General features: G+C 34.8%; 48 protein-coding genes and 2 pseudogenes (2 of these 50 running past the window's edge). 37 read left to right on the forward strand and 13 right to left on the reverse strand.

What is annotated here, in order from left to right; translation table 11 throughout:
• The 4 genes and pseudogenes from BCR22_RS11510 to BCR22_RS11520 all read left to right on the forward strand — a co-directional run.
• Positions 1 to 162, forward strand: partial view of a hypothetical protein gene (locus BCR22_RS11510; protein ID WP_069655027.1) — the 3' portion only. Its footprint begins 99 nt before the window's first position; 162 of the gene's 261 nt are visible here — the last part of the coding sequence; its start codon lies beyond the left edge, outside the window; it ends in the stop codon at positions 160 to 162.
• A gap of 100 nt (positions 163 to 262) precedes the next feature.
• Positions 263 to 379 (forward strand): DUF960 family protein, encoded by a 117-nt coding sequence (locus tag BCR22_RS16110; RefSeq protein WP_141706575.1) that lies wholly within the window; start codon positions 263 to 265, stop codon positions 377 to 379.
• Positions 380 to 391: 12 nt separating this feature from the next.
• Positions 392 to 580: pseudogene (locus BCR22_RS16115) on the forward strand (DUF960 domain-containing protein); the annotation flags it as partial.
• 47 nt (positions 581 to 627) lie between these two features.
• The gene (locus tag BCR22_RS11520) at positions 628 to 1,098 is read left to right on the forward strand and encodes a JAB domain-containing protein (RefSeq protein WP_069655028.1); all 471 of its coding nucleotides are present in this window, start codon (positions 628 to 630) and stop codon (positions 1,096 to 1,098) included.
• 230 nt (positions 1,099 to 1,328) lie between these two features.
• On the opposite strand, the gene BCR22_RS11525 is transcribed toward BCR22_RS11520, so the two are convergent.
• On the reverse strand, positions 1,329 to 2,336 hold the full coding sequence (locus tag BCR22_RS11525; RefSeq protein ID WP_069655029.1) for a LacI family DNA-binding transcriptional regulator: 1,008 nt from the start codon (positions 2,334 to 2,336) through the stop codon (positions 1,329 to 1,331).
• Positions 2,337 to 2,547: 211 nt separating this feature from the next.
• Between BCR22_RS11525 and BCR22_RS11530 the strand changes: the two genes are divergently transcribed.
• The 5 genes from BCR22_RS11530 to BCR22_RS11550 all read left to right on the forward strand — a co-directional run bounded on the left by BCR22_RS11530 (position 2,548) and on the right by BCR22_RS11550 (position 7,015).
• Positions 2,548 to 3,195: a ribulose-phosphate 3-epimerase gene (locus BCR22_RS11530; protein ID WP_069655030.1), complete on the forward strand. Its 648-nt coding sequence runs from the start codon at positions 2,548 to 2,550 to the stop codon at positions 3,193 to 3,195.
• A gap of 40 nt (positions 3,196 to 3,235) precedes the next feature.
• The gene (rpiB, locus tag BCR22_RS11535) at positions 3,236 to 3,673 is read left to right on the forward strand and encodes a ribose 5-phosphate isomerase B (protein ID WP_069655031.1); all 438 of its coding nucleotides are present in this window, start codon (positions 3,236 to 3,238) and stop codon (positions 3,671 to 3,673) included.
• A gap of 129 nt (positions 3,674 to 3,802) precedes the next feature.
• Positions 3,803 to 4,729, forward strand: a complete 927-nt coding sequence (locus BCR22_RS11540; protein ID WP_069655032.1) for a sugar phosphate isomerase/epimerase family protein — start codon at positions 3,803 to 3,805, stop codon at positions 4,727 to 4,729.
• Between the two features lie 51 nt (positions 4,730 to 4,780).
• Positions 4,781 to 6,154 carry a PTS transporter subunit EIIC gene (locus BCR22_RS11545; RefSeq protein ID WP_069655033.1) on the forward strand — a complete coding sequence of 458 codons (1,374 nt, stop codon included), beginning with the start codon at positions 4,781 to 4,783 and terminating at the stop codon, positions 6,152 to 6,154.
• Between the two features lie 123 nt (positions 6,155 to 6,277).
• On the forward strand, positions 6,278 to 7,015 hold the full coding sequence (locus BCR22_RS11550; protein ID WP_069655034.1) for a DeoR/GlpR family DNA-binding transcription regulator: 738 nt from the start codon (positions 6,278 to 6,280) through the stop codon (positions 7,013 to 7,015).
• A 90-nt stretch (positions 7,016 to 7,105) separates the two neighbouring features.
• Here the strand turns inward: BCR22_RS11550 and BCR22_RS11555 are convergent, their stop codons facing one another.
• The 3 genes from BCR22_RS11555 to BCR22_RS11565 all read right to left on the reverse strand — a co-directional run bounded on the left by BCR22_RS11555 (position 7,106) and on the right by BCR22_RS11565 (position 9,221).
• Positions 7,106 to 7,876: an ABC transporter permease gene (locus BCR22_RS11555; RefSeq protein WP_069655035.1), complete on the reverse strand. Its 771-nt coding sequence runs from the start codon at positions 7,874 to 7,876 to the stop codon at positions 7,106 to 7,108.
• Between the two features lie 85 nt (positions 7,877 to 7,961).
• On the reverse strand, positions 7,962 to 8,894 hold the full coding sequence (locus BCR22_RS11560) for an ABC transporter ATP-binding protein (protein ID WP_069655036.1): 933 nt from the start codon (positions 8,892 to 8,894) through the stop codon (positions 7,962 to 7,964).
• Positions 8,895 to 9,221, reverse strand: a complete 327-nt coding sequence (locus tag BCR22_RS11565) for an ArsR/SmtB family transcription factor (protein ID WP_069655037.1) — start codon at positions 9,219 to 9,221, stop codon at positions 8,895 to 8,897.
• Between the two features lie 173 nt (positions 9,222 to 9,394).
• On the opposite strand from BCR22_RS11565, the gene truA reads away from it, so the two are divergent.
• Both truA and BCR22_RS11575 read left to right on the forward strand, forming a co-directional pair.
• Positions 9,395 to 10,132 (forward strand): tRNA pseudouridine(38-40) synthase TruA, encoded by a 738-nt coding sequence (truA, locus tag BCR22_RS11570; RefSeq protein WP_069655038.1) that lies wholly within the window; start codon positions 9,395 to 9,397, stop codon positions 10,130 to 10,132.
• Positions 10,133 to 10,546: 414 nt separating this feature from the next.
• On the forward strand, positions 10,547 to 13,546 hold the full coding sequence (locus BCR22_RS11575; RefSeq protein WP_083241828.1) for a sulfatase-like hydrolase/transferase: 3,000 nt from the start codon (positions 10,547 to 10,549) through the stop codon (positions 13,544 to 13,546).
• Positions 13,547 to 13,740: 194 nt separating this feature from the next.
• Here BCR22_RS11575 and BCR22_RS16045 read toward each other — a convergent pair.
• A pseudogene (locus BCR22_RS16045) lies at positions 13,741 to 13,847 on the reverse strand (alpha/beta hydrolase); the annotation flags it as partial.
• A 311-nt stretch (positions 13,848 to 14,158) separates the two neighbouring features.
• Between BCR22_RS16045 and BCR22_RS11580 the strand changes: the two are divergent.
• The 7 genes from BCR22_RS11580 to BCR22_RS11610 all read left to right on the forward strand — a co-directional run bounded on the left by BCR22_RS11580 (position 14,159) and on the right by BCR22_RS11610 (position 21,192).
• Positions 14,159 to 14,815, forward strand: coding sequence for a DUF998 domain-containing protein (locus BCR22_RS11580; protein WP_069655039.1), 657 nt, complete (start codon positions 14,159 to 14,161; stop codon positions 14,813 to 14,815).
• 413 nt (positions 14,816 to 15,228) lie between these two features.
• The gene (locus tag BCR22_RS11585; RefSeq protein ID WP_069655040.1) at positions 15,229 to 16,134 is read left to right on the forward strand and encodes a phosphatase PAP2 family protein; all 906 of its coding nucleotides are present in this window, start codon (positions 15,229 to 15,231) and stop codon (positions 16,132 to 16,134) included.
• Positions 16,135 to 16,402: 268 nt separating this feature from the next.
• The gene (locus tag BCR22_RS11590; RefSeq protein WP_069655041.1) at positions 16,403 to 17,323 is read left to right on the forward strand and encodes a phosphatase PAP2 family protein; all 921 of its coding nucleotides are present in this window, start codon (positions 16,403 to 16,405) and stop codon (positions 17,321 to 17,323) included.
• A 262-nt stretch (positions 17,324 to 17,585) separates the two neighbouring features.
• Entirely contained in the window at positions 17,586 to 18,899 is a 1,314-nt protein-coding gene (locus BCR22_RS11595) for an NCS2 family permease (RefSeq protein WP_069655042.1), read from the forward strand.
• 144 nt (positions 18,900 to 19,043) lie between these two features.
• Positions 19,044 to 19,412, forward strand: coding sequence for a MarR family winged helix-turn-helix transcriptional regulator (locus tag BCR22_RS11600; RefSeq protein WP_069655043.1), 369 nt, complete (start codon positions 19,044 to 19,046; stop codon positions 19,410 to 19,412).
• 88 nt (positions 19,413 to 19,500) lie between these two features.
• Positions 19,501 to 20,604, forward strand: a complete 1,104-nt coding sequence (locus BCR22_RS11605) for an NADH-dependent flavin oxidoreductase (protein WP_069655044.1) — start codon at positions 19,501 to 19,503, stop codon at positions 20,602 to 20,604.
• A 132-nt stretch (positions 20,605 to 20,736) separates the two neighbouring features.
• The gene (locus BCR22_RS11610) at positions 20,737 to 21,192 is read left to right on the forward strand and encodes a GNAT family N-acetyltransferase (protein WP_069655045.1); all 456 of its coding nucleotides are present in this window, start codon (positions 20,737 to 20,739) and stop codon (positions 21,190 to 21,192) included.
• Between the two features lie 61 nt (positions 21,193 to 21,253).
• On the opposite strand, the gene BCR22_RS11615 is transcribed toward BCR22_RS11610, so the two are convergent.
• Both BCR22_RS11615 and BCR22_RS11620 read right to left on the reverse strand, forming a co-directional pair.
• Positions 21,254 to 22,279, reverse strand: coding sequence for a YdcF family protein (locus tag BCR22_RS11615; RefSeq protein WP_069655046.1), 1,026 nt, complete (start codon positions 22,277 to 22,279; stop codon positions 21,254 to 21,256).
• Between the two features lie 117 nt (positions 22,280 to 22,396).
• Positions 22,397 to 22,993, reverse strand: a complete 597-nt coding sequence (locus BCR22_RS11620; RefSeq protein ID WP_069655047.1) for a lipoprotein BA_5634 family protein — start codon at positions 22,991 to 22,993, stop codon at positions 22,397 to 22,399.
• 209 nt (positions 22,994 to 23,202) lie between these two features.
• Here BCR22_RS11620 and BCR22_RS11625 point away from each other — a divergent pair, with 209 nt between their 5' ends.
• Positions 23,203 to 24,393, forward strand: coding sequence for an AbrB/MazE/SpoVT family DNA-binding domain-containing protein (locus BCR22_RS11625; RefSeq protein ID WP_069655048.1), 1,191 nt, complete (start codon positions 23,203 to 23,205; stop codon positions 24,391 to 24,393).
• A gap of 135 nt (positions 24,394 to 24,528) precedes the next feature.
• Here the strand turns inward: BCR22_RS11625 and BCR22_RS11630 are convergent, their stop codons facing one another.
• A complete protein-coding gene (locus tag BCR22_RS11630) occupies positions 24,529 to 25,392 on the reverse strand; it encodes a sce7725 family protein (RefSeq protein WP_069655049.1) in 864 nt (287 codons plus the stop codon).
• Positions 25,392 to 26,063 (reverse strand): hypothetical protein, encoded by a 672-nt coding sequence (locus BCR22_RS11635; RefSeq protein ID WP_069655050.1) that lies wholly within the window; start codon positions 26,061 to 26,063, stop codon positions 25,392 to 25,394. The genes BCR22_RS11630 and BCR22_RS11635 overlap by 1 nt, the downstream gene beginning before the upstream one ends.
• A 288-nt stretch (positions 26,064 to 26,351) precedes the next feature.
• Here BCR22_RS11635 and BCR22_RS11640 point away from each other — a divergent pair, with 288 nt between their 5' ends.
• The 9 genes from BCR22_RS11640 to BCR22_RS11685 all read left to right on the forward strand — a co-directional run bounded on the left by BCR22_RS11640 (position 26,352) and on the right by BCR22_RS11685 (position 41,346).
• On the forward strand, positions 26,352 to 30,599 hold the full coding sequence (locus tag BCR22_RS11640; RefSeq protein WP_069655051.1) for a bacterial Ig-like domain-containing protein: 4,248 nt from the start codon (positions 26,352 to 26,354) through the stop codon (positions 30,597 to 30,599).
• Positions 30,600 to 30,699: 100 nt separating this feature from the next.
• Positions 30,700 to 31,305, forward strand: coding sequence for a bacterial Ig-like domain-containing protein (locus tag BCR22_RS11645; protein WP_069655052.1), 606 nt, complete (start codon positions 30,700 to 30,702; stop codon positions 31,303 to 31,305).
• Positions 31,306 to 32,733, forward strand: a complete 1,428-nt coding sequence (locus tag BCR22_RS11650; RefSeq protein WP_069655053.1) for a helix-turn-helix domain-containing protein — start codon at positions 31,306 to 31,308, stop codon at positions 32,731 to 32,733.
• A 720-nt stretch (positions 32,734 to 33,453) separates the two neighbouring features.
• Complete coding sequence (locus BCR22_RS11655; RefSeq protein ID WP_069655054.1) at positions 33,454 to 34,995, forward strand: ABC-F family ATP-binding cassette domain-containing protein; 1,542 nt, start codon at positions 33,454 to 33,456, stop codon at positions 34,993 to 34,995.
• 472 nt (positions 34,996 to 35,467) lie between these two features.
• Positions 35,468 to 36,460, forward strand: coding sequence for a phosphatidylinositol-specific phospholipase C (locus BCR22_RS11660; RefSeq protein ID WP_205634368.1), 993 nt, complete (start codon positions 35,468 to 35,470; stop codon positions 36,458 to 36,460).
• A 554-nt stretch (positions 36,461 to 37,014) separates the two neighbouring features.
• The gene (locus BCR22_RS11665) at positions 37,015 to 37,695 is read left to right on the forward strand and encodes a hypothetical protein (RefSeq protein ID WP_069655055.1); all 681 of its coding nucleotides are present in this window, start codon (positions 37,015 to 37,017) and stop codon (positions 37,693 to 37,695) included.
• A gap of 54 nt (positions 37,696 to 37,749) precedes the next feature.
• The gene (locus BCR22_RS11670) at positions 37,750 to 38,172 is read left to right on the forward strand and encodes a hypothetical protein (protein ID WP_069655056.1); all 423 of its coding nucleotides are present in this window, start codon (positions 37,750 to 37,752) and stop codon (positions 38,170 to 38,172) included.
• Between the two features lie 320 nt (positions 38,173 to 38,492).
• Positions 38,493 to 39,320 carry a class I SAM-dependent methyltransferase gene (locus BCR22_RS11675; protein WP_069655057.1) on the forward strand — a complete coding sequence of 276 codons (828 nt, stop codon included), beginning with the start codon at positions 38,493 to 38,495 and terminating at the stop codon, positions 39,318 to 39,320.
• Between the two features lie 1,357 nt (positions 39,321 to 40,677).
• Positions 40,678 to 41,346, forward strand: coding sequence for a hypothetical protein (locus tag BCR22_RS11685; RefSeq protein ID WP_069655059.1), 669 nt, complete (start codon positions 40,678 to 40,680; stop codon positions 41,344 to 41,346).
• Positions 41,347 to 41,755: 409 nt separating this feature from the next.
• Here the strand turns inward: BCR22_RS11685 and BCR22_RS11690 are convergent, their stop codons facing one another.
• Entirely contained in the window at positions 41,756 to 42,100 is a 345-nt protein-coding gene (locus tag BCR22_RS11690; RefSeq protein ID WP_069655060.1) for a potassium channel family protein, read from the reverse strand.
• Between the two features lie 362 nt (positions 42,101 to 42,462).
• On the opposite strand from BCR22_RS11690, the gene BCR22_RS11695 reads away from it, so the two are divergent.
• From BCR22_RS11695 to BCR22_RS11705, 3 genes are all read left to right on the forward strand, one after another.
• Positions 42,463 to 42,696: a hypothetical protein gene (locus BCR22_RS11695; RefSeq protein WP_069655061.1), complete on the forward strand. Its 234-nt coding sequence runs from the start codon at positions 42,463 to 42,465 to the stop codon at positions 42,694 to 42,696.
• Positions 42,697 to 43,614: 918 nt separating this feature from the next.
• Positions 43,615 to 44,193, forward strand: a complete 579-nt coding sequence (locus BCR22_RS11700) for a histidine phosphatase family protein (RefSeq protein WP_069655062.1) — start codon at positions 43,615 to 43,617, stop codon at positions 44,191 to 44,193.
• A 335-nt stretch (positions 44,194 to 44,528) separates the two neighbouring features.
• Positions 44,529 to 44,918, forward strand: a complete 390-nt coding sequence (locus tag BCR22_RS11705; protein WP_069655063.1) for a hypothetical protein — start codon at positions 44,529 to 44,531, stop codon at positions 44,916 to 44,918.
• A gap of 217 nt (positions 44,919 to 45,135) precedes the next feature.
• On the opposite strand, the gene BCR22_RS11710 is transcribed toward BCR22_RS11705, so the two are convergent.
• A complete protein-coding gene (locus BCR22_RS11710; protein WP_069655064.1) occupies positions 45,136 to 45,612 on the reverse strand; it encodes a hypothetical protein in 477 nt (158 codons plus the stop codon).
• A 421-nt stretch (positions 45,613 to 46,033) separates the two neighbouring features.
• On the opposite strand from BCR22_RS11710, the gene BCR22_RS11715 reads away from it, so the two are divergent.
• Positions 46,034 to 47,128 carry an acyltransferase family protein gene (locus tag BCR22_RS11715; protein WP_069655065.1) on the forward strand — a complete coding sequence of 365 codons (1,095 nt, stop codon included), beginning with the start codon at positions 46,034 to 46,036 and terminating at the stop codon, positions 47,126 to 47,128.
• A 136-nt stretch (positions 47,129 to 47,264) separates the two neighbouring features.
• Here the strand turns inward: BCR22_RS11715 and fabI are convergent, their stop codons facing one another.
• On the reverse strand, positions 47,265 to 48,017 hold the full coding sequence (gene fabI, locus BCR22_RS11720; RefSeq protein ID WP_069655066.1) for an enoyl-ACP reductase FabI: 753 nt from the start codon (positions 48,015 to 48,017) through the stop codon (positions 47,265 to 47,267).
• Positions 48,018 to 48,320: 303 nt separating this feature from the next.
• On the opposite strand from fabI, the gene fabF reads away from it, so the two are divergent.
• Both fabF and fabZ read left to right on the forward strand, forming a co-directional pair.
• Positions 48,321 to 49,559, forward strand: coding sequence for a beta-ketoacyl-ACP synthase II (gene fabF / locus BCR22_RS11725; RefSeq protein WP_069655067.1), 1,239 nt, complete (start codon positions 48,321 to 48,323; stop codon positions 49,557 to 49,559).
• Between the two features lie 2 nt (positions 49,560 to 49,561).
• Positions 49,562 to 49,996, forward strand: a complete 435-nt coding sequence (fabZ, locus tag BCR22_RS11730) for a 3-hydroxyacyl-ACP dehydratase FabZ (protein WP_010762460.1) — start codon at positions 49,562 to 49,564, stop codon at positions 49,994 to 49,996.
• Positions 49,997 to 50,155: 159 nt separating this feature from the next.
• On the opposite strand, the gene BCR22_RS11735 is transcribed toward fabZ, so the two are convergent.
• Positions 50,156 to 51,832, reverse strand: coding sequence for a PucR family transcriptional regulator (locus tag BCR22_RS11735; RefSeq protein ID WP_069655068.1), 1,677 nt, complete (start codon positions 51,830 to 51,832; stop codon positions 50,156 to 50,158).
• A gap of 614 nt (positions 51,833 to 52,446) precedes the next feature.
• Between BCR22_RS11735 and BCR22_RS11740 the strand changes: the two genes are divergently transcribed.
• From BCR22_RS11740 to BCR22_RS11745, 3 genes are all read left to right on the forward strand, one after another.
• Positions 52,447 to 53,589 (forward strand): ankyrin repeat domain-containing protein, encoded by a 1,143-nt coding sequence (locus BCR22_RS11740; RefSeq protein WP_069655069.1) that lies wholly within the window; start codon positions 52,447 to 52,449, stop codon positions 53,587 to 53,589.
• A gap of 24 nt (positions 53,590 to 53,613) precedes the next feature.
• Entirely contained in the window at positions 53,614 to 53,775 is a 162-nt protein-coding gene (locus BCR22_RS15465; protein ID WP_167351528.1) for a hypothetical protein, read from the forward strand.
• Between the two features lie 238 nt (positions 53,776 to 54,013).
• On the forward strand, positions 54,014 to 57,671 hold the 5' portion of the coding sequence (locus BCR22_RS11745) for an MSCRAMM family protein (RefSeq protein ID WP_069655070.1). The gene runs 335 nt beyond the window's last position; 3,658 of the gene's 3,993 nt are visible here — the first part of the coding sequence; its start codon is at positions 54,014 to 54,016; its stop codon lies beyond the right edge, outside the window.

The following is a 57,671-nucleotide window of genomic DNA, read 5'->3' on the forward strand; positions in this document are numbered from 1 at the left end:
AAAACAGAAAAAGAAGCCAATAAACACTTTGAAGAAATAGAGAGAACTTTAAAAGAAATGAAAAAAGTGGTTGATTCCTGGGATAGGAAATACGAGAATACGCCCGAAAAAAGAAGGACGGAATTCCATGTCATTAAGGAAACCGATGTAAATCAGTTATAAGGAATGTATCTAGCTCAAAAATAACTATATATTATATCTATGAAGATCAATCATCTTAAATGGTGGTTGGTCTATTTTTGTGTTTTAAGGAGGGAATAAAATGTTTGATAACAAAGAAAATCGTTACATCACGAATGGACTGAACGAAAAAGTACCAAAAGAAATCCAGCTCTATTGCTGGCAATTGATCGAAAAAAAAAAGGAAGCTGAAACATAATTAGACTACTTACAAATCTTTGAGTTCAATCCAGATAACCAACGCCAAGAAGTTGAAGTGATTCATCGACAAGAAGAACCATTTTTCATTGATTATCATACCTACACCATAAAGGGAAAGATGCCTGATTTCCAAATTGAAAAATTATGGGTAATTGATGATGGTAGTCATCAAACTATGTCATTACCAGAAGATTATTAACTGCATTTTTCTAAGAACCAACTACAACAATCATAAAGGAGAAAAACATGAAAACAAACCAACCGAGAAAACGTGTAGCTATTGTTAGTCTTGAACTGGTAAAAGAAGCCTCAACTTTTTACGCCGCTAGAACCTGTACTAGTCCTCAAGCTGTTTATGAGTTATTCGCTCCGTTTATTGAAACAAAAGATCGAGAACATTTGGTGGTCGCTGGTTTAAACGTAAAAAATGAGCCAACGGCTATTCAAGTTGTTCATATAGGAACCATCAATCAATCACTTGCTTTTCCTAGAGATATCTTAAAGATGGCGCTCCTATCAAATAGTGTGTCTATTTGTGTCGGGCATAATCATCCTTCAGGTAGTGTGACCGCTTCATTATCGGATATTGAATTTACTGCGAAGTTAGAAAAAGCCTGTCGATTACTTCAAATCAATTTACAGGATCATCTGATAATTGGTAGTGGAGGGAAATATCTGTCTATGAAAGCAGAAAGATATATAACCGATAGTAAGTAATGAAGCCTTAAGAGGTAAGCTCATAAGGTTATATTTATACCATAGAACGGAAGAAAAAAACTAGCTTCCAACTAAAAGATGTTACAGTAATTGATAAGTCCAATTCACTTTTGGCTCAAGAGTGACATTCTTTTTTGAGTTTTTCTCTTACTAAAGTCACGTCAAATAAGCAATCCAGTAATTGTGAAATTAAATGGACACTAAATATACTTTGGAAAGAACCGTTTTAATTAAGATATACTAGATTCTCTTAAAACCAATGAAACCGGGACGATGATTTGTCTGCCTAATTCCCCTTTTTTATTAATCAACTCTAATAATGATTCTACGGCATAATTGGCTATTAAATCCGTATTTTGCTTGACCGATGAAAGGGACGGCGTCGTGTATTTTCCAAAAGCAGTATCATCAAAGCCAACCAATTTAATTTTGTGTGGGACAGCAATCTGATTCTTCTTCAAACTTCGCATCAACTCTAAAGCAATGAGATCATTGATAGAAAAAATCCCATCTGTACTTGGATTCTTCTTGAGAAAAGCAAGCAAATTCTCTTCAAAATCAGACTGTTCAATATCAACAGCAAGCAGATGCTGTTTTTGATCGAATGGAATACTGTTTTTCTTCAAAGCATCTTTAAACCCTTTCAAGCGTTCTTTCGCACTTGTCGATTTTTGATTGTGCATTGCGATAACAGGGTGTTGACAGCCTTCGTGGATCAGTTCTTCTGTACTTTCAAATGCACCTTGATAATGATTGGACGAAATAAAAATAGTATCTTCTTTCATTTTCGGCTCTCGATCGATACAAATATAAGGAATCTTTTTTTCAGCATTAGAAGAAGCAAATTCAAACGCTTCTGCACCAGAAATAACAATTAGCCCATCAACACCTTTGCCTTCTAAAATCCGCAAATAAGCAAGCTCTTTTTCTGAACTTCTGGACGTATTACAAATAATGGTGGAATACCCCTTAGCAAATAAAATCTCTTCTAAACGCTGAACAACATCGGAAAAGAAATAGTTACTGATGTCCGGCACCAATATACCAATCGTAAATGATTTATTCATACGTAAATTTTTAGCGCTGTAATTCATTTTGTATCCTGTTTCTTCAATAACTTTTAGAACCTTTTTTCTAGTTTCTTCAGAAAATCGTCCATTATCGTTGATAACTCTTGAAACAGTGGCGACAGAAACACCTGCTATTTCAGCAATATCTTTAATCGAATAGTTTGTCATAAATGGTATCCTCTTGCGTAATCGTTCTCTTTTTTTCTTACATATTTACCCACATTTTCTCATAAAAAGACATTGAATACAAATTTTCACTGGAAATTTTAGTTGACAGGTCAAAATATTGGTGATATATTAACCACGAAAGAAGGTAAACGATTACTCAATATTTTTTCGGCACTTGGGTAATCGTTATCTCAAATCAGGAGGGAACGCGATGACCAAATTATTATGCTCGTCTATGATGTGCGCCAATTTTTCTAATCTCAAAAAAGAGACCCAAGAACTTGATCAAGCAGGCATCGATATTTTTCATATGGATTTTATGGATGGCAGTTTTGTCCCCAATTTTGGAATGGGGTTGCAAGATTTTGAATTAGTTCGTTCCGTTACGGATAAACCTGTAGATGTCCATTTGATGATCCAAGAGCCGAGCAAGTATGTTGAAATGTTTGCAGATCTTGGCGCAGATATTATTTATATTCATCCAGAAGCAGACCAACAAGTGGCGCGAACACTTGAAACGATTCATCAAAAGGGAAAAAAAGCTGGGATTGCGATTAACCCAGGAACATCGGTTGAAATGATTCAAGGGCTATTACCGTTAGTAGAGTATGTGATGGTGATGACGGTTAATCCAGGGTTTGCTGGCCAAAAGTATTTAGCATATACGGATCCAAAAATAGAAAAGTTAGTCGCTTTATCAAAAGAATATGATTTTGAAGTGATGGTAGATGGCGCAATTTCACCAGAAAAAGTTGAACGATTAAGTAAAGTTGGTGTAGCGGGTTTTGTGTTAGGAACCTCAGCGTTATTTGGCAAAACTGGAACCTATAGCGAAACATTGTCGAAATTGAGAGCCTAAAATTTCAAGGTCTAGGAATCAAAATAGGAGGAAGAAGTTTATGAAACTAGCAATTGGGAATGACCACGTAGGATTTGAACTAAAACCAATCATCGTAGACTATTTAAAAGAATTAGGACACGAGGTGCAAGATTTCGGCGCATACTCATCAGAGAGGACGGATTATCCACTGTATGGAAAAAAAGTGGCGGAAGAAGTTGCTTCCGGAAATGTGGATGCTGGAATTTTAATCTGTGGCACAGGTGTTGGAATTTCGATTGCTGCGAATAAAGTAAAGGGCATTCGTGCAGTTGTTTGTAGTGAACCATATTCAGCTAAGCTTTCAAAAGAGCATAACAATACGAACGTAGTAGCATTTGGTTCACGAGTGGTCGGCAGTGAGCTGGCTAAAATGATTGTAAAAGAATGGTTAGAAGCTACGTTTGAGGGTGGAAGGCATGGCAAACGAGTCGAGATGATGCAGCAAATGGAAAAATAAAAAGAGATAGATTTTCTCTGAAATTTTGAATATAATTGATAAAATATGGAATAAATTGAAAATAAATGGTTGTAATTGAAAAAAAGAGATGCTATTATGGGGGAGTAGAAGAGAAAAGGAGGAATAAAAATGAAGTTAGCAACAAGAATCAACTCATTTTTACCGAAGTTCAATAATGATGTAGAAGAAGTGTTACAAGAGTTTGGCCGTTTAGGGTTAACCCATGTTGATTTTAATTATCCAGAACATGTAGAAAATAGTAAGGCTGGAAAGATGAAAGAGCTTTTACAGAAAAATAATTTACAAGCAAATGGCGTCGCATTACGCTTCAGAAGTGAGTTTATCAACGGTGAATTGGGAAATTCGGATCAGACCATTTCGGACAATGCCGTTCAGTTATGTAAAGAAGCTTGTGACTATTGTCGTGAAGTGGGGGGAGAAGTAGTCACAATCTGGTTAGGATTTGATGGGTTTGATTATTCATTCCAAATTGACTATGAAAAAGTTTGGAACCAAATCAAAGCCTGTATGATCGAAATTACAGACTATGCGCCTGATCTTAAGATCAGCATTGAGTACAAGCCGTTTCAACCAAGAGCCTATGCATTCTTAGATAGTTTCGGAGTTGCTTTATCAATGGTTCATGAGGTTGGTCGTGAAAATTTAGGGATTACCTTAGATTATTGCCACATGCTAATGAAACATGAAAATCCAGCATACGGCGCGAGCATCTTAGGCAGTCGTCAAAAATTATTTGGGGTTCATTTAAATGATGGTTATGGGCTAAACGATGATGGCTTAATGATTGGTACAAGTAGCTTGATTAAGACGATCGAATTTATTTACTATACGAAGTTACACAATTATGATCACGCTTTCTATTTTGATACATTCCCAATTATTGAAGATCCTGTAGAAGAGTGTGAAAGAAATATCAACATGATCAAAAAAATTGATGCCATTATTGACCGACTAGGGATGGAATACATTGCAGATATCATTAAACAAAATAGTGCCGTTAAAGTAAGTGATTTAGTATTAGAAATCTTAGCTTAAGATTTCTAATACGTGATTCTAAGAATAAAAACAACCGGGGAGTGAATAAAAATGGATTTCAAATTAGCAGCAAAAGAAATATTAGAAAATATTGGCGGTCCAGATAATTTAGCGAATATGACCCATTGTGCTACACGCTTGAGATTAACGTTGAAAGATCCTTCAAAGGCAAATGACGAAGCTGTGAAAGAAATCGATGGTGTTGTCAATGTTGTCAATAAAGCAGGACAATACCAAATCTTGATTGGGACAGAAGTTCCCAAATTATATGATGAATTTGAAGCACTCGTCACAGGTGAAGATAGCAACGTTCAAGCGAATACTAGTGGAGAGAGTTCTGGTAATCTGATAAGTGCCATTTTTTCAGCTATTTCGGCAATTTTTGCTCCACTATTACCTGCATTGGCTGGTTCAGGAATTTTACGAGGCTTATTGATTTTAGCTGTCCAAACGGGGATTTTATCGGAAAATAGCGGAACGTACAGTATCTTAAATGTAGCGTCGATGAGTGTCTTTTATTTTTTGCCAGTTTTGTTAGCGTTTACTTCAGCTAGAAGATTTGGTGCCAGCCCTTATTTATCTGCTCTGATTGGTGCAGCATTATTAAATCCAGACTTTATTGCATTGATGGGAGATACTGGGAACGGTGCAACAACAAGCTTCTTGAAAATCCCCGTGGTTTTGATGAATTACAATTCAACAGTTGTGCCGATCATTCTTTCCATTTGGGCGTTTTCTTATCTATATAAGTTTTTAGATAAAAAAGTTCCAGAGACGCTAAAATTAGTGGTTGTACCGCTGATTTCCTTGGCGGTAATGATTCCATTAACTATTATCGTGATTGGGCCGATTGGTGTCTATAGTGGTGAAGCAGTGGCTCAAGTGGTGAATTGGTTGATTGAACGAAGTAGCATTTTGACAGGTATTTTGATTGGTGGTGGTTGGAGTGTGCTTGTTAGTTTAGGGATTCACTGGGCTGTTAATCCAATCATGATCAATAATGTTTCAACATATGGTTTTGACTATATTGTACCGTTTACCTTTGCTTGTAACTTTGCCGTTATTGGTACAACGATTGGCGTATATTGTAAAGCGAGAAACAAAAAATTGCGTAGTTTTGCCGTAACAGGTCTCGTAACGATTGCACTTTCAGCAATTATTGAACCAACACTCTTTGGTTTATTAGTAAAAAACAAAAAATTATTTTTAGCTCAAATTATTGGTGGTGCCGTGGGTGGTGCTTATTTAGGACTGATGAAAGTTGTAACCAATGCCTTTGTGTTTGGGAGTGTAACAACCTTTCCAGCTTTTGTGACAGATAATGCGTCAAACTTTATTCAGGCTATGATTGGATTAGCTATTTCACTAGTTACGTCAGCCGTGTTAGCCTATATGTTTACAGAGAAAGACGAACTGTTATCGTAACATCTAAAAATAACTTCTTTCAAATGCATTGATTTCGTTACTATTTATCCAGATTTATGGTATTTTAAGAATGGGTAATCTTCTTGCAAGCAATAGTAATGAAAAAAATGAAAGGAGTTTCTTATGATTCCATACATTCGACAAGAAAAAATTATTGAAATACTAGAGAGTAGAGAGTTGATCAGAATTGAGGAATTACAAAAGTTAATACCTGAAGTATCAATTTCAACTCTTAGACGTGATTTAAAAGAACTAGAAGGACTAAACAAAGTACAGACTTTATCAGGAGGTGCTGTCAAGATTTCTTCAAGTGTGTCAGAGTTACCGATGGCAACGAAAGCTAGTTTACAAATGAAAGAAAAACGCTATATAGCTGAACTAGCTGCTCGTGAAGTAGCTGCTGGAGAAACGGTTTATTTAGATTCAGGCTCAACCTGTACAACGCTTCTAAGAGAATTACTTAAAAAAAAGATTCGGATCATTACGACCAATACGGATGTACTTAGATTGACAGGAGAGTTTGAAGCGGAAGTCACGATTTTAGGTGGAACCTACGATCCTAAAATTTCTTCATTAAGTGGGCCGTTAGCTGAAGCAAATATCCAAAAATATGTTTTTGATAAGGCCTTTCTAGGCGCAAATGGTATCGATTTGAAATTTGGAGTAACAACACCTAATTTAGTAGAAGCAATCAAGAAGAAGACTGTAATTGATCATGCGAAAAAAGCATTTCTACTGTGTGATAGTTCTAAGTTTCATAAAACATCTGCGGTGAAATCTTTTGAATTAAATGAAGTCATTTTGATTACGGATAAAGCAGATTCTGATCTAGGTAAAGAAATGACAATTATTTCCAAATAGGGAATGTAAAATAAAGCACGTCTCTCTTTTTTTTAGAGACGTGCTTCATTATATTTCAATAAAATTCAAAAATACTCATAGATAGCATCGTTAACTTCTCAAACCACGCCCTCGATCAATCAAATACCAACAAACGGCATAAAGTACTGATATGAAAAGAATCAAGATAATCAGAGAAAATAGGATTGGTACATCGATCGTTCCAAGAAAACCGTATCTAAAACCTGAAATCATATACACGATTGGATTGATTTTTGAAATAGCCTGCCAGACCGGCGGCAACATTGAGATTGCATAAAATACCCCACCAAGATAGGTTAAAGGCTGTAAAACAAAAGTTGGCACAATCGATACGTCATCAAAAGATTGTGCGAAAATACCATTTAAGAGACCTGCCAATGAAAATAAAATAGCGGTCATCAGAAGGGTAATAATCACAATAGACCAAGAATAAACGTGAAGGGGGACAAAGAATAGGGAGATCATTGTGACGAGTGTACCGACTAGAATACTTCTGCCAAGTCCCCCGAAGACAAATCCCCAAATAATAATGTGCGTTGGAACTGGAGCAACTAGTAGTTCTTCAATATTTTTCTGAAACTTTTGTGAGAAAAATGAGGAAGAGACATTGGCATAAGAGCTTGTGATGACAGACATCATGATGAGTCCAGGGACGATGAATTCCATATAAGAAAATCCGCCCATCTCGCCAATCCGTCCGCCAATCAGGTTTCCGAAAATAACGAAATAAAGTGATGTAGTGATTACTGGTGGTACCAACGTTTGTACCCAAATTCGCAGATAGCGATTGGTTTCTTTTACTGCAAGACTTCTGAGAGCCGTGAAATATAACTTAAACATTTTTATTCTCCTTATTCATATCAATGTAGTGATTTTTCAAAAAGAAAAACCAATCTGATTCTCCTAGCGTAACTATTCCCTTAGCTTAATAACTGGCATCCATCGGGTGTTTTTCGTCCGTGATTTTAAGGAATAGCTCCTCTAAACGGTTGGATTTATTACGCATGGAAAGTACCTGTATCCCTTGTGTAGTCAGCTGTTCAAACAATCCGTTCAATCCTTGATTACGTTCGACTTCTACCTCAAGGGTTTGCTCATCTTCAAAGATACTTTTGTACCCTATGATTTCAGGTTCCTTATCAAAAGGAGCCAGATCAAAGATAAAGGTTTCAAATTGTAATTTGGCTAGTAGTGTTCTCATACTAGTATTTTCAATCAACTGACCAGATTGGATGATTCCGATATTTCGACAAAGCATTTCAGCTTCTTCAAGGTAGTGGGTTGTTAGAATGATTGTAGTACCATTTTCGTTTAACTCTCTTAGAAAATCCCACATTTCCCGTCTTAATTCAATATCGACTCCTGCTGTAGGCTCATCTAAAATAAGTAAGCGAGGTTCATGCATCAAAGCGCGTGCAATCATTAATCTACGTTTCATACCACCTGAAAGCATTCTGGCACGGACGTTTCGTTTTTCCCATAAATCTGATTGCTTCAGATATTTTTCGCTACGTTTCAGTGCATCTTTTTTCGAGACGCCGTAGTAGCCCGCTTGGTTGATCACGATTTGTTCGACTGTTTCAAATGGATTAAAGTTAAACTCTTGTGGAACGAGCCCAATCTGTTGTTTGGCAAGAACTAAATCATTATCTAGATCATAACCAAAAACCTTTACCTTCCCAGATGTTTTGTTGACAAGCGAGGTGATAATACCGATTGTAGTTGATTTCCCAGCGCCATTTGGTCCTAAAAGTGCGTAAAAATCGCCTTCTTCTACAGTTAAGTCGATACCTTTGAGGGCCTCGACACCACTACCGTAGATTTTTTTTAGGTCGTTTATTTCTAGTGCATACGTCATTTAATCAATGTCTCCTTCTAACTCTTTTGTATTTTGGCAAAGACACTCTGAACTGCTGTCAGAAAGTAATTGCACCATAGAGCCCATAAACTCTTTTACAAAGTCTTCTCTTAAACTATAATGATGCCATTGGCTTTGCTTGCTTACAGAGACAATCCCAGCACTTTCTAACACTTTCATATGATGAGAAAGCGTTGGCTGGGTAAAGTCAAAGTGCTTCAATACGTCACAAGCGCACATACTACTATAAGATAGCAAATCGATGATTTTCATTCGTTTAGGATCAGCCATAGCTTTGAGTATTAAAGAAATTTTTTCGTAATCCATATCGATTCCTCCTGAATATAGATAGATGTCTATGTTTAATATAGAGGAACACAAATGGAATGTCAAGGTGATTTATTTTTAAAACAAAGTGATGCTACTGAATCTGTTATAATAGAAAGGAATACTAGTAGGACGAAAGAAAAATTGCATTTTAAGAGGAGTAAACGAATACGATGAGAAATATTAAATTAACGATCGAATATGATGGGACTAGGTATCAGGGCTGGCAAAGACTAGGTGATTCGGATAAAACAATTCAAGGGAAAATCGAAAATATCTTAACACAAATGACGCGGACAAGAATTGAAATCATTGGTTCTGGTCGAACGGATGCTGGAACGCATGCAAGAGGGCAAATTGCGAATTTTAAAACAGATAGTAAAATGGTGCTGTCTGAGATGATTGACTTTCTAAATCGTTATTTGCCACAAGACATTGTTGTAAAAAAAGCAGAAGAAGTCCCCGAAAGATTTCATGCTCGATATAATGCCAAAGATAAACAATATAGTTACTATGTTTGGAACAATACAATTCCTTCTGCCTTTGAACGTAATTATAGTTTCCATTATTCTGAAGAACTTAATTTTGAATTAATGAATGAAGCCTGTCGTAAGTTAACTGGGACCCATGATTTTATTGGTTTTTCTTCTCTTAAAAAGACGAAAAAATCTACGACTCGGACAATCGATGAATTATCAATCCAAAAAGAAGGGAATCTGATTCATTTTACCTTTGTTGGGAATGGTTTCTTGCATAAAATGGTTAGAATTCTTATGGGCACGATCTTAGAAATCGGATCTGGCACAATGAAATTAGAGGTTATTGATGAAGTATTTGAAAGTAAAATCAGGAGTGAAGCTGGAATGACGGTCCCAGCACAAGGCTTGTTTTTAGATGAGGTTTATTATTAAGTGTGTTTAGTAAAATCATCGTAAAGCAATACTTGATTGTTAACGCAAATACTTAGAGAGATAGTATTCTGTGTTTAAAGTTGTCGTTAGCACCAGGTTAAAATGACATGTGGGAAGTAAGTACAGCGATAAAAAATATTTTCACTATTTTATGAACAAAAAACAGTGAAGAAAGGTCTGGTAATTATAACAAAAAGTATTAGGCGCGCAAGTTTTACCTGGGCGCCTAATACTTTTTATTTGAACGATAAATCGATCATTTTCTTGTGAAAAACGAACTGAGAAAATCTTGAAAATCTGATTTTCTCAAGAAAATGCGGATATTTGTGATTTACTTGTGTATTTTTATGCTATACTAGCGAATGTACGAAATAAATTAGGAGTTAGATTTAATTAGTAAAGGGAGATTTTGTAGTGAAAGAAAAGTCATTAAGGCTAAATTATATTCCAATAATTGTAGCCTGTCTGTTCATGGTGATTCAAAGGGTGTTGCAATCTGCAACGGTTGTTCCAGAGTATGGTAGTTATGCAAGTCGGTTTTATATTTATCAGACGATAAATACAATTGTGATGGTCGGAGTAAATATTTTTCCGATCTATCTAGGATTCAATTCGAGTAAAATGAAGGACAAGAAAGTTTTAAAAAACATTAGTAGTTATTATTTGATGTACGTTGCTACGTCTTTATTAGTAAATATTTTTTTCTATGTTACTAAAAAGTCGTTGAACGTGAAAGACTATTGGTCGATTTTCTTTCCAATCAGCCAAAACCATTATAGTTATGCGGTTTCTTGTGTATTGGCTTTGTTATGTTTACCGAAGATCGTTCGTTGGTGGGATGACAATTCTGATCAGCAAATAAAAAGTGGGTTGCTGCTCACTTCATCAATGTTTGTATTGTTACCAACCTTGTTTAGTAAAGACATTTGGTCTGCTCAAGGTGGGAAAAATGTTGTATGGATCTTTTATTTGCTTTTTGTAGGATATGCCTTAAAAAGGTTAAACTTAGTTCAAAAAGTACGCTTGCCTATTCTGCATTTATTGTTTAGTGGAGTCTTGTTAATCAGTTCCATTTTTGTTATGACCAAGATTTCCATGTTTATGCGCGGAGATGCATCAACAGCGCTTCGTTTTTGTGTGCCGTTTTCCGTTCTAGGGATGTACTATACCCTAAGTTTATTTGCTACTTTGCAAAGTAGGAAAAGACTTAAACTAAATGTACCCGTTTCAATAATTGCAACGACGTTAATAAGTACACAAGTCGCAATTAATTCGCCTGTAGCCACCTATTTCATCGGAACATTTTATAGAAAACCTTATGAAAAATCAGGTGCTCTATGGTTTAAAGCAATCATCCTCTCGTCAGTCCTATGGCTAGGTGCAGCCGTTTTGTGTACAATCATTAATTTCTTGTTTCAAAAAACACCCGTGTTTAAATGGTTGGAAAAATTAGTGAGGGTTGAATCAGTTGATGAAGTGAAGAATAAGGTATTAGCAGTGTCTAAATGGCTCTCTCAAAAACGCCGACTGGTGTTAACCGCTGCATTCTTTTATGGTTTTACAATTGTCCAGATGTTTTTGATTTCTGAATCTAAAATAAAGGTAAGTGTAGCAGATACTGTTAATTCATATGCTTTTATTTTACTGAAGAGACAAGCACCCATCGTGTTGAATGTTTTGATAATCATGATGTTTTTCCTGTTGTTATTTGTTCTTACGAATAAATTTTGGCACTCGTTTGTCCTGACATTGATGATTGATTTATTGATTACTATTTCCAATTATCTTAAGATGTCATTACGTGAAGAGCCTGTATTACCAGCAGATCTAAAAATGTTGACTGGGATCAAAGAAATTCTTGATATGGTCAATCCATTTGTGATTCTTATCGGGGTGATCGTTGTCTTCGTATTAGCTGTGTCCAGTTATTTATTAGAACGAAGAGCACGACAGTTATACGATTTAAAACCAAATGGGAAAAAAAGAATCACTGTGATGATAGTTATACTCGTCTTTTTTTCAAGTCTATTTTTCGTCAACCATAAAAATTCACCATCTTATTTAATGTTTAACTTTTTTAGAGTGAATCGTTATTTTTATAATCAGAAATTAGGTGCTCAAATCAATGGACCTATCGTTCAGTTTTTGAATAATATCGATATTACGATTATGGATAAGCCAGCAGGGTATTCGGAAACAGCAATCCAAAAAATTATGGAAAAGTACGATAAAGAAGCGAATGAGATTAATAGTAACCGGTTAGAATGGGCTGAGAATGAAACATTTGTCTTCAACCTAAGTGAAAGTTTTAGTGATCCAAAGCGAGTGCCTAATCTGACGATAGAGAATGATCCGATACCGTATATTCGTCAAACAATGAAGAAAAATACGAGCGGCTGGATGTTGTCAAATGGATACGGCGGTGGAACAGCCAATATGGAATGGAGTTCATTAACAAGTTTGGACATTAGTAATCTTTCTCCAACCTTACCAACGCCATATACTCAATTGGTGGAAAAACAGCAGATTTCTCCTAATATAACAAATCTATTTGATGAGAGTATCGCTATCCATCCATATGCTGCGAGTCTTTACAATCGGAAAAATGTATTCAATAAGTTTGGCTTTGATAAATTTTATTACGTAGATGGTCCGGATAAACTGACTTATGAAGACAAAATCGATGATCATATTTATATTTCTGATGCGTCAGCGTATAAAGAGACCTTGGAAAAAATCAATGATAATTTTGATAAAACTCAATTTATCCAATTATCTACGATGCAAAATCATATGCCGTATAAAGAAAATTTCTACCATGAAAATAATTATTCGTTTAGCGGCACAGCTGTGGTGAAAGATCGACAACAAGAACTAAGCACTTTTATGCAAGGTATTCATTATACTGATGAAGCAGTGGAAGAGTTTATAAAAGAGTTGGATAAGATTGAAAAACCGATTACCTTTGTCTTTTATGGTGACCATCTACCTTCGATTTATAGTGGTAATAATATGAGCAAGTATGGTTTAGTTCAGCACGAGACAGATTATTTTATTTATAGTAATCGCTATAGTCGAGAACGAAGTAAAAAGGTAAATAAAAAAATTGTTTCTCCATACAATTTCCCGGCGCTAGCATTACAACAAGCAAATGTTAAAATAACGCCATTTTATGCATTAATGACAAGAGTTACAAATGATATTTTAGCATCCACAACGGATCCTTCAGCTAGTATATCGAATAATTATAATGGACAAAAAATCTTTGTTACTAATAAAAATGAGTCAATCACAGAAGATAAATTAACAAACAAACAAAAAGAACTATTGCAAGATTATCGCTTGCTCCAATATGATTTAACTGCTGGTGAAGAGTATGCATCTGAATGGGCAATGCAATCATGGAATGAATAAAAACTTCTTAACTAAATCTGATAAGCGCTGAGATAAAGGCTTAAATAACTATGAGCGATTTCAGAAAAAAGAAGCCCTAATAATAAGACGAGGTAATACTTGTCCTTTTATTGGGGCTTTTTTAGGTTATAGTGACTATTATCCATCCTTCAATACTACAGGACTCAGACTCGTAATCGTTTTAGTTTCATCTCTAATAAATTGGTATCTTCAAAAGTAGCAGGATATTGAAATCAGGCGCTAAACGATAGTTGAAGTTTACCACGGTGAATCGTTGGGTTTTTAAATACATCATATAAAACGATACAGTTCCTTTCTCCATAAAAGTATCACGCTTTTCAGCATTTCACGCATTTGGATACGCAGTGCTAGAATATCACTAGTTAACATAGTAGTTTCCTCCTAATAGATGGTTGATTTAATGAGTGGCTGCCTATTTTTTTGTGTTCATATATACCATTTGTGAAAACATTCGCTAACAGAGGGCTAAAATGAAAGGCAAAAGAAACACCATTTTTTTTCGAACTAAAGAATAAATTTTATTAAATTACCTCATAATTGCGTATAATTAGAATGACTAAACAGATAGAAAAATAAACTAGGAGGATCACAATGAACGGGTTAAAAAAATATGGCAATTACTTTTTATTATTCGGTGCAATAAGCGATTTTTTAACGCCTTACATTCTGGGGATTTTTTACCCAAATATGAACCAAAAGACTATGGTAATTAGTGTGTTTGGTGATATTGACAGCCCCGTCAGACAAGAATTTTTGATTTGGTCTGTAGTGTCTGGCTTATTATTCGTTTTGGCAATTCCATCAGTGTACCAAACATTTAAGAGCACCTCGCGAGAATTAGCCAGTTTGCTGGCGTTAGCAATCGGTTTTTATGGAGTTGGAGATTGTATTTTTACTGGCTTATTCAGCATTGATACTGAGCAAGCAAATTGGAATTTATCTACTTGGATCCATAATATTGGCTCTGGTTTAGGGTATATTGGCTTCCTTCTTTTTCCACTTTTTTTATATTTACTGTATCAAAAAAGAGAGGAAAAAAGGGAAAGTGGTGTTTATTTGATGTTGTTTTTAGTTAGTATTGTTTTTGCAAGTATATATGGTTTGGCACGAATTCCTACAATCAATCAGTTGCCTGTATTGAATCAGATTGGTCTTTGTCAGAGAGTGAGTTTTCTGTTTAATTACTTGCCAATCATCATCTTTGCACGAAACCAAATCAAAAAAAGGAAATGTAACACAAAGAATTAAATTGGAAAACCTTGGCTATTCTCTTGATTCTATTTAGCTACCTTTAGAATAAAAGTGATGAATAGAATACGAATTACAAAGATCAAATACTGGGAGTCATGGAGGGAGGAGCTCTGTGATTCCTTTTTGATTACCAAAGAAAATCTCACACATAAAAATTGGACTAAATTATTTACAATTTGTATGGTAATTTATGTCGATGAGTGGTAAACTATTATTTGTGAATGAGTTAATAATAATCAATACCAAAAGTTAGTAGTGAGTTTTGATTCATACGCCTAGATTGCTAAAGATTGACGAGTTTTTAGGGAACGCTAACATTTAATTGGAAAGAGCCCCTCAATTAGATATAGCTATTTTTCAGTCGAAGCTAAATAAGCCCATTACACTTTTATAATTAGGAGGAATTAAAGATGTTGGAAAAAGTGTCAGATAGTAGAAGAATTGCAATTGTTATCGCCATATTTGTGGTTTTACTAGGGATTGGTAGCTTTGGCGACTTAGCTATCTCAAATGCAGTGATGAGTCAAAATTCATATATTGCAACGTTTTTACAAAATTATGCTTGTTTTCCTGTAGGTGTCGTGATCATGATGAGTGGGGAAATTATCATGCAGTATGCGGTTCGATCGAGTCAACCTGCAATTGCAAAATTATTGATTGGTGCGGCAGGAACGGCTCTTTCTCTCTATGGAATATGGTATTATTTAAAATTTGCTATCCAATATACATTATCTTCAATTCAAAATTTAGAACACAATCGTCCAATCGGTCAAGCGAATAATGATGGAGGAATCAATCCCACACTTTCCACAGGAATCAATATCATTATTTGTTTCGTTGTTTTTGCTATAGCAACACTAATTGTTCAAAAATGGTTAAGTCATAAATCAGCGGAAGAATTTGATCGATTGATGCGTGTGGCTATTTTAGGGATTGCAGTGGCGTTTGTTTATCTAATGTGTGTAGAAGAAATCAAAATTTTATGGGGTCGTGTTCGTCCGTATGAGCTAAACGGTGTTCAAGATAATTTTACACCATGGTACAAAATGAATGGTCCGACTGGACACAAGTCATTTCCTTCAGGGCATTCTTGCGAAAGTATGTTTGCTATATTTTTCCCTTTATATGCTAGCAAAAAAAATACTAAATTACGTAAGAGATTATTGATTTTTGGTGTGACTTGGGGTGCTATTACTGCAATCAGCAGAGTATTGTTAGGTTGTCATTTCTTTAGTGATGCAACGATGGGAGCTTTCATTATTATTTTTCTTGTCTTTGTTGGAACAAGATGTGCAAAATTAAAGCTTGTAAATTAAAAAAAAGTTAAAAACTGAGGTTGGAACAGAAGTGTTTATTTCCCAAGGAGTTGCTTCTGCTCCCATCCTCAGTTTTTTTAGTTGTTGTGCTCTATATAAATATAGGATAAAAGTATTTGCCATAAAACAATGAATGTAGCGGTGATTTTTTTATTTTAGCACTAATTTTCATCTAAAACTTTACTCAATCTTAACGAAATCTATACGAAGATCATACTAGAACGCAACAAATCTCTTTTACAATTTAGGTTAGAGAGGAGGTTCATAAATGAACTTTATAAAAGAAAAAAGAGAACTTGTTACACTTGTAAGTTTAGGGATTTTGTTGTTGATAGGTGGGATAGGTGATAAGCAAATCAGTCAAGGAATCATGAATCAAGAATCGTTGTTTGGGACTTTTTTCCAAAATTATGGATTGATTTTTCCAGGTATCATTCTGTTTATGGCAACTCAAATTTTTATCTATTATGCAAAAAAGAGTGATTTACCAGCCTTCGATAAAGGGAGTATCTATGTTATTGCTATTATTGCTGGTTTCTACCAAATTTGGCAAATGGTTAAAATTATGCTTTTTTATACCGTTAATTCACTGAATAATCACCAAGCGAATCAACCGATTGGGGCAGCTAACAATGATGGCGGTGGATCAATGAGTTATCCAAATTGGTTCTTTCCAGTACTCGTGATTCTTTCATTCGTTCTCTTTGTGGCAGGGTGTCTGCTCTGTAAACGATGGCTAAAAGGAAAAAATCAACTGGAGCTAAATCGATTGCTCTTGGTTGGCCTAGGCGCAATCGTTGCTGTATATACGGCTAACACGATAGTGGACGCAATGAAAAATCTTTGGGGCCGATTTCGACCGTACGAACTGCAAAGTAATTGGAATAATTTTACGAATTGGTGGAGTATTAATGGCGGAAATGGCCATAAGTCATTTCCATCAGGACATTCAGAGCAAGCTTGGTTAGCCTTATATCTACCTTTGTTCGTTGCTCCTTCTAATAAGAAGAAACGTTGGAATATTGTACTTTTGACAAGTCTATTTGGTTGTCTTGTGGCTTGGTCTAGGGTACGGATCGGAGCGCATTTTCTAAGTGATGTCGCTGTCGGTTCTGTGATTGCTATCATCGTGGTATACGTGGTTGCTCGTCTGTTGAATCAGCGTTTAGATGGAGAGGATTTGTCATAATTATTTCGTTGTTTCAGGTAATTTCCGAAAGTCTTGCTTCTGCTCCTACCGTTTATTCGGATTTCTTGAGGTTGAGATATGACTCGTAGAGTTATGCCTTAGCCTCATTTTTTACGTATATTAGAATAGTATGGATTAAGGCAAGATTTTAGTCTTTGTATTTACTTATCTAGCTGTTTATTATATGATTGAACACGTTGTTTAAGTAATGCAGTGCATTTTTATGAATTATTTATTATTCAGATTTTTAGGAGGATATCAGGTGAAAGAAAAAATTATTTCCTATTTTGAGATCGACAAGTTAAATACGACGGTCAAACGAGAATTTTTAGCTGGGTTTACGACATTTATTTCGATGGCGTATATTCTATTCGTTAATCCAACTGTGCTAGGTGCTTCTGGGATGGATGAAGGAGCCGTCTTTACTGCGACTGCTTTAGCAAGTGCATTAGGGTGTATTTTGATGGGAATCTTTGCGAAGTACCCAATTGCAACGGCGCCAGCGCTTGGGATCAATGCTTTTTTTGCTTATTCCGTTTGTGTGGGGATGGGTGTTCCTTGGGAAACAGCTTTGGCAGGTGTTTTTGTAGCATCATTGATTTTCATTTTGATCACTATATTTAAATTACGTGAGTTGATCATTGATGCAATACCAGCAGATCTAAAATATGCTATCTCTGGTGGGATTGGGTTATTTATTGCGTTTCTTGGATTGAGTGAAGGTGGCATCATAGTTTCAAATGAATCGACTTTAGTTGCGTTAGGTCCATTGAATGTTGGAACGACGTGGTTGACTATTTTTGGTTTAGCGATTACAGCAATTATGATGGTCCGTCGCGTTCCAGGGGGGATTTTTATCGGGATGACAGCAACGACTATTTTAGGTTTAGTAACAGGTTTGATTGAAGTGCCTACTAAAATTATTTCAGGTGCGCCTAGTCTTAAACCAACGTTTTTAGTTGCTTTAAAGCATGTGGGGGACATAAATTCGCTCCAATTATGGGTCGTGGTTTTAACATTTTTATTAGTGACATTTTTTGATACGGCGGGTACCTTAGTTGGTTTAGCGAATCAAGCCGGTTTTATGAAAGACAATAAAATGCCTCGGGTTGGAAAAGCGTTAGCGGCTGATTCAACAGCGATGTTAGCTGGTTCTCTCTTAGGAACTTCTCCTGTTGGAGCATATGTAGAATCTTCTGCAGGAATTGCAGTCGGTGGACGTTCTGGGCTGACTGCTGTAACAACAGGTCTGTTCTTCATCGTGGGACTATTTTTCTCGCCGTTGCTTTCAGTCGTGACTTCTCAAGTAACAGCGCCAGCGCTAATTGTTGTGGGTGTTTTAATGGCTCAATCACTTAGCCAAATCAAATGGAAAGAAATGGAGATTGCCATTCCTTCTTTCTTGATTCTTTTAGGAATGCCATTGACTTACAGTATTTCTGATGGAATTGCGCTAGGGTTTATTTTCTATCCAATTACAATGATTGCTGCAAAACGTGGGAAAGAAGTATCACCAATCATGTATGGATTATTCTTTGTGTTTGTAGGCTTTATGTGGATTTTAAACGCAGGTTAAAGTAAAATAAGGAACTAGGAAAAGTCATGCCCTTGAGGTTCATGGCTTTTTCTTAATTAGTAAGTTTCTTAAAACGTTGACTTTTCCACCAAAAGAAAGCAAAATGTAACTAGTTTAAGAGAATAATCTGCGAGGAATGATCAAATGGAAACACCTCTTATATCACAATGGTTGGATTATACAAAGAAGCAGTCCATTGTTGAAAAAAAATTAGAAGACATGTTGAAGAAAAATAATCAACTTACAACAAGTGAGTATTATGCTTTATATCAACTTAAACAAAATGGCCGTCATATGAGGTTAAATGATTTAGGAAATTATTTATGTTTGAGCCAAAGTGCACTGTCCCGTTTAATCAACAGGTTGGAAGACAGAACTCCTGCGGTTATTGCAAGAAAAAATTGTGCAGATGATAAACGTGGTGTCTATGTAGAGTTAACCAATGAAGGGGAAAATCTAGTAATATCTGTTGAGCAAGAAGTAGAGGCTATTTTAAAAAAGTATTTTATTTAAAAGACTAAAGAGTTGCTTTTTAGTCTTTTATTCTTTATTATGTATTTAGTTGCATGCGCATGCATGTTTATGGTCGGGAGGAATTTGAATGAATAACGTAGATACAGGATTCACATTTAAAAGAGGATTACACTTAAAAAATCGACTTGTTGTGGCACCAATGACCACTAAGATGTCTTTTTTTGATGGCGTTGTAACAAATGATGAAATTGAATATTATGGCTTGCGTTCAGGAGAAGTAGGAGCATTTATCACAGCAGCAGCAAATGTTCATGAAAATGGGAAAGGCTGGGACGGAGAATTAGGTGTGTATGAGGATCGCTTTATTCCAGGGCTAGCTAAATTGGCGGCAGCGATTAAAAAGAACCAGACGAAAGCCATTTTGCAAATTTTCCATGCTGGAAGAATGACAGATTCTAACATATTACATGGTAGTCAACCTGTTGCACCAAGTGCGGTTGCAGCTGAAAGACCTGATGCACAAACACCCAGAGAGTTAACAGAAACAGAAATTCTTGAAATAATAGAAAGTTTTAAACAAGCAACAGAAAGAGCGATAAAAGCAGGGTTTGATGGTGTTGAAATTCACGGAGCGAATACGTATTTGATTCAACAATTCTTCTCTCCACATTCTAACCGTCGGACGGATGAGTGGGGCGGGACACTCGAAAAACGCTTCAAGTTTATCAATGATTTGGTTGATGGCGTAACAGAAGTTGTCGATCGATCAGATGTGAAAGACTTTATCGTGGGCTATCGATTTTCACCTGAAGAATACGAAGAACCAGGTATTCGTTTACAGGATACATTGTTCTTAGTCGATCAATTAGCCAATAAACCCTTAGATTACGTGCATTTATCAATCGGTAATTATAGAAATCATTCAGTTAGTGAGGCATATCAAGAAAAACCAATCATAGCTTATATAAAAGAAACGATTAACGATCGTCTTCCACTGATTGGTGTAGGCGATATTCGGAATGGGGCAGATGCAAAAGAGGTTTTAGCAACTGCAGACTTGGCTGCCGTGGGACGAGCAATTTTGATCGATCCTCATTGGGCTCAAAAAGTACTAGATGATCAAGATCATCTAATCAGAACAGAACTGTCTCACTATGATCGAGATGAGTTACGAATTAGTAATGGTGTTTGGGGATTTTTAGAAGGCATGATGCCAGAACGACTTCAATAAAACTAGAGAAGGAAAGGTCAGATAAGATGGTACTCATTTATCTGATCTTTCTGGTTTTTTATTTGCTATAGGAATAGGTATAATTGAAGCAAGGCCTAATGGGGGAAAAAAATAAAAAAATGGAGGAACCAAATGACACTCAAAATAGAACAAGTAAAGACAACAAATCCTGATTTATTAAGTTTGATTCAGGAGCTGAATGACTTCTTCGATGAAGAATGGGGAAAAGAGGTGGCTCAACGCTACCAAAACCATCATAATTTAGCGGAGATGTCTTATGCAGTTGTCGCATATGATGATGGGAAAGCAGTTGGGTGTGGTTGCTGGAAGCTGTTAGATAAGCAAACACCAGAAATCAAAAGAATGTATGTAAAACAAACGTATCGTGAAAATGGAGCAGCTGGAAAAATCATCCAGGCATTGGAAAGGGATATGCTAGAAAAGGGCTACCAACAAGCAGTGTTGGAAACAGGCAAAGAAATGGTAGGGGCTATTCGTTTTTATGAAAGACATGGCTACCGAATCGTTTCAAATTATGGCGAGTTTGTTGAGGATGATTTATGTATTTGTATGAAAAAAACATTATAGAAGGTGAAAAAAGTAGCGACCTTTCAATAGGGTCGCTACTTTTTTCGGATATCCTTAGTTTTTAGATAGGCAATTGACTATAAATCACGAATGCCAAACAGATTAAAATCATAGACAGTGTAAACCATTTATATTGCGTTAACAAGGCAATGTATTCACGAATAAGTGCAGTCGGGAGGAAATACATTGCAGTTGGGGCACCAACCCCTTCAGCTTTTAAATGCGCCTTTCTTGCATATAAAGCACCGCGTAACACATGATAATTATTTGTTGAGAATAAAATAGTTGGCTCTCGCTTTTCAACCATCCAATCTTCAAAAATAATTTTTTTTGAAAAGGACATATTTTCAAAAGTTGTCGTTGATTGATCTTCCACTAAAATTTGAGTTTCTGGTATGTTCTGTGACAATAAGTATTTTTTCATCGCAAAGGCTTCTGAGACAGGCTCGTCCGCTCCTTGTCCGCCGCTAACGATAATTTTAGCTTTTGAATTTTTATGATAGTACTCAATGGCTTTATCTAATCGGCTTTTTAGTAATGGAGGAACATTTTCACTTGTGATACCTGAACCTAAAGTAATGATATAATCAACCTTTTTTTTGATAGGGATCATTTGGTACATCCAAGAATAAAATAAATAGCAAGTAAATAGAAAAGAAAAAAGTAAATCACTTAACAAGACAAAAATCAAAAATGAAAAGAATAACGCAGGGATTTTGCTAGATCCAACTGACCATAAATAGAAAAAAGCAGGAACTGTAATAAGTAGATTGATCCCCAATAATGCGGAAAGTTTAGCGGTGACACTGCGGCCTTCCTTTGTCTGCATCGTATGTGTATTAAAAATAAAAAAGACACACATACCCAAAAATAGTAGTGGAACTAACGCATAAACAATAATAAGAACCAGGGTAGAGCTGTTTGCGGAAATTTCGCTTACCTTTAACAATCCCATCATCAATAAAGTCAACGTAAGAAACAAGCCCCCAAACGCGAAAATCATCCCACCAAAAAAACTACGACGTTCTTTTAGTAGGATTAGGCTACCAATAATAACAAAAACACAAAATACAATAACGAATGGCATGATAGTTAACTCTCCTTCACCAAATAAATAGGAAGGGTGTGGGAAAAAAGTAAAAAGCACTTTTGTTTCACACCCTAAATGCGAATAAACGGTGGGAGTAGGAGCAAATGGTGACGTTTAGGCCCCACTCTCATTATATATTTGCGTCTGTTCGATTTTAGTATAATTGATTAGGGCTTTAGATGCATCTGTTTTGACTTTTAAAACGCCTAAATAAATGGGAGAACCAGTAAATTCATTGTATTGATTTTCTGGGAGAATTAACAAATTATTGACAGTTGCAGAGGACTCACCTAAAACAACATACTCATTAATAGTTGTTGGAAATGCTTTGTTTGCTTCGTCAGTAACCAAAGCGTTATGTTCTTTTGAATATAACGCTGTTTCGTTCGGAGCAATCGTTCTTATTGGTTCGAATTTGTAATTTTCTTTTGAACCTGTTACTTTTTTGAACGCATTAAACGCAATTAATTTTTGTGCATCAGTTGTGTTTAAAGCAAGAGTTTTGGAGTTGTCGATCCATTTTCCTTCAACAACGACTGATTTCTCAATATCTTTTTTTTGTGCATGGATTGAATCATTTATTTTTGTTCCATCCTTGTCTATAAGAACAATCCCATATACGGGTTTATGTTTAAAATTATTGTAGGCAAAAACTCCTCCTACCGATAAAACAACTAAACTTATAACAGAAACAAACATTTTTTTTAACATAAAAATCTCCTTTTATAATTATTTAACATCAGTATATGAAAAAAACGAAAGATCAACCATCGATTATTACGTATAAAAACGAACAATAATGAAAGATAAAATAATATTTTAATAGGTGATTCGCCTAATAGGCTACCTAAAACTTGCTTTTATACTAAAGAAATCTATACTATTTATGAGATGTTAAGATTAGTTCAGGAGGAATAGTCATGGAAGAAAAACAATTTAGTGTTACACTGCCAGATAAGATAGTAGAAGAGTTTCACTTAGAAAATGAAGATGATGTAATAGTAAGTATCAAAGATCAAAAAATAGTGATCGAGCCTAAAAAGAAAATGGCAGGTAATCAGACCCTCTCTCTAAGATGGTTTTTGATTCCGACAACGGTGTTCAGTATTCTATTTTTGGGCTACTTATTTTATACTAACAACAGCCAAATTGCGTTAGTAGGTCCGTATTCAATTGCAAATTTTGTCCTTTCATTAGGTGTCTTAAGTGGTATTTTTAGTTTTTTACTCTTTTTTATTAAAGGGAAAAGAAATCAAGTTACAACACAGTCGAAGGATATTTATTGGCGGAATTTTCCTACAATCTTGCTTTCGTTTGTTGTCATTTTAGTTTTTACATTATTAGTATTTTTTAAAGTAATTGGAATAGTGTTTATTGGTGCGACATTTGATCGTTATACTGCAACCTTGTTATTTTTTGTGTTTGTCGGATTAGTCAATTATTTTATGATTTACTCAGCATTGTCGATCACACCGGCTAAATTGACTAATTTATTGATATTTGTGATTATTGGTGGCGTTTTGCTTGCCATGATCACAAACAAAGATTATCAATGGTGGCAATTCAACTTTAGCTTTTTAGGAACAATCGAAGCTAAAAGTCGTTGGCAATTTAATTTAACGTTGATGTTTTCTTCATTGTTGATGGTGGCATTGATCGATGGGCTATTTGTAGAATTACAAAAAGCGATGCCACATAGTAGACGATTAACGATTTTGCGAATTCTCTTAACCTTGACGGCACTGGATCTTGGGGCTGTCGGATTATTTCCGTATACTGAAACAGGTCCATTTCAAGGAATTCATAATCAAGTGGCGGGTTATTTAGTGTATTTGATTGTGATTTTGATTGTGGGGATCAAGTGGTTATTACCTAATGTAACGAAAGAATTCCTGTCGATTTCGTATATGATTGCAGTAACACTAGTCGTAGTTGTTGTGTTATTTCAATGGACTAGTTATCTTTCACTTACGGCATTTGAGTTATTATCGTTCATGCTAGCATTTAGCTGGATCGTGTTACTGCTTCAAAATCTACAAAAAATGGCGCAAAACATCAATAATACTTTTCAGGAAAAAGTCAAACTGGAACCTGGAAACAAAAAGGAATAAGGATAGTAAAATAGAGGATGGGACAGAAGCGTTTAATCCCGAGAAACAAGAAGGGATTGCTTCTGCTCCCACCGTTTATTCGCATCTGGGGTGTGAAACAAAAGTGATTTTACTTTTGATGTGCGCCCTATTTTCTTATTCAAAACGATCTATGTATCGAGACATCAATTCCATATGATGCATCACAGCAGCTTTCCTCATAACCCCCATACCAGGAAATTTGTCGTTTGAAACTGCTTCAAACAATAAGTCGATTCCTAACGTTACGTTCTCGCCACACAATTTACTTTTCCATGTACGGATCTCGTCCATGACCTCAAAAAATTTGTCTCTTTGCGAGGGTGTTTCTTCACTTGAAAGGAAATGATGGATTCGCAGCATACTATTTTCAAAATAAACAAGATGCAAACTCAAGATTTTTGATGGATATCGATGTTCGTAGTAGATTCGGCTGTCAATTGAAAAATCACTAAAACCGACAAATCCGTTTTGTTGAAAGGTCAAATGCGTATCTGAAAAGAATTCATCAAGACATTCTTGATAAAAACTGATTTTAGGGAGCCTTGTAAAGACATCTTGGGAAAGAATCTTATCGCCTTTGACTTTTTGCAGTAGACGAAATTCTTTTGGGATCAGGACTTTGGTATGATTCCCGAGCCAATCGCTTTGTAATGCAGGAGTTGAGTTTCTGATTACAAATAATTGAGGTTGTTCATTCAGCGTTTCAATAGGCTGTTCCACGATCATTGCCTTGTTCAATGGCAATGAGTTTAAATAAAGACTACCTTCTTTAGTCAGAAAATCACCAGATTGAGGGTTTTGAATCAGATAAAAAGGATGTTTTTCCCTATGAAATACCTCAACGAATTTCTTTAAGGTATTCGAATTTTTGACGGGTTCAATAATCGGCAGAATCTTTTTAGATAAGCAGTTTTTTTCTACCAATTCTGTCAAAGCGAGTAAGTCAAACTGCTTACCGCGAAAATAAGGGTAGTACATTATTTCCCCTCCAATAGACGCTGTTCTAGTTCCAAATAGGCTTCGCGTGTGGCGTCTAATTCACTTTTTAAGGCTTCCACTGCTTGATCACAACTATCTTCAACAAAGCGATCATAAAAATTCACACCACCACCAAACAAATCATAATCTGGTTGTCTTTTTTTTAACTCTTTGTATAGCTGATCCGTCGAAAATACGCGTAAACCGCGAGAGGTTTTTTTCGCTTTGCCGACTTCGCGAGCTTGAGCTGTGATCAAACGAAAAAGCAATTCGTGCTCATTGACCAAAAGTGGTTGTCTTTGCGGTTTTTTCTCTATTGTAAAATAGCCAGGTAATCTTTGAGCTTCTTCAGAAAGATATTGATGATAAACCATGACCCCGATATGGCTGGGTATTTCTTCTTTTATTTTTTCAAAAAGAGCAGCGGGCAAGACAAAATAATTGTAGTTTCCAATAAAGGAAAGTTTTGCTTTTGAACGAAAATCTGCTTTACTGACCTTTAATTCATAACAGCGCCATTCGAATTGTTTCCCCACATTCAAGCGACAACTCAATGTATCAACAATCCCTTGGTCATCTGGCATCGTTACTTCTTCCACTACGATATCTCCATTTTCCCGACAATAATAATAGAGCACTTCTTCCATCTGGGTTGTTAATGATGTTTTCATAGTTAGCTCCTTTTTCTTTTCTTCTACTATAAAACGTATGTTCGTAAAAATAAAGTCTTTTTCTTATTCTTTAAAAAAATAATAATGAATGAGTTGAATCTAAAAAAAATAAAATTCCAGAAAGGGTCTTTTTTTTTCAGAAAAGGAAAGGAATGTTTAGGAGTTTATACAATAAAATAGCGGGAAATGTTTTTGTTTTTCTTTAAAATATAAAAAAATAATCATAATAATGTTAAAAAAAGTATATTATATAGTTATATGGGAAAATTAATAATAAGGAGATTGATCATGAAAAAAAGAAAATTACATATATTTATGCTTACGGTTTTACTGGCACAGAGTTTTGGGTCAACGGTGAATGCGTTTGCGGTAACAACAACTACAAACGGACAGTCCCAAGATACAGCTTCTGTTGACACACCAGCAGAGTTGAATTCTGACTCTATTTTAGAAAATAACATTTTGGAATCATCATCAGAAAACTCAAGTACAGTGATAACTGAAACTGATAAATCAGCAGAAACACCGCTACCAAATGAAGTGGAGGATACAACTTCAGCGGAGGGCACAGAGCAAGCAAACACAATTGATACACAAATCCCAAAAACGAAAACTGCAGAAACAAACATAGCAATCGAAGACGAAATTTTAACCAACATAACACTGACCAATATGGATGGTGTCGAATACAACCAAAGCACGTTAAACAGAGTATTGAATAGCACTCCAGTGACAGCAAAATTGAATTTTGTGATTGCAGATAAAGATTATGCACCAGGTTCAGTTTACACGTTGACCTTACCTGATCACCTAGGCTATTCAGATATCAGTGGTGATGTAGCAAACGTTGGGGCACATTGGTCAGTCGATGCACAAAGCAAAACATTGACGATCACGTTTAATCAACGAATTACGGAGACACAATTTAATTTAGACTTGAAAAGTTATGTATTTACAGAGGAAGCCCCTTTAGTAACGATCAAAACGCCTGGTCAAACAACTAATCAGTATAACTTTGATTTGTATGAAGAGGTCGCACCGATCAAGTATGAAGAAACCACAAATAAATACGGAATCAACGGGAATATTTATTATAACTTAGATCGAACATTATCAGGCAATCAAACATTAGAATTAGTGATGTCAGAGTCTCCAGGAGCAAAATTTTATAATACCTCTAAAGAAGCAATCGGTGTTTTCTCATATGATGTAGATATCAATGGGAATGTGATCGCAGATTCAAAACAACTTTTAGAAAAAGAGAAGGACTACACTATTGATGAGGACAATGCATACCGAGGAGCAGTGACGATAAACAATATGGATCAACAAAAAGCGTACGCGTTATCTGTCGATCGTGCTTTAGCTTTAGAAAGTGTGTCCAATTATTCTTATAGTTTTTACAATCAATATCCTACAACGAAATTAGGATCTGTTAGTTTAAACCGTTCATCCGGACAATATAGTGGACTTGAATTTACTGCAAAAACAAGTAAAGATCAAAAATCTTTAAAAGAAGCCAATTTAGGTTCGCTACAAAGCGCTAGTTTCCAAGAAAAAGGAAATTATTATCTCTATCTGTACAATCTACCTACACAAACCAAAGTGGGCGAACAGATCATTTTGAAAAGCAAAAATGGACAACCGATTACAGATTATCAACTTTCCGCTTTTGATGCAGCTTACAAAAACGTTCAAATCACTGATTATTTTGATGTAAAAAAAGAAGAAAATCAATTGGTTTTGACTGCAACGAAAGACAGTGTATTGAGAATAATGGCGGAAAAGCTACGCATTCCTTTTGAACAAAAAGACATTGATATTACGGTTAGTACTCCTGTTGTGAATGGGGGAAAAGAAATCATGTTCGTCTCTGATCAATACCTTCAGCCGCTCTCTATTATTAACCCAAACAATGTCGAGACCGCTTGGGGAAATTATGATCAAAACGGAGCCTACATGAGCGATACAACAATAGCAATCGAAGGAAGCAATAAAAATCCTGTAAAGAACGCAACCATTAAAATCGAACATCCAAACTACTTACAATTAAGAGCACCCAAAGGGGAATACGCTACGTACAAATTAAATAAAGATTATACGATAACAGCGACTGATAGCGGTTCTATTATTAAGTTTACAACGCCAGTCACGACATCATTTAATCTTGATCTAGGCTTTAACTATGTACCAGATAGTCTAGAAAAAAGTAAAAGTATCCCTGTCGATACACTTGCAGTGACCTTAAGTGCGGATAACTATGAAGCTGTGGAAACAACCGTTAGAACCGGCAGAAAACTGTATTCTGAACGAACATTACAAACGAGTGGTAATCAATTTTTAGTAAATGCAAGAAATGATTCGTTTGATTCTTTAATCGTATCAACTAAAATTCCTACAGGCGTAGATGTAGTTTTTGATATTTATGATGTGTCAAATGACCAAGTGGAATCAATTTACCCACAGTATTGGGATCGTGGTTATTATTTCGATAAACCTTTAGCGCCAACTAGCGCAGCGTATCCAAAAATTACATTCGATGAAGCGACAAATAGTTACAAATTCGATTTTGGTAAGACCTCCAAACGCTACATTATTGAATACAAATACGCCAATGGCTGGATCGATGCGAAAACAATCAATGTGACCGGTAGTACTGCCGAACCATTGTATAGCAATCAGATAATGTCAGGGACCGTTTCTATAAAAAATGAAGCGAAAGAAATCCTATCAGCTAGTCAAACAAGCCATGAATCATTGAAGAATGTCACCAAAAATGAAGTGAAAACAAAAAATATCAATAATGGAACACGCACAGTCAAAAATCCAACGTTTACTATTACGACCAAAGGAACAACGAACGCTGGCATCGATTTAAATTCGATTGCTATAACAAATGTTCCGCAAGATGCTTATACAGTTAAGCAAACAGCAACAGGTGCTCAAATTATTTTTGAAAAGTATACATTAACGCAAGATATTACGATTACCTACAATACAGTGTCTAAAAACGCTGGACAAATTTCTACAGAAACTACTATTAGTGCGGATAATTTAGAACAAATGACAGAAACGCGTAGAAATACAGCGACAACACCTATTGTTTTGAGATTCTCTGAAGGAGATGCAGAAGGTATCGTTTATTTGGCTAAAGCACAATTTCACACGTATAATGAAAAAGATCAAACAATAAATATTCCAAATGTTTCATTTGAACTGATTGACAATGTGACAAATAATAAAACAGAGTTTGAAACAAACGAAGCTGGCGAATATAAAGTTGATGCCATCATGTCTGGAGAATACACATTAAGAGCCAACAAAATACCAGAAGGGTATACGATCAATGAAGAATATACGGATGGTAAAATAATCAAATTGGCGAAAGATGAGAATACAATTGATATTCCTCTTAAAGAAGTCATTGATCAAACCAGTGTAAAAGCAAAAGATTCAACGATTTATGTAGGGGATACGTGGAAGCCAGAAGACAACTTTTTAGAAGCTACGGATCAAGAGGGCAACCCAGTTTCATTTGATCAAATCACGGTAACTGGAACTGTCGACAATACAAAAGTCGGTGAGTATGAAATTACGTATCATAATCAAGGAAAAGAAGCGAAAGCAACTGTTTCTGTTATCTTAGAGGAGACGTTAAAAGTTAAAGATTCAACGATTTCAGTTGGCACAAAGTGGACATCAGCAGATAATTTCGTCGAAGCAACAGACAAAACAGGAAAAGCGATTTCCCTAGATCAACTCACTGTAACAGGCTCTGTCGACACAAGTAAAGTAGGCGATAATAAAGTCACATATGAAAATCAAGGCAAAAAAGCTGTGGCAACCATCCATGTTGTCGCGACACAAGAAACACTTGCTGTTAAAGACTCTACGATCTATGTAGGAGATACTTGGGAAGCTGCTGATAATTTTGTCTCAGCAACTGATAAAAATGGTCATAATAGTCCGATTCAAGATATCAAGGTAACAGGAACGGTAGATACAACAAAAGCCGGTATCTATGAAGTTATTTATGGCACAGATACACTAAAAGAGACAGCTAAAATCACTGTAAAAGCGGACCAATCAACACTAGTTGTAAAAGATTCAACAATTTATGTTGGCGACGATTGGAAGAGTGCTGATAACTTTGTATCGGCAACGGATCGTGATGGCAGAGCAATTTCTTTTGAAGAAGTAGAAGTTACTGGAACAGTTGAGACTAAAGAAAAAGGCGAACATAACGTTGCTTATACGGTTCAAACGACGGAAACAAATGAGCCTAGTAAAAGCAGAAAAGTTGCACCAGCCAAAAAACAATTGACTGCTACAGCCAAAATTACAGTCCTTGAAAAAACGGCATCTAAACAAAATGCAACAACGAAGAATCAAACTCATATTGTGAAACCAGATAAACAAGGGAAGTACCCTAACACTGGTGAAAAAGTTAATGATTCTATTCGTTTGATTGGACTCTTAGCCGTATGGATCACGATAATTAGCGTGATCTATCTAAGGAAAAGAAGAACAGATTAACTGAAGGACGCGAGGATTGGGGCTAGGACGGAAGCAGTGTAAACACTGTTTTTGTTCAGCCTTTTACTCCGTTGGCCCAAACGTTGGAGGTGCTGAGCTAATGAAGAAGAAACCTTTGATTGTAGGAACTGCGTTACTATTTTCATCCGCACTTTTTACCCAGTTTGAACCCTTTTATGGCGAAAAAGCAACAACACCTGGGAAATATAAAATGACATACAAAATAGATGGAAAAGTCGAAACAGCTATAATTGAAGTGAAAGAGAATCAAACGGAAGTGTTATTGAAAGATATCGTCATCAAACAAAATGAACAGTGGTCTCCATTAGACAATGTTGTTTCATTAAAAGACAGAGATGGCGAGCCACTTGAACTAAACCAAGTAACAATCAAACATAACGTCAATACACAAGAAACTGGCCTTTATTTTGTGAAATTTTCCTACAAAAATTACGATGCGACTGCTAAAGTAACGGTCAATCCTTCAATCCGTTCCGAACATAAAAAAAGAGAAAAGAAGCAGTATTCTCCGATGGAGGCACAAACAAAAATCATGTTGAATGATGAACTGTTGCAAAATGAACCGACTGAACCAAAGGGAGACCTAAATACACCCGGTGGAGCGGATCTACCAGATTCCACGAGTTTTGGAAATATGTTGAGTTTCATGTCAGGGACACTGTTGTATGGGACAAGGAGAGTATAAATGGATTTCTTGTTATTAGATGATCGAACGAATTTAAAGCTATCTATTATTCGAAAATTGGAGCAGCACTATTCATTTTCAGAACGTAAAGATAATTTATGTGAGCAATTGACTATTTCTCAATACCTTCTAGAAAGGAACATTATTGAAATAAATGAGGACTTGAAAAGGTTTCAGTTGATTGATGAAATGGAATTGATCGAGCAAAGTAATGAGATCATCTTATTTCAAGATTCTCAGATATCATCAAGCATTGTTGAGGAAAGCTATTTAAAACATTCACTAGAATTTACATTATTACAAACGATATTTTTTAACCAATTTACTTCGATCAAAAAATACGGAGAAAAACATGGAATGAGCCGCACTGTTGTCTATAAAATTGTTGATAGGATTCGAAAAGAGCTAGTGCAATATGATATAAAATTATCCAAAACATTCCAACTAGTTGGAGATGAAAGGACGATCCGTCACTATTTTGTGATGCTTTTTTATCGAATTTACAAGGATTCAGATGAGTTGTACAATCAATCAGATAACGTATTGGTAAGTGAGTTACTTGCATCTATTAAAGTGTATTGCAATGATGTTACGGTATTTTATCTGTTTAAACATTACTTATTTGTTATGTTAGAAAGAGTGAATAGAAAACACAACTATTTTTTGCCTAGTCCTACTCACTCAGCCACTTTTGACACAAAAAACGTGATATATCAAATAATAGATCAATGGACCAAGCAGACGTTAAGTGGAACCAACCGCGAAAAAGAAGTCGAAGTAAGAGGCATTGTTAGCCAGTTATCTATTTACCGAAGTGAATTTTGCGACCTTGAAAATCAGTCGGTTGAACAGTATAAACAGCAATTAGAGCGACAAATTCGTCTATATCCACAGCTAACACTAACAAAACCAGAATGTTGGCTTAATGTAACTAGGACGATTTATCAGCACCAATTTATTACCCCTTTGATTGATCTTACACTACGTGTGATAGACTTAGATTTTTTCCATGAGCGTTATCCAGTCATATTTGAAGTCTGCCATTCATTTATGTATCAACTAGATAAAGAAGCATTTAAACATAGTAAAAAATCTCTTTTTTTCAATTTATTACTTGTACTTTCTCAACAATACGATCAGGAAAATGAGAAACATCCGATAAATATCCATGTGAACTTCACCCAAGGCGAAACATATAATCAATTTATCAAAGAACAAATTCAAATTTTTGATTCTTTTAGCATAAATTTTCAACCAGTCTTACGTCCAGATACAGATTTAATCGTCTCTGATTATCATTCTAAAACAACTTTTTCAGCACGAACTCTAATCTGGCTAGCGCCCCCAAGAGCAAGCGATTGGCGTAATTTTGGTGAGGAGATTGTGTGGATCAATAGAGAGCGGCAGTTGAATAAAAAAAGAATCTAAGATCAATAATAAAGGCATGAGAACAAGACTATTAAGCTTTTTCTCATGCCTTTTTTCTATATAAATGAAATCTAGAAGATTATTCGATCTACGATTTCCGAGATAATCGTTGTGACCCAAGCGTATAAATTGCCATGTTTTTTAAATTTTTTGGTCTTTTTTTCTTGATTCATTGTAAACCTCCTTTAGTTATAACGTAATAATACGATAATCAAGAAAAAAACAACATCGATAAAGAGTATTCGTTTATTACAGTTTTGAAATAAAAAAAATTCAAATAGACGAGAAATAAGAGATTTGAGTAATACGTGTCTCTTTTTGATTGTTTGCAAAAAGTATAGTAATCCATGTTGTGGAATGGAGTCATTTACTCAATATAATTACTCAAATTAAATTGAAAGTTGACTAAATTTCTTCAAAATGGTAGAGTACCTCTGAGGAAGGTGTTTCAAATGTACGTATTATTTATTTCAACTCTTAGCTCCCTACAACTTATTTTTGATGAAGTGTTGTGTGGAGCTTAATCGGAAAGCTTATGAGCTTTTCTTATTCATCAGTAAATGTCGTATACTAAAAAATAGCACAAGTTTGCTATGTATTTAGTCTACCTATTTACTGAAGAATATATAGATTATAAGGCCCTAGACATTTTGTCTATGGGTCTTTTTTGTATGTTCTTTAGTAAAAATCTATGAAACCAAATGAAAGAGGAAAAATAAAATGGAATTATTACAAGTCAAAGAATTAACGTATGCAGTACCAGATAAACAGCTTTATGAGAACAGCTCATTTACTTTAAGAAGCAACGAACATATGGGAATTGTTGGTAAAAATGGTGCAGGAAAAAGTACCTTACTAAAAATGCTCTTAGGCACAGTATTACCAGATGCAGGATCGATATCGTGGAATCCAGCGGCTACATTAGGGTATTTAGACCAATACGTGGATATGGATCAATCGCTAACCATCAATGAATTTTTAAAATCAGCCTATCAAGAATTATTTGCTACGGAAAAAGAAATGTTGAAACTCTATGAAACCTATGGAGAAACGGGCGATGACCAATTATTGACAAGAGCAGCTACTTACCAAGAAAATTTGGAACTGAAAGGTTTTTACCAAGTTGAAAACGATATTAACAAAGCCATTACAGGACTTGGGATAAGCGATGCAGATCAACCATTAGCAGCTTTAAACCGTGGAGATCAAATCAAGGTCATTTTGGCAAAGTTACTATTAGAAAAACCGTCTGTCTTGATTTTAGATGAGCCGACTAACTATTTGGACCAAGAACATATTGAATGGTTGACAGAGTATTTAAATGCTTTTGAAAATGCCTTTATTATTGTTTCCCATGATACAGAATTTTTAAGTAACATTGCAACGTGTATCTGTGATATCGATTTTGGTTCGATCAAGAAATACCATAGTAATTATACTGACTTTTTAAAACAAAAAGCTCATTTAACAGAGGCTTACCAAAGTCAGTTTGAAGCGCAACAACGTAAAATCAAAGAAACAGAAGCGTTTATTCAAAAAAATATTGCAGGGATCAAAACGAAAATGGCGCAAGGCAGAAGAAAACATTTGGAAAAAATGGATCGTTTGAAAGAACCAGAGAAAAAAGTGGCATCTAGCTTTTCCTTTAAATTAATGCCTCAAAGCTCACCGAATGCGTTAACGATCGATGAACTAACAGTAGGCTATAAAGCCCCCTTACTTACTGTACGTGATCTACAAGTGAAAAAAGGCGAAAAAATAGTAATTACGGGTCAAGATGGGTTAGGAAAATCTACACTGGTAAAAACACTTTTAGCAATGGTACCGGCGATTTCTGGAAAAGTACAATTTTCCCCTCAAGTTGTTACAGGTTATCACTCACAAGATATCGAGTGGGAAAATACTGAATGGACACCGATTGAAGCATTAGCCAATAAATACACGAAACTTACGTATGAAGATGTTCGTCGAGAGTTAGCGAAGTGTGGGGTGAAACGAGAAATTGCATCTAAAAATATTTTTATGTTAAGCGGTGGGGAACAATCAAAAGTGAAATTATGTGATTTAACCATGCAACCAAGTAATTTTCTGATTTTAGACGAGCCAACCAATCACTTAGATGTAGAGTCAAGAAAAGCGCTGCAAGAGGCCATAAAGGCTTTTAGAGGCAGTGTCGTATTGATTTCAAATGACGAAGAGTTTTATTCAACTATAGGTGATCATATCTATACAGTTGCGGATAAACACCTTGTGAAGCAATAAATCATGTAAAACATTCTGGTATAATGTTTCAACGAGTTGTAGAAACACGGAATCAAGTATTCGATGAAGTTCATCCTACAATTTATCGAAATCAATAGAACGAAGGTTAAGTCGTATAGTAGTGATGACATAGAGAAAAGCCCAATCTACAGCAACGTAAATAGATTGGGCTTTTCTTTTTCTTACTAAATTACGATATTAGTATTGTGTACTGTGTCACAATACGGTATGCTATGTTTAACAATTTGGAGAAAGGAGTATTTATGGATAGAGCGAATAAATAAAAACTCAAATTTATTCGAAAAAAAGTAGCTTAAATAATGGGATTCTTCTCATTGGCAAAACAATCGCTAGAAACGATCGTAGAGGTTACAACTGGGAAAGAAAGAGCTTCGGAACTGAAGGCAAGAATTAAAGCATTAGGTTACAACCGATAGTGAACCAGTACATATTTATTAAAGGAGAGCGTAAAATGACAGAGCTAAAAAAGAAAGAATATTATTTTGGAGGGATTAGTGTGAAAAAACTAGGAATTGTGCTATTTTCTTTATTATTAATCCTGCTATTTAAAGTCAATGACTCAGAAGCAGCTAGCTTGGGTAATCACTCACAATGGATGAATGCAATACGGGATGATACTGAAATATCGCGTCTTTCCATACCTGGAAGTCATGATAGCGGGACGTTCAAATTAAGAGACCCTATCAAGCAAGTCTGGGGAATGACCCAAGATCGAGATTTCGAAGATCAGTTCAGTTATGGCGTCAGGTTTTTTGATATCCGTGTTCGAGCAGTAAAAAATGATCAGCTAGTCCTTCATCACGGAAGTATATTTCTGTATGCATCACTATGGGAGTTTATAAATAGTGCTAATACGTTTTTAAAAAATAATCCATCTGAAACGATTATAATGTCTTTGAAAACGGAGTATGAAGCCATGCCAGGTGTTACAAAAAGTGTAGAAGAAATATTCAGAGATACTTATTACGACAATAACTTTTACAAAGGAAATTCTTTGTACCCTAAATTAGAAGATGTAAGAGGCAAAATTGTATTGATGAACAGGATGTCTGGTAGGATAGATTTTTCTGGTATACCGTATATAAGATGGGATGACAATAAGACTTTTAGCAAGTGGATAGGCAGTCGGGCTATAAATGTTCAAGATCAATATAATGTGAGCTATTACCCTAAAAAAGAGGCAATTGAAGAGTTCCTTCGTTATACAAATAATAATGCCGATGATGGTAGTTATTTTATCAACTTTGTCAGTTTAAGTAGTGGCGGAACAATGTGGAGTAGCCCATATTACTACGCAGGTTATTTAAATCCTTCTACGGCACAATATATAAACTCAAATAGTTCACAAAGAGCTGGTTGGGTTATTATGGATTATGCAGGAAAAGAATGGGGACCAAGGTTGTATGAGTCTGTCATTAAAACGAATAATAGATTCACGAAATAAAACTAAAAAAACTTTTAATGGAGAGTAAGTTGGGTAACTATTACTAAGGGGTTCGCTTTATTTATTTAGTAGAGTTTACATTATTGTAAGTCTGCTTTAGCATGTTATATTCATCAGTAATGGGGGATAAAGCAAGAGAAAAAATCGGGAAAATAAAATCTGCTTAAAAGTTTTAGAATAACTTGAAAAAGAAGAATTTACTGAATCCCAAGTAGTCATCGAAGAAATAGAAAAGCATTTCAAAAAGACGATAAATGAAGAAAATTTTTATTGATAGCCAAATTTTATTGGCTATCAATTTATTTATTCTCATTGTTTCAACGTCTATTTTTCTATTTAATTTTTACCTATTTTCCAGTTTGTTCTGAACTGAAAATGGATTTGGAGCTCATCCTTTATTTTTATAACATATGATTTCGCAAGATTAATTGTAACAGTGCTTTTTTCATTCATTATGATTATAATCTAAACGTGGTATAAGTATAAAGCGTAAGCATAGATGATTTTGAAGAAAGGTAAAAAAGAATAATTAAATATATGGAGGAATTGTGGATATGGCAGAAAATATTTATACAGATATTATGGGAGGACTTATATTAGCAGCACTTTTGGTAATTATTACGTTATTAATCCTATATTGCTATGTTTTCTATAAATTTAAAAAAGAAAGTAAGACAGTAACTGCAAAAAAATTTATTATAAGTTTTTTTGAAAAAAACATATTAGAAAAGCTAGAGATGAATATGTTTGATAATGATGTATACGAAGGAGAAAATGCTAGTCCTCCATCTGGAGGTAATATAGAAGAAATTGCTAATTCTTTTTCTGAAGATACCGCAGAAGGAAACACTGACTCTATATTTATAGAAGAAATTCATTCAGCCAGAGAATCAGATGTGCTAGGTTCTAAAGTGTTGAAAAGACAGAGTAGGAATTATGGCAAAGATGAAACGTTTAGTATTAGAACGTGGTATGGAATAAATTATAGCAAACTTATCAAAGAAGGTTATAATTATATATGTTTTATTGTTAAAGAAGAAAATGAAAGAGTTTATTTAAAAGTAGACGATATATTAACTATTATAGATAATAATATTTTACCAGAAGAAAGAGAAAAGTATATAAAAAGAAATTCATTTGACACCTATTTGATGAAATCTTTAAAAGATGAAAAATGGTACATAACTAGAATGGGTGTACATTTTGAAAAACCAATTGAAATTGATACAATATAAATCAGTAATCTTTTGGAGTTGCCTTTAGAGGAATTAATTAGAGAGGACGATGATATGGTAAAAAAAATAACCGAGGTTTCCCGACTAAGAAAAAAGCAAACAAAAATTATTAAACTATTGTTGCTTATATTTGTTCCCCTGATATTATTCTTATCCTTTGTTATCTGGAAAGAAAATAAATCAATTGATGTAGGCTATTCACAAATTGAATCGGCTACGTTATCAGATGACAAAATGGTATCAGTGACCATTAAAGGGAACAGATTCTACAACTACAAAGGATATATGTCGGATTTCGACGATCAAATAGGTGAGGTCCAGATAGAATTAATACAAGGACTAGGACTATTTAGTGGTAAAAAACAAAACATTGAAATACCTATAGACTTTGATATTAACTTGAGCAAGATAAAGAATGTTGTAATAGTTAATGACGATGGGGAAAAGGTGTTTAAAGTAAAAAAAGAAGAACACTAGATGTTCTTCTTTTTCTCTTGTTTATTTACTTATTCGTTCATTTACTTTGATGTTTCCATCTACCATTTTATAACAGAATAAATACCTTGAAATTCTAAACTAGTGGCTCTTCTTTTATCTACCGTTGTAGAGGTATACTCTGTCTATTAGTATAAGGATTGTAGTCGTAGTAACTGTTTCTATTAATAGCTTTTGTAGACGAAGGAACATTTGTTGCTAATCAGATTCATTTTCAATAGCGTTTACTTTTTGAATGAATCCAAATAACTGTAAGAAAAGGTTCGAAGATAGATCGAGGAATCAAAAAGGAGTTGGAAAAAATGACAAATTTCAATAAAACAATGTTAGCTATTCCCTATATTAGAAGTAATTTTTTAGGAGATGAATTATCAGAAAAAATGCTGTATTCCCTAAATGTAAAAGAAGAAGCTGCCAATTTAACTAACAACATTAATGAAGCAAATGGTGGCATGTTTACAAGAGGAGTTGAGGTAAGGAGTTTATATTTTGAAACTATTTTGAATAACTATTCCAAATATTTCGAGCAATTAGTGGTTTTAGGTATTGGACTAGATACTAAGTATGATAAGTTAGAATGCCTTGCCGACAAAGATAGTTATGGAATTGATATTGCTAAAAAAGATATAGAATGGATTCATAGTCAATCGGGATATAAAACAAAGGTATCATTAATAGAAGGGGATATAAATCATATAGAAAATGTAATGGAAAAATTAAAGGCACAAGGCTTTGATACGACTAAAAGAACCTTTATTATTTGGGAGGGCGGAACATATTACTTAAATCCTTCACAAGTATTCAAAGTTCTAAGTTTTTTTCGAAATCAAATGAATTTAGTTGGTGTGACAGTTGATCTGATAAACAATGAAGTTATTGAAGATAGAGAACACCCAAATTTTAACATGATTAATAAAGTGCTAGATATATTGAAAAACAGTGGGAACCAATGGAAAGGTTTCTTTGATAAACAAGAAATGACACACTTTCTTAAGGATAGTTTAAAGTATAGAGTATGTGAAATTTTAGAATATGAGAAAGTAGAACAAGAATTATATCCTAAACATACATGTGTTATGATGGAAAATTTAATGTACTTTGTTGTTGCAACGAATCTCAAAAAAAGATAGAAAGATTAGGAGTGGAAAAGAACACAAAGAATGCTTGATAGTTACGAGAAGAAGGGATCTTAGAAGGAATTAACTAGTGTTGTTATTGAAAACTAAAATAAATGCTACTTATTTAAACTACTAAACTTTTGTTCAAGGTAGGACTTATAAAGCTTAGGATAATTACGATTTAGCTGGAAAAACGTTACAGACTTTTGTAAAAATAGAGTATAGTCAAATTTGAATCTACCTGTAGCTGAATCTAGTAGTTTTCAATGCTAATTTTGAATGTAAATCAATTTTAGACTACAATTGATGTAGGACTATTGTTTGATTTTAAAAGCACTAAAAGAGCTTAGGACATAAGTCCTAACGAAAAATCTAGATGAGGCTGGGACAGAAGCGTTTAATCTCGAGAACCACGTAGGTACTGTGCAACATCAACTCATACTTCGTTGTGTTTTACAGCAATAAGAAGGAATTCACGAAAATTGTTTCTCAAATTTTTGTGAATTTCAGCTTATTTCCGAAGCCTTCAAATCTTAGTGCTTTAGCACTTAGAATTTGATGTGATCGAAGCGAAGCGTAGTGATTGCTTCTGCTCCCGCCGTTTATTCGTATATGGGGTGTGAAACAAAAGTGATTTTACTTTTGTCCCACGCCCATCTAGATTATTTTTTTGTACAAAAATAAGAACACCTTTGCTAAATTAAAGTAACGACACAAATAAACTAGCGAAGTGTTCTTAGGTTTAAAAATTATACCACAAAATCAAGTCATTCTTCCCTAAAGAAGGTAAAAGAGATAGAAGTTAACTTTAATGATATGCAACCTAATAAATCAAACGATGATATACATAATATTATTACTGAGAATTGGTGCCGTAACTATCCCAAAAAGGATCAAGAATAAAACATTTTAAGGAGAGCAACATGAGAATATTTCGAAACTATTATAAGCTTATTAACAATTTTTATAATGAAAGTTCAAATTTTATTAAGTTATCAATACTTACTGCTACTTTTATAACATCATTGCTAATCAAAGAAATGCTATTTGAAAATATTGATGGAATATTCGGTTATATTCTAGGATTGACGTCATTCTTGATACTATTTTCTTTATATTCATATTTGTTTTATAAAATTAATCATTAGCTCTTTATAAAAACAAGGTAGTCTGTATCAAAACGATTGGTATAGGGAACCTCAATAATACATAAAATGTTGCTATGACAGTTACCAAATGGCTAAATTCATTATAAAATCCATCTTAATACATACTATTTAAATTACAATGAGATTTTTATAATATTCTAAAATATAAATATTGAATTTGTTAATATACTATTATTAATAAGTATTGGAGAGATAATTTTATGAAAAAGAGAAACTTTATTCTTTGTATTTTGATTTTTTTATTTGTTTTTACGGGAACTAAAGACGCATTTGCAGATACAGTAAATGGAGAGATATGTGATTCAAATGGAAATCCTCTAATTTACGGAAAAGAGTACTATGTTTGGCATATAGGAGATACGAATATAAAAAGAGGTGGATTAACCTTTGAACCTCATCTTAGTTATGATAATTTACTTTTTTCTAATAATTCTAGTGCAGTCGGAACAGCTCAAGTAATAACGGGAAAACCTAACGGAGAAATAGTACGCGAAGGAGACACTGTTAAAGTAAAGTCAACGAACGGTAACTGGGGAAACGAACGTGAGTGGGCATCTAGGAACTACTTTACGGGGGGCATATATAATGATATGATTTTAAAACAATCTGGAGATAATTTGTTTATTGCAGGGAATAATGTAGATGGAAAAGGTCAAATTGGATTTGGTAAGTATGAAGCGGATGTTTATTATGGAAATATAGCGGTATATAGCACAAATTTAATAGCTAGAACAGGTAAACAAAATAAACTATGGTTATACATGAATAGAAGTCAATTGTTAGGTAATAAAATTCCTACAGATCCTGCTGGCTTAAATTTTGTATATAGAACTACAAGAAAAAATTTAGAGTTTAGACCTGTAAATTAACAGTATTCATTTTTTATTTAGCAATCAAAGAGCGGAAGAGAGAGCTATTTTATAAGTGGTACAACTTTTGTGAAAAACGATTAGTAGCAGCATACATGAGATCCAAAAGGAAAGAAAATAGTTCTTGATTAAAGGTAAAAGCAGTTCACCTAAAACCTTATATGATGTAGGATATATTTATACATCATATAAGGTTTTTGAATTTGGAGTGATTATTTAAAGTTAAAAGCGAGAGTATTATGCCGTTTCCTGAAGCAAGCGAAAGCCTGTCAGGACTAATTAGAGGATGAGTTACATAAACAACATAGTTATACAATGGAAAGTCAAAAAGGAGTTGGCAATCAAACCAGCTCTTTTTGTGTAAATTCGAAGCAAATAGCCATAGACTATTTTGCTCAATAATTTTGAACTAATGAGTATCTTTTCGCTTACTAATTTTTCTCGCTTTTTCTGCAGATGCTAATTTTGATATAAACAACGAAATAATTCCTAGACCAACCGTGACATAAAGCATTGTAAAGGCTTTTCCTATCGCAGTTACAGGATACATGTCCCCATAGCCGATGGTTGTCAAAGTAATAAAACTTAAATATAGCGCATCAAATAATGACAGTGACTCTGCCCAACTATAAAAGATTGTGCCAGATATTAATGTCAAGAAAGTCAAGGCAAATAACGCTCTGAACTCATCATCATCTACGAGTTTAAAAAAGTCCTTAAAAAGTCTTTTAATAATAAAATAAAGAGAAATCATTTATTTTCTCCTCTCCTCAATAATCATTTAACACCTAAGATTGAGTATAGTCTTTATTCATAAAAATAATCAAGAATTTTTTATCTTTCGCATATTTTTATTGGAACTACAGAAGATGATTTTGCTTGTATGTGAGAAGAAATTTGGGTTGGTTCTTTGTAATGAAAGAACGAGAAGACTCCGTTTAGACAGTTGATTGACACGGTGTATAATTTGTTTTAAGGATGATAGACGTAGCAAATACTTGGTATATTGACTCTGATTACTTATTTTATTAGAGTGATACTGTTATAATGATTGTAGTCTACATGTGATAGAAGTATAAATTTACTAAATAATGAAACGAAGATAATTTTTGTAGAATGTTCAATTCCGCTCTAAATATTTTTGAATTAGATGTATCGAATCAAGAAAAAGCCAAACGGATATTGGCAAAATCGCAAGTATTTGGTGGTATGGGCTCATGGAATGATTCTCCAGGTTACAAGGCTTACAAATTAGGGATAAAAAAGGAATACGAAAAAGTTACAGAAGAGCTGTTTAATCAGCAATCTATTCTTCATAAAAAGATTAATGGTGCCAAAAATGATCAGTAGGAGGAGAAGCCAGCTCGTGGAATCCATCTAAAGCTTTAGAAAAACGTGAAAAAGAAAATCCCCAAATATAAGGCAGTCACCGAAGAATGAGAAAAGATTGATTCTATAGCTATAGGTATTTGCTTAGGTGTAGTACTTGGTGTAATGTTCGTTGATTTCGTAAAAAATATGGTGAACTTGCTTGTGAAAAAAAAGACCTACCTTTAGGTGAAGGTAGGAAAAGGAGTTGAAAAATGAAAAAGTGTTTTGTTAGGGTGTTTGTTTGGTATAAGCAAATAGTACCTTAGATTAATGAATAAAATATGAATAAAAATCATCATTTTCATTATTAATTTAGAGCGTGTCTATAATTGGAAAAGAAAAATGTAGACAAACTAACATTCATGGCTAGACTAATAAACATGAGAGTGTTTACGGTATTGTTTAACCATAATTGGAATAGCGATAGCAGCAAGTATAACGAATGTTTTTTTCATAAAATCATTCCTTTCTAAAGTATTTATTTTATTTCAAGTGCCAAAGCACAACGTGGACGGTAGGATTCGAACCTACACCTCGATGATAGAGAACAAACAACCGTTTAGACTCTAGGAGTTAAACACCACGTTCACCCACATGAATTAAGATTAAGGAAAGAGGTAAATGAGCCTCTTTCACTCAAAAGTTTGGGACAAGTTTCTTACTTTCTTTGTAGAACATATAAACGAATCTGAGGTATCTAATTGTTTCAAAAGCAATGATCATCTCCTTTGTTTATCTATATACAGAATACCGTTTAAACCTTAAATCAAGCCTAAAAAAGTAAGAAGTAAGTATGAAGAATGATTAACTAAGTGATAAGAATCGTAGCTCCTAAAATAGACTAATAATAGAAGTAAAGAAATGTAAAATTTAAAATGAAGGATAGGTGTAAAGAGTATGAAAACATTGTATTTAATGAGACACGGACAAACACTATTTAATGTGCTGGGTAAAATTCAAGGAGCATGTGATTCACCTTTAACTGAAAAAGGAATAGAGCAAGCTCAGATTGCTAGGGACTATTTTATAGCTCATGGTATAACGTTTGATTATGCATATTCATCTACACAGGAAAGAGCCGTTGATACCGCAGAAATTGTATGTGACTATAAAAGTATTATACGATTAAAAGGTGTCAAAGAATGGAACTTCGGTTTGTTTGAGAGTGAAAGCGAACAATTAAATCCAAAAATTAAAGCAGGAGAGACCTCGTATGGAGATTTTTTTGTAGATTACGGTGGAGAATCCAGTGAACAAGTACAAAAGAGAATGAATACCGCTCTTATCGAGGTGATGGAAAAAGAAGGCCATCAAAATGTTTTATGTGTTAGTCACGGTGGTTCTATGTATCGATTTATTCAGAAATGGTTATCTCAAGATCAGATTAAAACAATTCAATTTACCAACTGTTGTATTTTAAAATTTGAGTATTCAGATGGACTATTTGAATTTAAAGAATCAATCAGTCAAGATTAGTAGAATAGTGTAACAGGATTGGTTAGGAGAAAAAAAGATTCTATAACTATGAGAATTTGTTTAGGTGTAATTTTTGATAACTTTGGTTTAGGAATAGCATTAGGTGCTATTGCCTTAGTTTAAGCATTTAAAACGTTCTAAGGAGAGTAATAGATGGAGTTGTTTGGTATGATTGAATAAGACAATGCAATAGCGAAAAATATGAACAAAGAAAGTCATTTATATCGTTGATTTATTAAGTACTTTAAATAAGAATTGTTCGGGAGAGTCGCCGTTTTGGGTGATAGGCTTTGGACAGTTCAGTCTTGACTAGCTTAACATAAGGAGTAAAAGATATGAGTATCCAATTTCAGTTGGACACAGGGGATAGAATATATCGTAATGAAGATATTACAGCAAAACTTATAAAAGATTGTTTAGATAAGGTAGACAAGAATGAAGTAGAATTTTTAGTGTTGAAGCCTAATAGAGCAATTAAAGATAGTTTATTCATACAAATAATAAGTCATTTTGTAGTGGAAATTCGTTTTGAAAATCGGGAGAAGGATTTTATTCATTATTCTTATATTACTGATAATCAAGAAGAGGTTTTGAACATACTTATTGATTATTGGAAAGTAAATAAAATTCCTGATATGAAAAATTGGAAAGATATATCTGATTCATTTAAACTTAATTTTTTATCTCGATTATTCAATAAATTAAAAGGATTTAATAATGACTAGTGGCATGGAAAAAGAGTTTTAAGCTGTAAATGGATTGGTAGTTAGACTGCTTCCTTCACTGACTACGACGTATAAGAAAAGCATTATTCACGTCAAAGGCCCTTTGAAAAATAGTGGAATTTGAACGGAAATAAATGGACTCCTTGCAAAAAATGATCTTGAGTTGCTCTAGAACTCAAGATCATTTTTTATATAAGGTACATCTAGTTAAAAAATTTTAGCTATTCTTTTTTAAGGCTAAGTATACGTCACGAGCCTCTTTTGACTCTTCTTTCATCGTTGGATAAGCTTTTTTTATATCGTTCGCAGTAATAAAAAAGAAAATAATTGCTACAATTTCAAGAGGGAAGACAATCAAGCCCATTAGGCCCAAAGACACATCTCCTGTTCCCCCGCTATATATTTCAGAAATCATTAAAAGACCAATACAAAAACCAATTGCATCTGCTACATACATGATTATTGGGGCCACATATTTTCTTTTGGAAACAAGTGTTAATTTACTTGCACCAATATGCGCTAAAACCGTAAACACAAAGATAATCGTGCCGACTGAGTTTAGATCCATTCCTAAAAAAGACAAAATAAATACAGCGATAATAATGATTGGAAGGGCCAAATAGTATCCATATATTTGGTACGGCCTAACTTTATCTTTCATTTCTTTTTTTGCAACCTTTAAACTTTCTTTCATAACTAACATCCTCCTTAATTTTAAAACCATTTGTTATTATACCATTTATAACATTCTTAATACCATATAAAATCAGATTATTTCAGATTCTATTTTTTCCTAACTTGCATTTAGAACAGTCTGTTCTTTTAACAGAATGTCTTTAAGGTAGAGGGATTCAAGTGGAGTTAAATCAGTCTGCAAAAAGTTATATAAGCGTAAGATCCGTTTTGGATAGGTTATATTTGCAGAGAACGAAAAATAATTATATGGGAAAGTATGTTATTAAATTGATGCCTATTTATAAACACAAAGGTGACATTTAGAGTGGGACTATCGAACCTTTAGCAGTATGAAAAAATCAGTCTTAGTGCTGATAAATTATAAAATAGGCTTTGTTATAATTAAAATGAAAGAATCGCCATAGGAGGTAGTGGGTGTTATGGAGTTGGGTACTATTGGTAGGTCGGTTAAAGAAAAACAAATGAGTACTGGTGGGCTTGATGTAGTTAAATATGTAGCAGCAATTTTAGTGATTTGTTTTCATTGTGAAAGAATTTTTCAAGATCCAGCAATCAATCATTTATTCAAAAATGTCTTATGTCGAGTTGCTGTTCCTTATTTTTTGATTTCTACCAGCTACTTTGTTAGAAGAGGACAAACTCAATCATCAGATTATATAAAACAATATATCAAATCGTTGGCGAAATCTTATTTATTTTGGAGTCTGATTTATTTGCCAGTTGGCTTTATTTGGGTCCAACAAAATCATTCTCTCAGTCCAATGCTCTACCCAATTGCATTGATAGTAGGAGTCTTTTATACAGGAATGTATTATCATCTATGGTATATTCCAGCTATGATTTTTGGTATTATTTTCGTTCAGTGGTTACTTGAAAAAGTGGGCTATATCGTTTTATTTGTTTTTTCGGGGGTAGCATACGGATTTGGTTCATTGGAAACTTATTATGCTTATATAGAAAATGAACAGCTGAAAAAATTTGTTGATCAGTATTTGCGTTTATTCCTTACCACTCGTAATGGTTTATTTTTCGCATTAGTTTTTGTAGTAGTAGGTTTTTTCTTATGGGATTATCAAGAAAAATTCATTCGCTTCCATAAGTATCTGATTACACTTTTAGTTGGGTTGGGAACATTGTTAATAATTGAAGGTAGTGTGGTTTATGCCAATGTAGGAATCGATAAAAATTTTATGTGGATGTTGATTCCGTTTACTAGTTGTCTATTTTGTTGGAGTTTGTCTATAAATGTAGATGAAAGAATTGACGTAAAACGATTAAGAGCGTTAGGAAAGTATTATTTCTTCATTCATCCATTATGTATTTTGTGGACTGCCACTTTAGTAAATAGTTATGCATTTTTTGGCAATACGTGGTTACAGCTAACTGTAACGCTTATTACAACGCATTTATTGAGTTCACTCGTGATTTCATTGGTTCAACAATTACCTTATTACTATTTTGATTTAAAGCTTATGCTGCAAGTCAATCGTTCCTATTTAGAAAAGTTTATATGAAACGCGGAGAGGTGCGGATACAGAAGTAATCCCATCGGAAAGAAGCTGGAATTCATAATCACTTTGAAGAAAAAGTGGTTATGAATTCCTTCTTACTTTCTGGGAAGTAAACATTGTTATCTTTGTTCCTCGGTTTTTAAGTAAGATGAACCCCTTTGTCTACATAAATAATGTCCCCGACAATACCAGCAGCCAATTCGCTGACTAAAAAGGCACATGTATTCCCCACTTCTTCAATCGTAACACCGGCTTTATCTGGTGTACGACCTTCGGAAATCTTGATCAATTGGTCATAATCTTTCACACCAGTTACTGCAAGAGTTTTGATAGCGCCAGCTGAGATGCCATTCACACGGATCTTGTCTGCTGCAAATTCATAAGCTAAATATTTTACGGCAGTCTCTAAAGAAGCTTTAGCGATTCCCATCATGTTATAGTTCGGGATGGCTCTTTCAGAACCTAAATAAGTCATTGTAACAATCCCGGAACCAGAATTTAACATTGGTTTCGCATGATGTGCAACAGCTAAAAGTGAGTAGCTGCTGATATCTTGGGCTAACAAGAAACCAGAACGGCTGATATCACTTACATTGCCATCTAATTCTTCTTTGTTAGCAAAAGCAATAGCATGAACTAGCCCATCGATCTTATCAACTTTTTCTTGAATCGTTTGGAAAGCTTGTGCAATTGATTCATCAGAAGCAACGTCACATTCAACAAGTAAATCTGTTGGTTCAGCTAATTTTAGCAATTGTTTTTTCATGCGTTCGTTTTGGTATGTGTAAATAATATCAGCACCTTGTTCTTTTAGTGCTTTAGCACATCCCCAAGCGATACTTCTTTTGTTTGCTACGCCCATTACGACGACTTTTTTATTTTTTAGAAACATATGGTTTTTCCCCTTTTAAAATTATTTTTAGTGTGTGAAAAAGGTCTCACATCTTAAAAAAATCTAACTATCTGACTTTATTTAAGTTGACGGATAAAAGTGCAACTGGTATTATCTGTGTTGAGAATGATAAAAAAATTCTCGAACGAATAAACAACACCAATACAGACATTTTATCGGATGTCTGAATTATTAACTAAAATACTTTGAAAGTCAAACTATTTTACTTAAATTTAAACAAAAAAGTGTTGTTTATGCTAGTTTTTTTTAATTTGATAGTCAAAACAATGGTGGAGGTGCACAATGAAACGAGTTGTAATAACAGGAATGGGAGCAGTGACTCCTTTAGGAAATACGGTAAAAGAGTATTGGCAAAATTTAGTCAATGGAAAATTAGGAATCGCTAAGATTACTAAATTTGATTCTGAAGATACAGGTGTAGCACTTGCAGGTGAAGTGAAAGACTTTGATCCAAGTGAGGTTCTTGATCGTAAAGAACAAAAGAGAATGGATTTATTTTCGCAATATGGTTTAGTTGCTGCAATGGAAGCTTGGAATATGAGTGGTCTGACGAAAGAATCAATTGATCCAAAACGTTTTGGTGTGATTGTGGGTAGTGGAATTGGTGGCATGACAACCTTACAAGATCAAGTCAGAGTTATGGATAAAAAAGGAGCTAAACGTGTCACACCTTTCTTTGTACCAATGGTGATCGCAAATATGGCTTCAGGAAATATTTCAATCAAATTAGGGGCAAAGGGTCCTTCTCAAACAATCGTAACGGCTTGTGCATCCGCGACAAATGCAATTGGAGAAGCATTCCGCACGATCAAATATGGTTTGGCTGATATGATGATCACAGGTGGAACAGAAGCAACGATCTGTGAAATCGGTATTGCTGGTTTTGCTGCTCTAAGCGCTTTGAATACAACGGAAGATCCAACGAGAGCTTCGATTCCATTCGACAAAGAGAGACATGGTTTTGTGATGGGTGAAGGTGCCGGGATGCTGATGCTAGAAGAATTGGAACACGCTCAAAAACGAGGGGCGACAATCTTAGGCGAAATCGTAGGATATGGCAGCAATTGCGATGCTAGTCATATGACGGCACCATTGAAAGATGGTAGCGGAGCAGCAGATGCTATCGAATTAGCCTTAGCAGAAGCGGCAATTGATGCCTCAGCTGTAGGCTATGTCAATGCACATGGGACATCAACACCAGCCAATGATGCAGCCGAGACGGCAGCCTTGAAGCGAGTGTTTGGCGAACGTGCACATGCTATTCCGATTTCAAGCACGAAAAGCATGACAGGTCACCTTTTGGGAGCCGCTGGAGGAATCGAAGCAATTGCTTGTGTGAAGACTTTACAAGAAGGTCTAGCGCATCCTACAGTAGGGTATAAAGTAGCAGATCCAGAATGTGATTTAGATTATGTAACAGACGGTTCACGCCCCGTACAAGCAGAATATGCGATCAGCAATTCGTTTGGTTTCGGTGGTCACAATGGTGTTATTTGTATGAAAAAATGGGAGGAAAACTAACAATGACAAGATTAATGAACGCAACAGAAATTATGGAAATGATTCCAAACCGTTACCCAATTTGCTTTATCGACTATGTGGATGAGATTATTACAGATAAAAAAATCATTGCCACAAAAAATGTAACGATCAACGAAGAATTTTTCCAAGGCCACTTTCCTGGAAACCCAACAATGCCAGGTGTTTTGATTATTGAAGCTTTAGCACAAGTTGGATCGATTTTAATTTTGAAAATGGATCAATTTAAAGGGGAAACAGCCTATATCGGAGGAATCAACAAAGCGAAATTCCGTCAAAAAGTTGTTCCTGGAGATGTATTGAAATTACATTTTGAAATCGTTAAGATTAGAGATTATGTAGGTATTGGGAAAGCAACTGCTTTTGTTGAAGATAAAAAAGTGTGTGAATGTGAATTGACCTTTATTGTAGGCAGATAATGATAAATGAATTGAATAGAATAAAAATAGGCTAAGACAGAAGCATTTAATCCCGAGAAATAAAAAGGGATTGCTTCTGCTCCCACCGTTTATTCGCATTTAGGGTATGATACAAAAGTGATTGTTACTTTTGTATCATACCCTTTTTTGTCAGAATGTTCAGTGATGTAAATCATATAATCTGAGTGCTAATTGCAATGCAAACGTATTTTTCTCCTGATCCAATGCTACAGGTAACAGAATTTTGATCTTTTTAATCCGATAAAGCAATGTATTTCGATGAATAAATAGGGCTCTGGATGTTGTTGCGATATTCAAGTGATGTGCTAAATAGGCTTTTAAAGTTAGGGTGAAATTCGTTTTATTTTCTAAATCATAGGTCAATAACGTGTCTAAGTAATGAGTATAGAACTTTTTTCCTTGCTCTTTTGAAATCGAATCAACTAGAAAAGAATCAAAATAAACGTCATCAAAAAAATAGATTTTTTCTTCTTTTGAGTCATTCTCTAATAACTGGATGACTTTTTTTGCTTCCTCAAAACTTTGAGCTAGTTCTAGGATCGGTAGAGTTGAGCCGATTGTGCAAAAAAAATTACGTTCAGCTGGTCCCTGCTGTTCTAAATACATCCGAATTTGCTCAGCTGTATCGGATAATTCATTATGCGTTTTGAATGCACTCGATTTAGGATCTGTTCCTAAAAGTAGAACCAACTGATTTTTACGGCTGAATAAATGAAGATGTGGAAATCGATTTGCTGTATAGCTTGTCAATGAGGACAATAAGCTTTTCATGATGCGATCCTCAGCTTGCTTTTTTTTCATCAGAGAGTCCGTTTGTATTCCTGATTTCTGAAGAGACAGAATCAAAACCGTATAATTCAAGGTAGGATCGATTGGCGTCTCATAGGCAGCTAAAGCATCCAGGTCCTTGATTTGACCAGATAATAAGTGATCGAAAAAATCACGGCGAATACGATTTTCCGTCCGTTCAATTTCAAATAGACGTATTTGCTCTAGCGCAAATGCCATCGAGCCATTTTCTAAAGCAATATAATCAAAATCAATCAGCGGCCTTTCTATTTGAACGACCAGAATAAAACCATAATGAACCGTATCGAAATAAACCGGCACGATTACACAGGGATATTCTTTTTCGGCAAAAAAGAATGGGCGAGTAATCGGCTTTTTTACGCGTTCAAAATTAGTGGGTAAATCAGTAAAAATTTCAATTGGAAATGTAAAGGTATTTCCAATCTTTTTGATCGTTTCTTGGATTAAGGGATGTTTATTATCATTACAAGCGATGACTGACCAGTCACTGTCAATTAGCACTATAGGATTTTGCACCATCTTGGCCAAGCTAGCAGCAATTTTCTTCATCCCACCACCATGTAGTGAAATCTCAAAGAATTGTGAATGAATAGCTAAAGAGGCTTGATTTCGTTCATTCATACGACCAGAGATTTCACCCATAACGATATTCATGATTTTTGAAAAGGCAATCCCGTAAGGAATTTCGATGATCGGTAAGGCTAATTCGTTGGCTAAATCACGCATAGATTGCGGGATGCCCTTTAAATAAATATGTGGTTTGATGCAAATTGCCGAACAATTGATTTCTTTAAACCGTTGGATAAAACGTTTTTGAATTTCGGTATTTTCACTAAAAAAATAGCCAGAAGTAATTAATAATTCCCCAGCGGACAACCAATCAGAAGCATTTGGATTATCTAAAATATTGACGCCAGTAATGTCATTTTCAAGACCATTCGCACCAGCGACTAATTTGAACGTTTTAAACGGAGCAAGCTGTAGAAAATGATTGACTGTTAACATACTATCTCCTCTTTCTAATGTATGATTTCGTTCCTTTAACTATACGTTAATTAGTTAAAGTATACAAATCGAAAAGGAAATATTTAGCTGTTTTATCCGTATATGAGAAGGCTCTGTTGGTGTAGATTATAGAGTGTAAAGAAGTTGAAGTGAATAAGGAAGTGAGGGGGTTGTACATGGAAATCCCTGTCAAAACAGCAAAAATTCTTGGCTAAGATTCAAAAAAATGGAAAGGAGAAATTCACAGTAGGATTAATTTGGCGATCAACTTCATTTTATGAAAAGGGAGGACTATATAGGATAGTGGTAGAGGGTTTGGATAATGTATCCAAAGTCGTTAGGTGATGATTGCGTAAATCAAAATAATGTAAAGACGAAACTATTGATCTAAACATCTGCTTTATCTATTAGTCAAACGAGTCATTCGATTGCAAAAATGAGAGAAGTATTGGATTTTGTGCCCAGCGGTTTTTTGTCGGTCCTTCAAAAGCATGGCCAATCAATGCAGCTACTGCTTATAAAGAAGCAGGAGTCACCCTCCACCAATGTCGGCTGTTGAAAAAGCAATCGTGACCGTTAGCGAATAACTATAAAAAATAAAGAGGAGCAAAGTTATGGACACCATAAAAACCAATCAAGCGTTGCTAAAAGCTGTAGAGAATAATGATAAAAAACAAGTTTTTCAGTTGTTGAACGAAGGCTTGGATATTTCTTTGACTGATGAAACAGGCCGCTCACTTTTGATGATTGCGGTACAACAGAACGAACGTTCAATGGTCAAAGAATTATTAGCTTTTGGAGCAGATGTAAATCAGCGAGACAACACGCAACTAACACCGTTTATCTGTGCTGCTGCGAATGGATTTGATGAAATTGTTCGTGAGATTCTTAAAACAGGAGCTGCCGATTTAGCTTCAGTTAATCGTTTTGGCGGAACTGCTCTGTTACCCTCTAGTGAAAAAGGCTATTTAAAAACAGTTCAGTTGTGTTTGAATGCAGGAGTACCAGTGAATCATGTGAATCGTCTAGGCTGGTCAGCGTTATTAGAAGCGGTGATTTTAGGCAATGGCGGTTTCTTGTATCAAGATGTAATCAGGGAGCTCGTTCAGCATCAGGCTGATAGCTCTCAAGTTGATGCTACTGGTAAAAATGCTCTTGATTATGCAATTGAAGTCGATCAAGATGAGCTGATGGCTATTCTAGATAAAGAGGAAACATCAGAGAAAAATTTTACTAAGATCCGAAATTATTTGCGGAGTGATGAACTGACAAAAGCTCTAACAGTATTAAAAACATTAGACCAATCAAATCTAAAGGTATTATATTATTTAGGCTATACGTATCAACGAGCAAAAGACTATCCCAAAGCGCTTGAGTATTATAAAAAAGGCTGGTCAAAAGACGACCAATTTGCTTTTTATGTAAGCAATAGTTATCGGATGATGGGGGCGATAGAACAAGCATTACAAGTATATGATCAAGCAATAGAAACGGATCGAAGTTTCTTTTATCGCTATCATAAATCTAATTTTTTAAGAGAATTAGGGCATCATGAAGACGCTGTTCAACTAATGGATGACTTGTTAGCCGACTACCCTGAACGAGTTGATTTTTATTTTCATAAGGCCAATAGTCTACGGAGTTTGAGCCGACATCAAGAAGCTATTGAAGCAATGGAAAGAGCGATTCAAATCGATCCAGGAAATCCATTATTTTCAGAACACCGTGCACAATCAATTCAGTTGGTAAAAAACTAAAGAAATGTATTGGTAGGAAAGTCAATGGCATCAGTAGAAAAACAAACAATTGATATAGACCAAGAGAATGAAAGAGGGGCAGTTTCGTTGTTCTTTTCAGCTTTTTATGTTAATGATGCCCATCCGATAATGTTAACCTTAATTTCGTTTGACGAAGAGAAGGTAAAACCTTTCAATCAACGATAGCAAGTCAAAAAAAAGAATTGAAGCGGTCAAAGAGAAATCGTTGATTGTGTGTTAAGAATTGAATGAACTAGAAAAGCTGTGTCCATTTGTTGGAACACAGCTTTTCTAGTTCATTAGATGCTATGAAATATCCTGCGTTCAAAACAACATCCTGTTAAATAGAAAAAATGTAAAAAAATACAAAAGAAATTAAATTGTGATACAATATATTTATAACTTTAAGATAAGGGGATTGTTTATGAAGAAAAAAATAATTAAGGCGTTGGTTCTATTACTTGTGTTGGTTCAAGCAATAGATGTAATTGGTATGTTCAGGTATATAGCTGTTGCGTATGCAGAAGAAACTGTTGCAAGTTCAGTTAAAGAAGAGGTTATTGAAAACGATGAGAAATTGGAAGAGATAGATACATCTACAAATAGGAAAGAAGAAATAAAGGAAACTGAAATCTCGGAAAAACAAATCCTTGATATTCCAGAACAAGAAACAATTGCTAGTGAAGAGAGTCAACGATTGGCAGATAATGGCATTGAAGAAGAAGTTGCGACCGTTATTGAAAACGAAGAGATTCTTAGAGATCAAACTTATGAACTAGTAACAGATGTTTATCCAAATCTAAATAACGCAGACGGAACGCCTAAATTAGATTATCAGGCCGGAGAAGAAATTGCTTTGTATTCTAAACTAGTGATTTCTAGTGGCACTTTCCCGTCCAATCAAGTGAAATTTAGAATAGCCTTGTCAAAACAACATTTTGCGTATTTTGGAGTAGTTTCAGATGGATTAACCTTTCCAGTGACCAGTGAACTTTCAGGTGACAGTGAAAATATATATTTAGATATTACGATAGACAATGTTCGAACGGGGATGGATATAGCGATTCCTTTTAGAGTGAAGTTTCTTTCTGATCGATTATATTATGGAACCAAAGTTCCTCTTACTCAAACTCTTTACGGTCAAAATGGAGAAGTATTAAAAGAAAATTCTCTTGACCTAGAAGCAAGAACATCGAATAGAAAGATTGTATTTGGTAAGGAATATTTTAACCAAAATAATAGACAAGTTCCCAATGAATTTGTTGACGATGATGATTTAATTAGCTCGGACTTTATCGATGAAGTACCATTCCAAGTTGTAGGAGATAGTGCTAATGACGCAGGTGATTCTTTAGTTGAAATTAGGCTAACAAAGAACGTTATATTTAAGGCGGAAGACAATAATGTAGCATGGGCATATGATGAATCGAGCCATTCAATTAGTAGGATGCTGAGATCAAGCATCAATATAAGCAGTACATTTAAAGTGAGGTATCAGGATGTTTATACAAATACACTAGACTACCCTGTTAGATTTACTGGTAGTGTTAACGTATTGAACATAAACGGGGAAATTGAAACAAACTTAGAGAAGGCCAGCGCAATAGAAGAAAGAAAGTTCTTCTCCAGACAAGTTGGTGATACTGGTGTAAAATTCATGGATTGGAAAGACCAAAACGCTAAATATTACGTAGAGGAAAACCAAGATAAAGAAATAAGTGGTGGCATACGTGCTAAGTACAACGAAGAAAAGGGTAAAATGTTTTTAAGTAAGATCGAAGATGTACCGACCAAAGTGGCGGAAGTTTCACCGTTTACTCTTACGGAAATTTGGTTAAGTAAAAAAGGGAATCCGACAAATACAGATAAAAATAAAGTGTACGGGATCACAGAAACTGGGGAATCTACTTTGATTGCTGAAGATTTAGGTTCTACAGCGTTTAGTTTAAAAGATCCGAAGCCGTTTGTTTCATTTTATATTGAATTTGATAATACGGTAGAACTAAACGATTTAACTGATGAAGTTGTATTAAATTTTTCTGCGAAAAGAAGTTCAGAGTATTGGGAATATTTAAGCGAAAATTTATCAGAGATGTCCCATTCAGCGTATAACGTTGGGAATGTTTACTACACTGACCAGAATGGAGATAAAGGGAAGGATACTTCAACTAGTTCTGTTTCTACTGAAAAAGCTGTGAATGATATCAGATTTTTAGACCTACCAAATAAATCAATGGTCTTTTTCGGTGAAAAATTTGAGATGACATTTTGGCATGGTATTAAAAATACTACCAATCCTAAATTAATTAATCCTAAATTGCTTATCATGCTTCCTAGAGGGATAGAGTTAATAGAATTCACTCATGATGCAACGAATGTAACGTACACTGAAAAGCAAAATTTTATGAATAGTGGCAAGACGGCCATCATTATCGAGCCAAAGACAAAATGGAGATTAGCAGACTTTGCAAAGATATTCGCCCCACATCAATCAAAACTACATTTACAATTCAATAATTCTGCAAGTTATGGTAGCCATTTTATTGAATCGTATTTGACCTATGAGAACAATGGCGAGAATGGCATAACAATGTCGAGAGCGGGAAATCAAGAAGCGTATAAGCTATCTAACGTGGATCCGTATCAACTTCTTAGTGATGCAACTGAAAGAAATGAGATGTTCGTCTATTCAAAACCAATCAGTCTAATTGCACCAAGCAGTGTATTTGTAGATGTAGCTGCAAAGGTCAACGAGCAACAAGGATTTGTTCACGGCAAAACCGATTTCGTTGATCAAGGGGAACGATTTAATCAAAAGATATCCATCATCAATTACAGCAATAATGATGTTAGCACTGTGACTGGAATCAATGTTTTACCTCATGTTGGAGATCTCAGTACTGTGGTAGACAAAGATGGAAAGTATGTTCCAAGAGGCTCGGATTTGGGTGGTTTGTTAGATGGAGAAGTAGAAGGACCAGAGGGATATACGGTCTATTATTCATATGATAAACCATCACATCTAATGGCAGAAAATCAACAAAAAGGATGGATACAACAAGGAGAGAAGATTGACTATAATAAAGTCACGATGATTAAAATCGAATTAACCAATGGCGTTCTGGAAAAAAATCAGGAGTCAGAATTTACTTTTCCAGTCAAAGTACCGATTGATAAAGCAATCAAACACGAGGATAAGATGGTTAATACATTTACGATAACAACGAATGATACCAACTGGATTGAATCACGAGGTTCAGAAATTCCAGTAACAGCCTATTCGGTTAAAGGTTCAGTTTATCGAGACAAAAATGAGAATAGTCAAAAAGAGTCAGATGAGCCCTTTTTAGTAGGGTATGAAGTAGAGTTGGAACAAGAGGGAGTAACAGAACCGATTGCGAAACAATGGACGAATAGTCAGGGAGAATATGATTTTTCACCTGTTCCTTCCAGAGGCGATTACACGATCCGAATCAAGACAAAAGAAGGAGATATCATCTCTGAATACTCACCAAGTAGTGAAGAGCGGATAGCAACAGATGTAACGCTTGATCCAACGAATAATAAAGATGGGATAGCGACGGTTACTCTAGCACCAGATACTGTTTCCCACACGATTAATATGGGGGTTGATTCAGATCTTCCGATTTTAGGAACAATCGAATTAACGAAATTAGACAGTGTAACCAAACAAGCATTAGCTGGAGCCAAATTCCGTTTTGAACAAGCAGATGGTGGAATAATTGAAAAAAGTATGACAACGGATGCTGGAGGAAAAATACGGCTAAAAAATGTACCCTTAGGAAACTACAAATTTGTAGAAACGGAAGCGCCACTGGGCTATGAATTAGACTCTACACCAATCAATATTGAATTAACAGATGCAACCATTGTAAAAGTAACAAAAGAAAATACGCCAATTCTTGTTCCGATTGTGATTCTTGGATCAGTAGAGTTGACGAAAATCGATAGTATGACAAAACAAGCTTTATCAGGAGCAACCTTCCGATTGGAAAAAACAGATGGTACCGTTGTTCAAAGTGATTTAAGGACGAATGAAGAAGGCAAATTGCTGTTAACAA

Origin of the sequence: Enterococcus plantarum (genome assembly GCF_001730295.1) — a bacterium.
In the GTDB taxonomy this organism is placed as follows: Bacteria; Bacillota; Bacilli; order Lactobacillales; family Enterococcaceae; genus Enterococcus_L; species Enterococcus_L plantarum.

Bases quoted from the DNA above. Each gene is read 5' to 3' on its own strand.
- BCR22_RS16110 (WP_141706575.1), top strand. From the start codon at position 263: ATGTTTGATAACAAAGAAAATCGTTACATCACGAATGGACTGAACGAA.
- BCR22_RS11520 (WP_069655028.1), top strand. From the start codon at position 628: ATGAAAACAAACCAACCGAGAAAACGTGTAGCTATTGTTAGTCTTGAA.
- BCR22_RS11525 (WP_069655029.1), bottom strand. From the start codon at position 2,336: ATGACAAACTATTCGATTAAAGATATTGCTGAAATAGCAGGTGTTTCT.
- BCR22_RS11530 (WP_069655030.1), top strand. From the start codon at position 2,548: ATGACCAAATTATTATGCTCGTCTATGATGTGCGCCAATTTTTCTAAT.
- rpiB (WP_069655031.1), top strand. From the start codon at position 3,236: ATGAAACTAGCAATTGGGAATGACCACGTAGGATTTGAACTAAAACCA.
- BCR22_RS11540 (WP_069655032.1), top strand. From the start codon at position 3,803: ATGAAGTTAGCAACAAGAATCAACTCATTTTTACCGAAGTTCAATAAT.
- BCR22_RS11545 (WP_069655033.1), top strand. From the start codon at position 4,781: ATGGATTTCAAATTAGCAGCAAAAGAAATATTAGAAAATATTGGCGGT.
- BCR22_RS11550 (WP_069655034.1), top strand. From the start codon at position 6,278: ATGATTCCATACATTCGACAAGAAAAAATTATTGAAATACTAGAGAGT.
- BCR22_RS11555 (WP_069655035.1), bottom strand. From the start codon at position 7,876: ATGTTTAAGTTATATTTCACGGCTCTCAGAAGTCTTGCAGTAAAAGAA.
- BCR22_RS11560 (WP_069655036.1), bottom strand. From the start codon at position 8,894: ATGACGTATGCACTAGAAATAAACGACCTAAAAAAAATCTACGGTAGT.
- BCR22_RS11565 (WP_069655037.1), bottom strand. From the start codon at position 9,221: ATGGATTACGAAAAAATTTCTTTAATACTCAAAGCTATGGCTGATCCT.
- truA (WP_069655038.1), top strand. From the start codon at position 9,395: ATGAGAAATATTAAATTAACGATCGAATATGATGGGACTAGGTATCAG.
- BCR22_RS11580 (WP_069655039.1), top strand. From the start codon at position 14,159: ATGAACGGGTTAAAAAAATATGGCAATTACTTTTTATTATTCGGTGCA.
- BCR22_RS11585 (WP_069655040.1), top strand. From the start codon at position 15,229: ATGTTGGAAAAAGTGTCAGATAGTAGAAGAATTGCAATTGTTATCGCC.
- BCR22_RS11590 (WP_069655041.1), top strand. From the start codon at position 16,403: ATGAACTTTATAAAAGAAAAAAGAGAACTTGTTACACTTGTAAGTTTA.
- BCR22_RS11600 (WP_069655043.1), top strand. From the start codon at position 19,044: ATGGAAACACCTCTTATATCACAATGGTTGGATTATACAAAGAAGCAG.
- BCR22_RS11605 (WP_069655044.1), top strand. From the start codon at position 19,501: ATGAATAACGTAGATACAGGATTCACATTTAAAAGAGGATTACACTTA.
- BCR22_RS11610 (WP_069655045.1), top strand. From the start codon at position 20,737: ATGACACTCAAAATAGAACAAGTAAAGACAACAAATCCTGATTTATTA.
- BCR22_RS11615 (WP_069655046.1), bottom strand. From the start codon at position 22,279: ATGCCATTCGTTATTGTATTTTGTGTTTTTGTTATTATTGGTAGCCTA.
- BCR22_RS11620 (WP_069655047.1), bottom strand. From the start codon at position 22,993: ATGTTAAAAAAAATGTTTGTTTCTGTTATAAGTTTAGTTGTTTTATCG.
- BCR22_RS11625 (WP_069655048.1), top strand. From the start codon at position 23,203: ATGGAAGAAAAACAATTTAGTGTTACACTGCCAGATAAGATAGTAGAA.
- BCR22_RS11630 (WP_069655049.1), bottom strand. From the start codon at position 25,392: ATGTACTACCCTTATTTTCGCGGTAAGCAGTTTGACTTACTCGCTTTG.
- BCR22_RS11635 (WP_069655050.1), bottom strand. From the start codon at position 26,063: ATGAAAACATCATTAACAACCCAGATGGAAGAAGTGCTCTATTATTAT.
- BCR22_RS11640 (WP_069655051.1), top strand. From the start codon at position 26,352: ATGAAAAAAAGAAAATTACATATATTTATGCTTACGGTTTTACTGGCA.
- BCR22_RS11645 (WP_069655052.1), top strand. From the start codon at position 30,700: ATGAAGAAGAAACCTTTGATTGTAGGAACTGCGTTACTATTTTCATCC.
- BCR22_RS11650 (WP_069655053.1), top strand. From the start codon at position 31,306: ATGGATTTCTTGTTATTAGATGATCGAACGAATTTAAAGCTATCTATT.
- BCR22_RS11655 (WP_069655054.1), top strand. From the start codon at position 33,454: ATGGAATTATTACAAGTCAAAGAATTAACGTATGCAGTACCAGATAAA.
- BCR22_RS11660 (WP_205634368.1), top strand. From the start codon at position 35,468: ATGACAGAGCTAAAAAAGAAAGAATATTATTTTGGAGGGATTAGTGTG.
- BCR22_RS11665 (WP_069655055.1), top strand. From the start codon at position 37,015: ATGGCAGAAAATATTTATACAGATATTATGGGAGGACTTATATTAGCA.
- BCR22_RS11670 (WP_069655056.1), top strand. From the start codon at position 37,750: ATGGTAAAAAAAATAACCGAGGTTTCCCGACTAAGAAAAAAGCAAACA.
- BCR22_RS11675 (WP_069655057.1), top strand. From the start codon at position 38,493: ATGACAAATTTCAATAAAACAATGTTAGCTATTCCCTATATTAGAAGT.
- BCR22_RS11685 (WP_069655059.1), top strand. From the start codon at position 40,678: ATGAAAAAGAGAAACTTTATTCTTTGTATTTTGATTTTTTTATTTGTT.
- BCR22_RS11690 (WP_069655060.1), bottom strand. From the start codon at position 42,100: ATGATTTCTCTTTATTTTATTATTAAAAGACTTTTTAAGGACTTTTTT.
- BCR22_RS11695 (WP_069655061.1), top strand. From the start codon at position 42,463: ATGTTCAATTCCGCTCTAAATATTTTTGAATTAGATGTATCGAATCAA.
- BCR22_RS11700 (WP_069655062.1), top strand. From the start codon at position 43,615: ATGAAAACATTGTATTTAATGAGACACGGACAAACACTATTTAATGTG.
- BCR22_RS11705 (WP_069655063.1), top strand. From the start codon at position 44,529: ATGAGTATCCAATTTCAGTTGGACACAGGGGATAGAATATATCGTAAT.
- BCR22_RS11710 (WP_069655064.1), bottom strand. From the start codon at position 45,612: ATGAAAGAAAGTTTAAAGGTTGCAAAAAAAGAAATGAAAGATAAAGTT.
- BCR22_RS11715 (WP_069655065.1), top strand. From the start codon at position 46,034: ATGGAGTTGGGTACTATTGGTAGGTCGGTTAAAGAAAAACAAATGAGT.
- fabI (WP_069655066.1), bottom strand. From the start codon at position 48,017: ATGTTTCTAAAAAATAAAAAAGTCGTCGTAATGGGCGTAGCAAACAAA.
- fabF (WP_069655067.1), top strand. From the start codon at position 48,321: ATGAAACGAGTTGTAATAACAGGAATGGGAGCAGTGACTCCTTTAGGA.
- fabZ (WP_010762460.1), top strand. From the start codon at position 49,562: ATGACAAGATTAATGAACGCAACAGAAATTATGGAAATGATTCCAAAC.
- BCR22_RS11735 (WP_069655068.1), bottom strand. From the start codon at position 51,832: ATGTTAACAGTCAATCATTTTCTACAGCTTGCTCCGTTTAAAACGTTC.
- BCR22_RS11740 (WP_069655069.1), top strand. From the start codon at position 52,447: ATGGACACCATAAAAACCAATCAAGCGTTGCTAAAAGCTGTAGAGAAT.
- BCR22_RS15465 (WP_167351528.1), top strand. From the start codon at position 53,614: ATGGCATCAGTAGAAAAACAAACAATTGATATAGACCAAGAGAATGAA.